This is a genomic window from Microbacterium paulum (assembly GCF_015707995.1).
In the GTDB taxonomy this organism is placed as follows: Bacteria; Actinomycetota; Actinomycetes; order Actinomycetales; family Microbacteriaceae; genus Microbacterium; species Microbacterium paulum.
In genome coordinates, this window is the sequence record NZ_JAAGRY010000010.1 from 1 (window position 1) to 56,340 (window position 56,340).

57 protein-coding genes and 2 tRNA genes (1 of these 59 only partly in view) are annotated in these 56,340 nt (G+C 69.8%); 30 read left to right on the plus strand and 29 right to left on the minus strand.

Annotated elements, in window-relative coordinates:
* The first annotated feature begins 467 nt into the window (after window positions 1–467).
* Window positions 468–1,454, plus strand: coding sequence for a zeta toxin family protein (locus tag G3N18_RS03935; RefSeq protein WP_196383002.1), 987 nt, complete (start codon window positions 468–470; stop codon window positions 1,452–1,454).
* Window positions 1,455–1,633: 179 nt separating this feature from the next.
* On the opposite strand, the gene G3N18_RS03940 is transcribed toward G3N18_RS03935, so the two are convergent.
* Both G3N18_RS03940 and G3N18_RS03945 read right to left on the minus strand, forming a co-directional pair.
* Entirely contained in the window at window positions 1,634–1,876 is a 243-nt protein-coding gene (locus G3N18_RS03940) for a hypothetical protein (protein WP_196383003.1), read from the minus strand.
* Window positions 1,877–1,902: 26 nt separating this feature from the next.
* Window positions 1,903–2,940: a hypothetical protein gene (locus G3N18_RS03945; protein ID WP_196383004.1), complete on the minus strand. Its 1,038-nt coding sequence runs from the start codon at window positions 2,938–2,940 to the stop codon at window positions 1,903–1,905.
* A 42-nt stretch (window positions 2,941–2,982) separates the two neighbouring features.
* On the opposite strand from G3N18_RS03945, the gene G3N18_RS03950 reads away from it, so the two are divergent.
* Complete coding sequence (locus tag G3N18_RS03950; protein ID WP_206692945.1) at window positions 2,983–3,405, plus strand: hypothetical protein; 423 nt, start codon at window positions 2,983–2,985, stop codon at window positions 3,403–3,405.
* On the opposite strand, the gene G3N18_RS03955 is transcribed toward G3N18_RS03950, so the two are convergent.
* Window positions 3,386–3,679, minus strand: a complete 294-nt coding sequence (locus G3N18_RS03955) for a glutaredoxin family protein (RefSeq protein ID WP_338038239.1) — start codon at window positions 3,677–3,679, stop codon at window positions 3,386–3,388. The genes G3N18_RS03950 and G3N18_RS03955 overlap by 20 nt on opposite strands.
* A complete protein-coding gene (locus tag G3N18_RS03960) occupies window positions 3,652–3,900 on the minus strand; it encodes a helix-turn-helix domain-containing protein (RefSeq protein ID WP_196383006.1) in 249 nt (82 codons plus the stop codon). The genes G3N18_RS03955 and G3N18_RS03960 overlap by 28 nt, the downstream gene beginning before the upstream one ends.
* 113 nt (window positions 3,901–4,013) lie before the next feature.
* On the opposite strand from G3N18_RS03960, the gene G3N18_RS03965 reads away from it, so the two are divergent.
* A complete protein-coding gene (locus G3N18_RS03965; RefSeq protein WP_196383007.1) occupies window positions 4,014–4,598 on the plus strand; it encodes a hypothetical protein in 585 nt (194 codons plus the stop codon).
* Window positions 4,591–5,691 (plus strand): site-specific integrase, encoded by a 1,101-nt coding sequence (locus G3N18_RS03970; protein WP_196383008.1) that lies wholly within the window; start codon window positions 4,591–4,593, stop codon window positions 5,689–5,691. The genes G3N18_RS03965 and G3N18_RS03970 overlap by 8 nt, the downstream gene beginning before the upstream one ends.
* A 177-nt stretch (window positions 5,692–5,868) precedes the next feature.
* Here G3N18_RS03970 and G3N18_RS03975 read toward each other — a convergent pair.
* From G3N18_RS03975 to serS, 5 genes are all read right to left on the minus strand, one after another.
* Window positions 5,869–5,960, minus strand: a tRNA-Ser gene (locus G3N18_RS03975).
* Window positions 5,961–6,055: 95 nt separating this feature from the next.
* Window positions 6,056–7,351, minus strand: coding sequence for an LCP family glycopolymer transferase (locus G3N18_RS03980; protein WP_196383009.1), 1,296 nt, complete (start codon window positions 7,349–7,351; stop codon window positions 6,056–6,058).
* Between the two features lie 47 nt (window positions 7,352–7,398).
* A tRNA-Ser gene (locus tag G3N18_RS03985) sits at window positions 7,399–7,483 on the minus strand.
* A 75-nt stretch (window positions 7,484–7,558) separates the two neighbouring features.
* Window positions 7,559–8,503, minus strand: coding sequence for an HAD family hydrolase (locus G3N18_RS03990; RefSeq protein WP_196383010.1), 945 nt, complete (start codon window positions 8,501–8,503; stop codon window positions 7,559–7,561).
* The gene (gene serS / locus G3N18_RS03995) at window positions 8,500–9,780 is read right to left on the minus strand and encodes a serine--tRNA ligase (protein WP_196383011.1); all 1,281 of its coding nucleotides are present in this window, start codon (window positions 9,778–9,780) and stop codon (window positions 8,500–8,502) included. Before serS ends, G3N18_RS03990 begins: the two co-directional genes overlap by 4 nt.
* Before the next feature lie 23 nt (window positions 9,781–9,803).
* On the opposite strand from serS, the gene G3N18_RS04000 reads away from it, so the two are divergent.
* The 3 genes from G3N18_RS04000 (at window position 9,804) to G3N18_RS04010 (ending at window position 13,433) form a co-directional block, all read left to right on the plus strand.
* Window positions 9,804–10,802 carry a diacylglycerol/lipid kinase family protein gene (locus G3N18_RS04000; RefSeq protein WP_196383012.1) on the plus strand — a complete coding sequence of 333 codons (999 nt, stop codon included), beginning with the start codon at window positions 9,804–9,806 and terminating at the stop codon, window positions 10,800–10,802.
* A 63-nt stretch (window positions 10,803–10,865) separates the two neighbouring features.
* On the plus strand, window positions 10,866–12,206 hold the full coding sequence (locus tag G3N18_RS04005; protein WP_196383013.1) for a cryptochrome/photolyase family protein: 1,341 nt from the start codon (window positions 10,866–10,868) through the stop codon (window positions 12,204–12,206).
* Between the two features lie 180 nt (window positions 12,207–12,386).
* A complete protein-coding gene (locus G3N18_RS04010) occupies window positions 12,387–13,433 on the plus strand; it encodes an MsnO8 family LLM class oxidoreductase (protein ID WP_196383014.1) in 1,047 nt (348 codons plus the stop codon).
* Between the two features lie 115 nt (window positions 13,434–13,548).
* On the opposite strand, the gene pheA is transcribed toward G3N18_RS04010, so the two are convergent.
* Entirely contained in the window at window positions 13,549–14,463 is a 915-nt protein-coding gene (gene pheA / locus G3N18_RS04015; RefSeq protein ID WP_206692950.1) for a prephenate dehydratase, read from the minus strand.
* 167 nt (window positions 14,464–14,630) lie between these two features.
* Here pheA and G3N18_RS04020 point away from each other — a divergent pair, with 167 nt between their 5' ends.
* From G3N18_RS04020 to G3N18_RS04060, 9 genes are all read left to right on the plus strand, one after another.
* Window positions 14,631–15,278 carry a hypothetical protein gene (locus G3N18_RS04020; protein ID WP_196383016.1) on the plus strand — a complete coding sequence of 216 codons (648 nt, stop codon included), beginning with the start codon at window positions 14,631–14,633 and terminating at the stop codon, window positions 15,276–15,278.
* A 63-nt stretch (window positions 15,279–15,341) separates the two neighbouring features.
* Window positions 15,342–16,985: a phosphoglucomutase (alpha-D-glucose-1,6-bisphosphate-dependent) gene (pgm, locus tag G3N18_RS04025; RefSeq protein WP_196383017.1), complete on the plus strand. Its 1,644-nt coding sequence runs from the start codon at window positions 15,342–15,344 to the stop codon at window positions 16,983–16,985.
* Between the two features lie 161 nt (window positions 16,986–17,146).
* Window positions 17,147–18,157: a UDP-glucose 4-epimerase GalE gene (gene galE / locus G3N18_RS04030; protein WP_420827079.1), complete on the plus strand. Its 1,011-nt coding sequence runs from the start codon at window positions 17,147–17,149 to the stop codon at window positions 18,155–18,157.
* 26 nt (window positions 18,158–18,183) lie between these two features.
* Complete coding sequence (locus G3N18_RS04035; protein WP_196383019.1) at window positions 18,184–18,399, plus strand: hypothetical protein; 216 nt, start codon at window positions 18,184–18,186, stop codon at window positions 18,397–18,399.
* On the plus strand, window positions 18,396–18,707 hold the full coding sequence (locus tag G3N18_RS04040; RefSeq protein ID WP_196383020.1) for a hypothetical protein: 312 nt from the start codon (window positions 18,396–18,398) through the stop codon (window positions 18,705–18,707). Before G3N18_RS04035 ends, G3N18_RS04040 begins: the two co-directional genes overlap by 4 nt.
* A complete protein-coding gene (locus tag G3N18_RS04045) occupies window positions 18,694–19,608 on the plus strand; it encodes a hypothetical protein (protein ID WP_196383021.1) in 915 nt (304 codons plus the stop codon). Before G3N18_RS04040 ends, G3N18_RS04045 begins: the two co-directional genes overlap by 14 nt.
* 37 nt (window positions 19,609–19,645) lie before the next feature.
* Window positions 19,646–20,026 (plus strand): alpha/beta hydrolase, encoded by a 381-nt coding sequence (locus tag G3N18_RS04050; protein WP_196383022.1) that lies wholly within the window; start codon window positions 19,646–19,648, stop codon window positions 20,024–20,026.
* 110 nt (window positions 20,027–20,136) lie between these two features.
* Window positions 20,137–20,478, plus strand: coding sequence for a hypothetical protein (locus G3N18_RS04055; RefSeq protein WP_196383023.1), 342 nt, complete (start codon window positions 20,137–20,139; stop codon window positions 20,476–20,478).
* 153 nt (window positions 20,479–20,631) lie between these two features.
* Window positions 20,632–20,961, plus strand: coding sequence for a hypothetical protein (locus tag G3N18_RS04060; RefSeq protein ID WP_196383024.1), 330 nt, complete (start codon window positions 20,632–20,634; stop codon window positions 20,959–20,961).
* Between the two features lie 63 nt (window positions 20,962–21,024).
* Here the strand turns inward: G3N18_RS04060 and G3N18_RS04065 are convergent, their stop codons facing one another.
* Window positions 21,025–22,035 (minus strand): LacI family DNA-binding transcriptional regulator, encoded by a 1,011-nt coding sequence (locus G3N18_RS04065; protein ID WP_230403843.1) that lies wholly within the window; start codon window positions 22,033–22,035, stop codon window positions 21,025–21,027.
* 132 nt (window positions 22,036–22,167) lie between these two features.
* Between G3N18_RS04065 and galT the strand changes: the two genes are divergently transcribed.
* Entirely contained in the window at window positions 22,168–23,331 is a 1,164-nt protein-coding gene (gene galT, locus G3N18_RS04070; protein ID WP_196383061.1) for a galactose-1-phosphate uridylyltransferase, read from the plus strand.
* The gene (gene galK, locus G3N18_RS04075) at window positions 23,328–24,527 is read left to right on the plus strand and encodes a galactokinase (protein ID WP_196383025.1); all 1,200 of its coding nucleotides are present in this window, start codon (window positions 23,328–23,330) and stop codon (window positions 24,525–24,527) included. The genes galT and galK overlap by 4 nt, the downstream gene beginning before the upstream one ends.
* Window positions 24,528–25,028: 501 nt before the next feature.
* Here the strand turns inward: galK and G3N18_RS04080 are convergent.
* On the minus strand, window positions 25,029–25,433 hold the full coding sequence (locus G3N18_RS04080) for an arsenate reductase ArsC (protein ID WP_196383026.1): 405 nt from the start codon (window positions 25,431–25,433) through the stop codon (window positions 25,029–25,031).
* A 143-nt stretch (window positions 25,434–25,576) separates the two neighbouring features.
* Between G3N18_RS04080 and G3N18_RS04085 the strand changes: the two genes are divergently transcribed.
* Window positions 25,577–26,446: an alpha/beta fold hydrolase gene (locus G3N18_RS04085; protein ID WP_196383027.1), complete on the plus strand. Its 870-nt coding sequence runs from the start codon at window positions 25,577–25,579 to the stop codon at window positions 26,444–26,446.
* Between the two features lie 59 nt (window positions 26,447–26,505).
* On the opposite strand, the gene G3N18_RS04090 is transcribed toward G3N18_RS04085, so the two are convergent.
* From G3N18_RS04090 to G3N18_RS04100, 3 genes are all read right to left on the minus strand, one after another.
* On the minus strand, window positions 26,506–27,396 hold the full coding sequence (locus G3N18_RS04090; RefSeq protein ID WP_338038253.1) for a DNA-methyltransferase: 891 nt from the start codon (window positions 27,394–27,396) through the stop codon (window positions 26,506–26,508).
* A gap of 74 nt (window positions 27,397–27,470) precedes the next feature.
* Window positions 27,471–28,520: a lipoate-protein ligase LplAB gene (locus G3N18_RS04095; RefSeq protein ID WP_196383029.1), complete on the minus strand. Its 1,050-nt coding sequence runs from the start codon at window positions 28,518–28,520 to the stop codon at window positions 27,471–27,473.
* A gap of 29 nt (window positions 28,521–28,549) precedes the next feature.
* Window positions 28,550–29,416, minus strand: a complete 867-nt coding sequence (locus G3N18_RS04100) for an alpha/beta hydrolase (RefSeq protein ID WP_196383030.1) — start codon at window positions 29,414–29,416, stop codon at window positions 28,550–28,552.
* A gap of 118 nt (window positions 29,417–29,534) precedes the next feature.
* On the opposite strand from G3N18_RS04100, the gene G3N18_RS04105 reads away from it, so the two are divergent.
* From G3N18_RS04105 to G3N18_RS04115, 3 genes are all read left to right on the plus strand, one after another.
* Window positions 29,535–31,199, plus strand: a complete 1,665-nt coding sequence (locus G3N18_RS04105; RefSeq protein WP_196383031.1) for a DHA2 family efflux MFS transporter permease subunit — start codon at window positions 29,535–29,537, stop codon at window positions 31,197–31,199.
* A gap of 74 nt (window positions 31,200–31,273) precedes the next feature.
* On the plus strand, window positions 31,274–31,735 hold the full coding sequence (locus G3N18_RS04110; RefSeq protein ID WP_230403844.1) for a MarR family winged helix-turn-helix transcriptional regulator: 462 nt from the start codon (window positions 31,274–31,276) through the stop codon (window positions 31,733–31,735).
* Window positions 31,732–33,207, plus strand: a complete 1,476-nt coding sequence (locus G3N18_RS04115; protein WP_230403845.1) for an MFS transporter — start codon at window positions 31,732–31,734, stop codon at window positions 33,205–33,207. Before G3N18_RS04110 ends, G3N18_RS04115 begins: the two co-directional genes overlap by 4 nt.
* Before the next feature lie 105 nt (window positions 33,208–33,312).
* On the opposite strand, the gene rhaS is transcribed toward G3N18_RS04115, so the two are convergent.
* The 4 genes from rhaS to G3N18_RS04135 are packed head-to-tail and all read right to left on the minus strand — an operon-like array spanning window position 33,313 to window position 38,081.
* On the minus strand, window positions 33,313–34,359 hold the full coding sequence (gene rhaS / locus G3N18_RS04120; RefSeq protein ID WP_196383034.1) for a rhamnose ABC transporter substrate-binding protein: 1,047 nt from the start codon (window positions 34,357–34,359) through the stop codon (window positions 33,313–33,315).
* Between the two features lie 58 nt (window positions 34,360–34,417).
* Window positions 34,418–35,479 (minus strand): ABC transporter permease, encoded by a 1,062-nt coding sequence (locus G3N18_RS04125; protein ID WP_196383035.1) that lies wholly within the window; start codon window positions 35,477–35,479, stop codon window positions 34,418–34,420.
* Entirely contained in the window at window positions 35,476–36,507 is a 1,032-nt protein-coding gene (locus tag G3N18_RS04130) for an ABC transporter permease (RefSeq protein WP_196383036.1), read from the minus strand. Before G3N18_RS04130 ends, G3N18_RS04125 begins: the two co-directional genes overlap by 4 nt.
* Window positions 36,504–38,081 carry an ATP-binding cassette domain-containing protein gene (locus G3N18_RS04135; protein ID WP_196383037.1) on the minus strand — a complete coding sequence of 526 codons (1,578 nt, stop codon included), beginning with the start codon at window positions 38,079–38,081 and terminating at the stop codon, window positions 36,504–36,506. Before G3N18_RS04135 ends, G3N18_RS04130 begins: the two co-directional genes overlap by 4 nt.
* A 185-nt stretch (window positions 38,082–38,266) precedes the next feature.
* Between G3N18_RS04135 and G3N18_RS04140 the strand changes: the two genes are divergently transcribed.
* Window positions 38,267–39,277 carry a LacI family DNA-binding transcriptional regulator gene (locus tag G3N18_RS04140; protein ID WP_196383038.1) on the plus strand — a complete coding sequence of 337 codons (1,011 nt, stop codon included), beginning with the start codon at window positions 38,267–38,269 and terminating at the stop codon, window positions 39,275–39,277.
* A gap of 9 nt (window positions 39,278–39,286) precedes the next feature.
* Here the strand turns inward: G3N18_RS04140 and G3N18_RS04145 are convergent, their stop codons facing one another.
* Window positions 39,287–40,282 carry a substrate-binding domain-containing protein gene (locus G3N18_RS04145; protein WP_196383039.1) on the minus strand — a complete coding sequence of 332 codons (996 nt, stop codon included), beginning with the start codon at window positions 40,280–40,282 and terminating at the stop codon, window positions 39,287–39,289.
* Between the two features lie 137 nt (window positions 40,283–40,419).
* Between G3N18_RS04145 and G3N18_RS04150 the strand changes: the two genes are divergently transcribed.
* The 5 genes from G3N18_RS04150 (at window position 40,420) to G3N18_RS04170 (ending at window position 46,167) form a co-directional block, all read left to right on the plus strand.
* Complete coding sequence (locus G3N18_RS04150; RefSeq protein WP_196383040.1) at window positions 40,420–40,767, plus strand: L-rhamnose mutarotase; 348 nt, start codon at window positions 40,420–40,422, stop codon at window positions 40,765–40,767.
* Entirely contained in the window at window positions 40,764–41,936 is a 1,173-nt protein-coding gene (rhaI, locus tag G3N18_RS04155; RefSeq protein ID WP_196383041.1) for an L-rhamnose isomerase, read from the plus strand. The genes G3N18_RS04150 and rhaI overlap by 4 nt, the downstream gene beginning before the upstream one ends.
* A 1-nt stretch (window position 41,937) precedes the next feature.
* Window positions 41,938–43,983, plus strand: coding sequence for a bifunctional aldolase/short-chain dehydrogenase (locus G3N18_RS04160; RefSeq protein WP_196383042.1), 2,046 nt, complete (start codon window positions 41,938–41,940; stop codon window positions 43,981–43,983).
* Window positions 43,984–44,245: 262 nt separating this feature from the next.
* Complete coding sequence (locus G3N18_RS04165) at window positions 44,246–45,715, plus strand: FGGY-family carbohydrate kinase (RefSeq protein ID WP_196383043.1); 1,470 nt, start codon at window positions 44,246–44,248, stop codon at window positions 45,713–45,715.
* A 41-nt stretch (window positions 45,716–45,756) separates the two neighbouring features.
* Window positions 45,757–46,167, plus strand: coding sequence for a protein-L-isoaspartate carboxylmethyltransferase (locus G3N18_RS04170; RefSeq protein ID WP_338038248.1), 411 nt, complete (start codon window positions 45,757–45,759; stop codon window positions 46,165–46,167).
* Window positions 46,168–46,201: 34 nt separating this feature from the next.
* On the opposite strand, the gene G3N18_RS04175 is transcribed toward G3N18_RS04170, so the two are convergent.
* Together G3N18_RS04175 and G3N18_RS04180 are read right to left on the minus strand one after the other, a co-directional pair.
* The gene (locus tag G3N18_RS04175; RefSeq protein WP_196383044.1) at window positions 46,202–46,540 is read right to left on the minus strand and encodes a peptide ABC transporter permease; all 339 of its coding nucleotides are present in this window, start codon (window positions 46,538–46,540) and stop codon (window positions 46,202–46,204) included.
* Complete coding sequence (locus tag G3N18_RS04180; RefSeq protein WP_196383045.1) at window positions 46,537–46,866, minus strand: DUF7882 family protein; 330 nt, start codon at window positions 46,864–46,866, stop codon at window positions 46,537–46,539. Before G3N18_RS04180 ends, G3N18_RS04175 begins: the two co-directional genes overlap by 4 nt.
* A gap of 126 nt (window positions 46,867–46,992) precedes the next feature.
* On the opposite strand from G3N18_RS04180, the gene G3N18_RS04185 reads away from it, so the two are divergent.
* Window positions 46,993–47,454 carry a MarR family winged helix-turn-helix transcriptional regulator gene (locus tag G3N18_RS04185; RefSeq protein ID WP_196383046.1) on the plus strand — a complete coding sequence of 154 codons (462 nt, stop codon included), beginning with the start codon at window positions 46,993–46,995 and terminating at the stop codon, window positions 47,452–47,454.
* Window positions 47,455–47,484: 30 nt separating this feature from the next.
* Here the strand turns inward: G3N18_RS04185 and G3N18_RS04190 are convergent, their stop codons facing one another.
* The 6 genes from G3N18_RS04190 to ddaH all read right to left on the minus strand — a co-directional run bounded on the left by G3N18_RS04190 (window position 47,485) and on the right by ddaH (window position 53,658).
* On the minus strand, window positions 47,485–47,976 hold the full coding sequence (locus G3N18_RS04190) for a MarR family winged helix-turn-helix transcriptional regulator (RefSeq protein WP_196383047.1): 492 nt from the start codon (window positions 47,974–47,976) through the stop codon (window positions 47,485–47,487).
* Window positions 47,977–48,007: 31 nt separating this feature from the next.
* Entirely contained in the window at window positions 48,008–48,853 is an 846-nt protein-coding gene (locus G3N18_RS04195; protein ID WP_196383048.1) for a transglutaminase family protein, read from the minus strand.
* Window positions 48,850–49,782: an alpha-E domain-containing protein gene (locus G3N18_RS04200; RefSeq protein ID WP_196383049.1), complete on the minus strand. Its 933-nt coding sequence runs from the start codon at window positions 49,780–49,782 to the stop codon at window positions 48,850–48,852. Before G3N18_RS04200 ends, G3N18_RS04195 begins: the two co-directional genes overlap by 4 nt.
* Window positions 49,776–51,449 carry a circularly permuted type 2 ATP-grasp protein gene (locus tag G3N18_RS04205; RefSeq protein ID WP_196383050.1) on the minus strand — a complete coding sequence of 558 codons (1,674 nt, stop codon included), beginning with the start codon at window positions 51,447–51,449 and terminating at the stop codon, window positions 49,776–49,778. The genes G3N18_RS04200 and G3N18_RS04205 overlap by 7 nt, the downstream gene beginning before the upstream one ends.
* A 71-nt stretch (window positions 51,450–51,520) precedes the next feature.
* Window positions 51,521–52,777, minus strand: coding sequence for an ornithine--oxo-acid transaminase (gene rocD / locus G3N18_RS04210; RefSeq protein WP_196383051.1), 1,257 nt, complete (start codon window positions 52,775–52,777; stop codon window positions 51,521–51,523).
* Entirely contained in the window at window positions 52,774–53,658 is an 885-nt protein-coding gene (gene ddaH, locus G3N18_RS04215) for a dimethylargininase (RefSeq protein WP_196383052.1), read from the minus strand. The genes rocD and ddaH overlap by 4 nt, the downstream gene beginning before the upstream one ends.
* 173 nt (window positions 53,659–53,831) lie before the next feature.
* Between ddaH and G3N18_RS04220 the strand changes: the two genes are divergently transcribed.
* On the plus strand, window positions 53,832–54,572 hold the full coding sequence (locus tag G3N18_RS04220; RefSeq protein WP_196383053.1) for a hypothetical protein: 741 nt from the start codon (window positions 53,832–53,834) through the stop codon (window positions 54,570–54,572).
* A 238-nt stretch (window positions 54,573–54,810) separates the two neighbouring features.
* Here G3N18_RS04220 and G3N18_RS04225 read toward each other — a convergent pair whose 3' ends face one another.
* Window positions 54,811–56,340: the final stretch of a proline dehydrogenase family protein gene (locus tag G3N18_RS04225; RefSeq protein WP_196383054.1), read on the minus strand. It continues 2,274 nt past the right edge of the window; only the last 1,530 of its 3,804 coding nucleotides appear in the window; its start codon lies off the right edge, out of view; the stop codon is at window positions 54,811–54,813.

Genomic DNA, 56,340 nt, shown 5'->3' on the forward strand with positions numbered 1-56,340 from the left:
TCACTCTTCTTGCTTCTTGGCGGAAACAACTGGTCATCCCACGATGGCCCTTCACCGTCTACGACGACGAGAACCCCGCGGGAATTGACACCACGCTATTGGACTCACCCGGCGTGCTAAATCGCGCCGCGCGAACCGCGAGATCACTCGAACGCCAACTCGCGTGAGACACCGACTCACCATGCGCCGGCGCGCGTTGACGCCCGTTCCTCGGGCGCTGCCCGATAGGGGATCCTTGCCGAACTCGAACGGAGAGCGCGCATTAGGATCGATTGCAGGAGGGCGACCGTTATGGATCCGGTCAGGGCTGGGTGGAGAATCAGCGACCTCGTTGCGTATGACACCGACGTCGCGCATTCGATCGCGAGGATCGCGGGTCTTGCAGCGCATACCGAGCCGGCCCCGACTGGCGATACCGTCGACGCCGTCCGCACAGAGCTAGCTGCCCTTGCCGACGGAGTGACGCCATGACCTTCGACGCGGACCGCACGTTCGAGTCGCTCATCCGACCCGCGCTCTTCGCCGATCACGGCCCAACCGCAGATCCGAGCCTCACGTTGCTGGTCGGCGAACCCGGCTCCGGCCGCACCCGCGCCGCCTACCGCGAAAGCCCAACAGAGAACGGACGAGCCGTCGTCAGCGCCGGCGTGCTCCGCGCCTTCCACCCCGATTACCTCGAGCTTGCGAGCCACCGGCCGTTCGAGCTCGAGGATGCACTGCGGCCCACCGTCGAACGGTGGATCGCGCAGTCCGTCGGCACCGCACTCAACGAACACCGCTCGGTCGTGCTGGAGAGCGAAGCACTCACGGCGGAAGCGGCCCGCGCCGCCTCCGTGGCCTTCGCCGAAGTCGGGTTCACGACTGAAGTCGTGGTGATGGCGTCCCGCGCTCCCGACAGCTTGCTGACCGCGGCATCCGCCTATCTCAATCAGCGGCGTGAGCGAATCCCGACGCAGCCGACGTCGGTCGATGCCCATCAAGCAGCGGCGGCCGCGGCGCGCGACCTGACGACCGCGCTGGAGGTTGACGCCCCCTTCGATCGCGTCCGGGTACTCAGCCCCGGCGGGGTGGCACTGCACAAGGCCGAGCCCCACCTGCAGCCAGACTCGCTCCAGGGGCTGACCGACGCGCTGAACGCCGAGCGCAACCGCCCCTACTCGTCGATAGAAGGCGTGCAGTGGCTGAGCGAGCTGCGCCGCATCTCCGAGTACGCCCACCAATCTCGCGAGGACGTGGAGCCAGTCGTCGAGACGCTCGCTGAGTTACATCGGCTCGCGTTGACCACCGTGCTACCGAGCATGCCACTGCGGCCGGAATCGGATGCCGCGGTCCGCCAGCGCGCTCAGCTCGAGCAGGAGCTGCGCCGCCTTGAAGAGCAACTGGCAGCGACGCGGAGTATCCAGCTGCCCCTCGACTTCCCCATGCCGGCGCCGTCGCGTGGGCTCGATCGCTGACCAGTCCGCCGGCATCCTTCGGACACTCAGCGATCTCAGCGGCGGGCTCGGCGTGCAGTGCCGGGTCGTGGAATAGCGGAGGACCGGAGCGCAGCGGAGGGCCGAGCATATGCCGCGAAAGCCCGGAACGGAGCGCCGCGCCCACCGCTACAATCTCGCGTCCGGAGGAAGCCACGGAGCTATTCGTCGACCAACTCCATGAGCATCCCGACGAACGTCTCGCGGCTGCTCGTCGGATCGGTGGCGAGATCGAGCACAAGCGCGCCGAGTTCCGCGCGTTGCGTTCGGCCCAGCGTCGTGAGCGGCTCAAGACACCAGGCGATGTCCTGTTGTGACTGTTCGTCGGATGCCGGGGCCCCGAAGCGCACGGCGACGAACGCTGCGCGGTAGATGACCGCTTCGACGTCTGCACGATCGACCATGTTCCGATCCTCACTCTTCTGGACGCTCACCGCGACAGCCCGTGTCGTATCGGCGGCATCAGCGGAGTCTGGTCGGCCACCGGCATTCTGTGCTCCGCCGCTTTGGGTTGAGTCCGCAACCGATCGTTGATCGCAGCAGCCACGGCATCCATCCGCGCTTCTTCGGCCGCAGTCGACGCAGTGCGCTCCGCGTGAGTCGGCCGCAGGTCTTGCTCAAGGCGTCCCTCACCCCGGGCCAGCGATTCCGCGTAGTGTGCGGCGGCGCGATCTCGCGCACTCGACCGCACGAACTCGTCGATCAGGTACTGAGGTGTTCCGCGTTCACTCTGGAGACGCCCGATCTCCTCCGCGGTGCGAACGCGGGTGAAGAAAGAGTCGGCCGCGGCGAGGTTCTCTCTGCGCTCTGTACCCGTGGCGCGATGCAGGCGTTGCGGCGGCAGCCCGTTCGCACGCCGCCAGCGCTCTCTCGCGCGGTACTGGCGCTGATCTGCCAGCGACTTCTCGTGATCCGCCCAGTATTTCTCGCGCTTGCGCTGCTTGACCTCGTCCGCGTGGGCCGCGTAGTAGCGAGCCGCGCTCTCGCTCTTCGCTGTGCGAGCGTCGCGGTCCTTATCGCGCCGGTGCTGGCGGACCTGCTCCCTATGCGAGTCGCGCCAGCGCTGGTTGGCGGCGCGGAGTCGGGCTCGAAAATCATCGGGGTTCTCTGCGCGCTGACGCTCGCGATAGCGCCGCTGGATCTCTTGATGCAGCGGCTTGTTGGCCGCGTACCACGCCCGCGCATACTGGCGCTTGGCCTCTCTGCGTTGCTCCGCGTTGCGCTCACGCGTGGCGCCGTCTCGTTTGCCCAGCTCTCGCTCGCGCCGTGCGTTGCTGGACTCTGGGTGTTGCGTCGGCGCCGACCGTTGACGGCCCTCACTCGCCTTCTCGGTATCCCCATCGCTTCGTCTCAGCCGAGTGGATCTAACCTTCCCGGGGCTCGCGCTGCGCCATCGCTCTCGCGCAGGCTGCTCGTGATCTCGGCGCGCATCGTCGCCACCTTCAGGTGCACTCTGTGCCTCGTCCACGGTGTCCTACCTTCCGAGCCCGAAGTTCGGGGCGTGCGGCGCGTGAGGCGTTACAGGCACCGGAGCGGTGAACTCGCCCCGCGGACGGCGAGGTGGCTCCAGGGCGAACACTCGGTTCATATCCTCCGTGTCCCGGTGCCCCTCCGGGAAGTACTCGAAGAAGACCGCGTGGTCCGGGTCGCGGACGACCCATCGGCATCCCACATTGTGGAGAACGGAGAGCTTGAGCTCGGCTTCCTCCGTGGAGGCGCCGAGCTCCAAGATGACGCGACCGTCATCAAGTTGCGCGGTATGCCAGGTGTACTCACGTCGCCAGACCCGACGCTCGTCGAGAGCCTCATCGATAAGAACACGACGCGCGCGACGGCCCTCGAACGTCGGAGTAGGCACGACGGTTCGAATCCATCGAGCCACGTCGAGAAGAGGAGCCTCAGGACCGGGCCGCTCATCCATCGGAGGCCTTGATTCGCGTTGATAGCTGTTGGATCAGATCCGGGCGAAATCCCGACCAATGCTGGTGCCGCTCTTGATCGACCACGACAACCGGCGCGGCGCTGTAGCCGAGGTGACCGACCACGAACTCACGGGCTGGCGCATTGATCGCGTCGTTCAGATCGATGAGCGTGAACGGGATGCCGGCCAGGCGGAGGCACTCGCAGGTGCGCACGCACCGCGGGCATCCGCCTCCGGTCGAGTACACGGTCACCGAGATCATCGTGATCGCCTCGCGCGCGACCACGCTTCGGATGTCGATCGGCAGGCGGTCTGTCGGATGTAGTCAATGACCTCACTACGGAGGTACGCGACCGTCTTGCCGAACTTGTGGAAGATCGGGCCGCCGCCGAGCCGGCGCCAGCGTTCGAGTTTTCCAACGGTCACGCCGCCAGGCAGCATGTCCGCTACTTGCTGGGGGGAGAGCCATTCGATCTCATCCCGGGTTTCGACTTCTGTGGCCATCATCAACCCCCGTTCGCGTATGCACGACCACGTTTGACATGAGTAGATCAGTTAGCTATACACTTGTCAAGAGGTCGAATGTGCGAATCCGCAGCACGGTAAGACACACTGAGGAGGTGAAGGTCGACGTGTACACACTGAACGGCGAGAAGATGACGTGGCGAGCAGCCACTCAGCCGGTCGGTACAGCGCTGCGGATCGCTCCCGGCTTCACCGCGCGAGCATTCGAGGTCGCTCCGGGGCTCGACGCTCAGCTCGAAGCGCACTACAGCGCAGACGAGGGTCGGTACCTGATCACGAAGTTCGAGCTGACTGCGAGCGACGGCGAGATCACACACCGCGCACTCCGACTCATCTCGATCGAATCGATCATGCGCGCGGCAGCTCCACACTGCATCGCGCTCAGCCTCGACGACGGCGCGCCGAACATGAGCGCGCACGAGCTGACGACGACGGAGGGGCGCATCCTGCCGGCATGGCTTGCGGAGCAGGTCGTCGCGCGCGGCAACCGCACCGAGCGCATGGAAGCGATCGAGCTGCTGTACGGCATCGCGGCACTGAGCGGGAACCCGCCCGTCCAAGCGATTCAGCAGGAGCTCGGCATCCCCCACCGCACCGCATCGGACTGGACCAAGAAGGCACGCGCAGAAGGACGCCTGGCAGGCATGAGCTACATCGTCGGCCGCCAGGCGGATGGGTAGCGTTCACCCCTACTCCACGAAGAGCGGCAAGCGATACGTCGCTCGCTACATCAAGCCTGACGGCACACAGGGTGGCAAGCGAGGATTCGAGCGCAAACGGGACGCTGAAACGTGGCTCGCGGAGATTGAAACAGCGCGCGCCCACGGAACGTTCATCGATCCGCAAGCTGCGCGAATTACTGTCGACACGCTCGGACCGGAGTGGCTGGAAGCCAAGCGTCGATCCATGAAGCCTTCAGCCTTCGCCCCCGTCGAAACCGCGTGGCGCCTCCGCGTGCAACCCACGTGGGGCGGATGGTCGGTCGCGGACATACGGCACACTGACGTCCGGCGCTGGATCTCTGAGGTCGCCGAATCGGTGGGGGCAAGCGTGACCATTCGCACCTATGGCGTACTCGCCAGCATCCTCGACGACGCCGTGTACGACGGGCGGATCAGCACCAACCCGGCACGAAAGGGCAAGATCACCTTGCCCAGGAAAACCAAACGGCGTCATGGCTACCTGACGCACGATGAAGTGCATCGACTGGCGGATGCCTCCGGGCAGTACCGACTATTGGTGCTCGTGCTGGCCTACACCGGGATCCGATGGGGCGAGGCAACCGCGCTGCGGGTGGAGGATGTCGACTTCACGCGTCGGCGCTTACACATCTCACGGAACGCCGTCGAAGTGCACGGTGAGATTCACGTCGGAACGCCGAAGTCTCACAGTTCCCGGGCGGTTCCGGTGCCTGAGTTCGTTCTGAACGAGCTCAGGCCGACGATCGCAGGTCGACGGCGCGACGCGCTGGTCTTCTCCGGCCCCACTGGCACGTTCATGCGGCGAACCCGTTCAAGTGAAGGGTCCAAGTCCTGGTTCAAGACGGCGCTGCGCGTCGCGGAACTCCCACTCATGACAGTCCACGATCTACGCCACACTGCGGCGTCACTTGCTGTGCAGTCCGGAGCGAACGTGAAGACGATTCAGCGCATGCTGGGCCACACCTCCGCAGCCATGACGCTCGACGTCTACTCGGATCTCTTCGATGACGATCTCGACGATGTCGCCACCGCACTCGACAGCGCCGCCAACCGGGCGCGCGAACGTTCCTGACGGTCCACTCCCCTCACGCTCGATCTGACCGTGGGGGCCTGCACCTGCGTCGCCACCCGTATGCGAACGCCCGTGCCGGCTTCACGAATCTTCACGATTCCTTCACGCTTGGCGGTCCAGTGATACGCGAATGGCCCTCGATCCCTTGAAAACACTGGGATCGTGGGCCATTTCGAATGGCGGAGACGGAGGGATTTGAACCCTCGGTCCCCGTAAGGGGACTCCACCTTAGCAGGGTGGTGCACTAGGCCTGACTATGCGACGTCTCCAGGCATCCGGCCGCGAAGCGGCGCGAATGCACCCCGCAATCATAACTGGTCTCGCCCCTCCCACCGAACCGGGCCGGCGGTCCCCCGGGCGGGGCTCACTGCTGCGCGACGGTGCAGGTGACCTGTGCGGCGGTCTGCCCGGTGATCGACGCGGGCAGCTGGACGGGCGTCTCGGTCGCGGCCGGGGCCGGGGCCTCGGTGGCCGCGGCATCGGGCGTGGCGCTGTCAGTCGGCGCGGGAGTCGCGGTCGTGGGCGCGGTGGCCTCACCGACGACCTCGGTGCCGTAGCCGTCGCTCGTCGATCCGTTCAGCTGCAGCGGCTGGTTCGCCGCGAGCGCCTCGAACAAGACGTCGGCCGCCGAGGTGACGGGGAGCACCCGGCCGCCGCCCTCGGCGTACACGGTCGGGTACTGCACGAAGACGATGTCGGAGTAGGGAACGCTCCGCACGGCCATGGCGATCTGCACCATGCGTTGCGGGTTGGCCAGCCCCTTGCTGAGGACGATCTCCTTGTCGTTGACCTGCTTGACGGCGGTCGTGGCGAGGCTGAACAGCGTCGCGGGGTTGCTGAGCACGCCGTCCGACTGCAGCTTTCGCACCATCGAGCTCATGAACTGCTGCTGGTTCGAGATGCGACCGAGGTCGGACCCGTCGCCGATGCCGTGACGGATGCGCAAGAACTGCAGCGCCTCGACACCCTGCAACGTGTGCGTTCCCGCGGTGAGATTCAGCCCCGTGTGCGAGTCGCTGATGTCGTCGGCGACACAGACATCGACACCACCGATGGCATCCGACATAGCGATGACGCCGCTCCACCGCGTCGCGGCCGCATACTGGATGTCGATTCCGGTCAGGCTCTTGATCGTCGCGACCGAGCAGGCCAGCCCGCCGTACATGTACGACACGTTCAGCATCTGCCCGCTCATCGCCGAGTACTCCGTGCCGTCTTCGCCCGTGCAGGCGGGGATCGGCACGATCATGTCGCGCGGGAACGAAACGACCGTCACGCGCCGCGGCGAATCGCTGATGTGCACCAGCAGGGTGACGTCGTTGCGTTCACCCTCGGTGTCTTCGGCCATGCACGCCGTCGAGAGCGCCGCGTTCGCGCCTTCGCACGAGTCGGTGCCGACGATCAGCATGTTCACGCCGCCCTCGATCTCGCCGATCGTCGGAGGCAGTGCCTCTTCGTCGCTGCCGATCGACACGCCCGCATCGCTCACGGCGCGCGCGGCATCCCACACCGCGTAGGCCCCGACGGCGCTCACGCTCAGCACGGCGATGACGACGACCGCGCCCAGTACGGTGAGAATCTGCACGAACGGGTTCGGAGACCGAAGGATGCCGTGCCGCGCGACGGGCTGACGCCCTGAACGGTCGGTGCGTGCGCTCACAGGCGTCCTTTCGATGCGGCTCCTGGGGCCGCGGCCCCGGGTTCAAGCGGAGGGTGTGGGATTCGAACCCACGGGACATTGCTGCCCACTGGTTTTCAAGACCAGGTCCATCGGCCGCTCGGACAACCCTCCCGTACAGCAGGAAAAGTCTAGTAGAGCCGACTCTTCATCTTCCCGTGCGCGCCTGAGCGGCCCCTGAACGGGCGATCAGAGCGCGCGGAGCACATCGGCGACGCCGCCGGAGTGCACGGATGCCGTGGTCTCGCCCGCCTCGCGGCGCACCTCGTCGGGGCCCTGACCCATCGCCACGGCTCGCCCGCCGTGCGCCTGCGCCCACCGGAACATCTCGACGTCGTTACGCCCGTCGCCCATCACGAGCACCCGATCGGGCTCGATGCCGAGCCACGTGCGCACCCGCTCGAGCGCGGTCGACTTGTCGACGCCCTGCGGCGCGATGTCGAGCCACGCCGACCAGCCGACGGCGTACGACACCTTGGTGAGCCCGATCCGCTCGACGAGCGAGAGGAAGTCGCCGTCGGTCTCGTCGGGCGAGACCACCACGACGCGGCACACCGGTTGGGCCGAGAGCTCGTCGAACGAGACGCGCCGCGCGCGCACCAGGTTCCAGTCGTCCATCGGCTCGGTGTAGAGCCGCGCGCCGTCGGCGAGTTCGACCATGTACTTCGCGTCGGGAAGGTGCTCGCGCAGAAGTTGCAGCACCTCAGCCGGGTCGAAGGTCTCGATGTGGAAGCGCTCGTAAACGCTCTCTTCGCCGAGATCGCCCGACACCCGCTTCATGATGACGGCACCGTTCGAGCACACCGCATATTCGGGTGCGAGTTCGAGGACGTGCTGGATACCTCGGGTTCCCTCCCACGACCTGCCGGTCGCCAGCATCACCTCATGGCCGGCGCGGTGCGCGTGCGCGATCGCCTCGACGACGCCCGGGCTCAGGGTCTCGTCTTCGAGCAGCACGGTGCCGTCGACGTCGAGCGCGATGAGCAGGGGTTCGGTCGCGACAGCGGGGTTCTCGGCGTCTTCGGCGATCTCTTCGACGAGCCGCGCCGCCTGACGGGGCGCCACGACGTCGACCGATCCGGTCGCGGGGAGCCGCTCCGAAGCCTCGGCGTCGCCCACCCCGGGCGCCGTCATGCGATGGGCTCCGCGACCTCGAGCCCGCCGAGGTAGGGCCGCAGCACCTCGGGGATCACGACCGAGCCGTCGGCCTGCTGGTGCGTCTCGAGCAGCGCGACGATCCACCGCGTCGTCGCGAGCGTGCCGTTGAGGGTCGCGACGGGCGCCGGCTTGCCGGGACCCGCCCCCTCGGTCACCGGGCGGTAGCGCACGTCGAGGCGGCGGGCCTGATACGTGGTGCAGTTCGAGGTCGAGGTCAGCTCGCGATAGGCACCCTGCGTCGGCACCCACGCCTCGACGTCGTATTTGCGCGCCGCCGACGAGCCGAGATCTCCCGCCGCGACGTCGATCACGCGGTAGCTCAGGCCGAGGTCCTGCAGCATCTGCTCCTGCAGCGCGACGAGGCGCAGGTGCTCGGCCTCGGCATCCTCAGGGGTCGTGTAGACGAACATCTCGAGCTTGTTGAACTGGTGCACGCGGATGATGCCGCGGGTGTCTTTTCCGTACGACCCCGCTTCGCGGCGGTAGCAGGTCGACCAGCCCGCGTAGCGCTTGGCTCCGGATGCCAGGTCGATGATCTCGCCCATGTGATAGCCGGCCAGGGGCACTTCGCTCGTGCCGACGAGGTAGAGGTCGTCGGCCTCGAGCTTGTAGACCTCGTCGGCGTGCTGCCCGAGGAACCCGGTGCCGCGCATGACCTCGGGCCGCACGAGCGTGGGCGGGATCATCGGGATGAACCCGGCGTCGACCGCCCGCTGCAGCGCGAGCGACATGAGCGCGTACTCGAGGCGCGCACCGATGCCGGTGAGGAAGTAGAAGCGCGAGCCCGACACCTTGGTGCCGCGCTCCATGTCGATCGCGCCGAGCTTCTCGCCGAGGGCGAGATGGTCGAGCGGTTCGAAGTCGAACGCCCGCGGTTCGCCGTGGGTGCGAAGCGTGACGAAGTCTTCTTCGCCGCCGGCGGGAACGCCGTCGATCACGATGTTCTCGATGCGCGAGAGCGCCTCGTCGGCCGCCGCCTCGGCGTCGGTGACGGCAGCCTGGGCGGCCTTCACGCGGTCGCTCAGGTCTTTCGCCTGCGCGACGAGAGCGGGCTTGTCTTCTTTGGATGCCTGGGCCACGGTCTTGCCGTGTGCGTTCTGCTCGGCGCGCAGCTGCTCGAAGGCGGTGATCGCGGCGCGGCGCGCACGATCGGCCTCGAGGGCGGCATCGACCGTGTCGGGCGATTCCCCGCGCGCCACCTGCGAGCGCGTGACGAGGTCAGGGTTGTCGCGGAGCAGAGCCAGATCGATCACCCGATCAGTCTAGGCTTTGGCTCATGACAGACGCCCCCGCACCCGAGCGTCGTGCGGCACTCGTCTACAACCCGACGAAGGTCGACGCCGACCAGTTGCGGGCCCTCGTCGCCGATCACGCGAGCGCCGCAGGGTGGGGCGAGCCCCTCTTCTACGAGACGAGCGTCGACGACCTCGGCGACGGCGTGACGCGCGAAGCGCTGGATGCCGGCGCCTCGGTCGTGCTCGTCGCGGGCGGCGACGGCACCGTGCGGGCCGTGAGCCAGGCGATGGCCGACTCGCACGTGCCGCTCGCGATCGTGCCGAGCGGCACGGGCAATCTCCTCGCACGGAACCTCGACCTGCCCCTCGCCGAACCGGCCGTGATGGTCGCGGCCGCCTTCGACGGCGACGTGCACGCGATCGACGTCGGGTACGCGAGGCTCACCCGCCCGGACGGCGACCATGAGGAGCATGCCTTCGTCGTCATGGGCGGCATGGGCCTCGACGCGGCGATGATCGCCAACACCTCGGGCGATCTCAAGAAGCGCGTCGGCTGGGTGGCCTACGTCGACGGCGCGGCCAAGTCGCTCGTGCGGGCCAAGCCCTTCCCCGTGATGTACCAGGTGCTCGGCCACCGCATGCACCGCGCCGACGTGCAGAGCGTGCTGTTCGCCAACTGCGGGTCGCTCCCGGCGGGGCTCGAGCTGATCCCCGAGGCATCCATCACCGACGGAGACCTCGACATCGTCATCTTCCAGCCGAAGACGGCACTCGGATGGCTCGCCGTGTGGCGGCGCGTGGCGTGGGACAACAGCGTGCTGCGACGCTTCCGCGCGGGGCGCCGCATCCTGCGCCTGCGCACGAAGGACAACTCGGTCCGCTACGCGAAGGGCCCCGGCATCGAGCTGGCGGCGTCGGAAGCGCACCCCGTGCAGCTCGACGGCGACGAATTCGGCGAGGCGACCGCCGTCAGCGTGCGGATCGAAGAGGGCGCACTGCGACTCACCGTGCCGAAGGGGCACGTCTCGCCGAACCTCTGAGGCCCCGGCAGGGCGCCGTCAAGGGGGTTCGCCGGGTCGCGGGCGCCCGGCACGATGGATGCCATGACCTCGCCCTCGCTCGTCTGGTTCCGCGACGACCTGCGCCTGGCCGACAACCCCGCGCTGCGCGCCGCCGCCGACCGCGACGAGCCGGTGATCGGCGTGTATGTGCTCGACGAGGCATCCCCCGGCGTGCGGCCACTCGGGGGCGCGGCGCGGTGGTGGCTGCACCACTCGCTCAGCGAGCTCGACGAGCGCCTGCGCGAGAAGGGCTCGGTGCTCGTGCTGCGCCGCGGCGCGGCATCCGATGTGCTGCCCGCGCTCGTGGGCGAGACCGGCGCGGGGGCGGTGTTCTGGAACCGGCGCTACGGCGGACCCGAACGCGAGATCGACGCCGGCATCAAAGACGGGCTGCGCGGTGACGGCGTCGAGGTGGCGTCGTTCGCCGGGTCGCTGCTCTACGAACCGTGGACCGTGCGCACGGGCGCCGGCACCCCGTACGGCGTCTTCACCCCATTCTGGAACGCTTGCCGGCAGCTGCCCGCCCCGCGCGCACCGCTCCCCGAGCCGCGCGAGCTGCGCGGGCCGGGCCGCCACCCGGCATCCGACGACCTCGCCGAGTGGGAGCTGCTGCCGACCTCTCCCGATTGGGCGGGAGGCTTGCGCGAGCGGTGGGAACCCGGCGAGCGCGCGGCGAAGGCACGGCTGCGGGAGTTCCTCGCGGACGATGCCGCCGGCTACGACCGCGCCCGAGACGAGCCCGCCGCGGGTGCGACCTCGCTGCTGTCCCCCCGGCTTCGCTGGGGAGAGATCAGCCCCTATGAGGTGTGGCACGCCGCGGTGTCGTCGGATGCCCCGGTCGGGGGCTTTCTCTCGGAGCTCGGCTGGCGCGAGTTCGCCTGGCACACGCTCTTCCACTTTCCCGACCTCGCGACGAAGAACCTGCGGTCGGCGTTCGACGCGTTCCCCTGGCCGCGGCTGCGGCCGACGATGCTGCGCGCGTGGCAGCACGGCGAGACCGGCATCCCCCTCGTCGACGCCGGCATGCGGGAGCTCTGGACCACGGGGTTCATGCACAACCGGGTGCGGATGGTCGTGGCATCCTTTCTGGTCAAAAACCTGCTGATCGACTGGCGGCACGGCGAGGAGTGGTTCTGGGACACGCTCGTCGACGCCGACGCCGCGAACAACCCGTTCAACTGGCAGTGGGTCGCGGGCTCGGGCGCCGACGCCGCGCCGTACTTCCGCATCTTCAACCCCGAACTGCAGGCGAAGAAGTTCGACCCCGACGGCCGCTACGTGCGCGAATGGGCCCCGGATGCCACGGCGCGCCCCCCGATCGTCGACCTCGCCGCTTCGCGCAAGGCCGCCCTCGCCGCCTACGACGCCGTCAAGCGCGCCTGACCCGCCTCCCCTCCCCCCTCCCCCTGGTGCGCGAGCCGCTACGTTTCGGCCGAGCCGCTACGTTTTGGCGCGCCGAAATATAGCGGCTCGCACAGAACGTGGCGGCTCGGCATCAGGTGGGGCGGGATGGGGCGAGGAGGGCGGGGAATGCGGGGAGCGAGGGTGGGGTTGTGGTGAGGGATGACTCCCGCGCTTTCTGTCCTCGATCTCGTTCCCGTCCGCACCGGCCAGACCAGTGCGCAGGCCGTCGCCGCCTCGCTCGGGCTCGCCGCGCGCGCCGACGAGCTGGGATACGCGCGCTACTGGTTCGCCGAGCATCACAACATGCCCGCCGTCGCCTCGACGACGCCGCCCGTGCTCGCGGCGGCCGCGGCGGCGCGCACGTCACGCATCCGCGTCGGATCGGGCGGCGTCATGCTGCCGAACCACGCGCCGCTCGTGGTCGCCGAGCAGTTCGCGGCGCTCGAGGCGATCGCGCCGGGACGGATCGACCTCGGCATCGGACGCGCCCCCGGCAGCGACCCGGTCATCACGCAGCTGCTGCGCATGTCGGGCACGACGAGCGACGTCGACCGGTTCCCCGACCACATCCGCGACATCCTCGCCCTCACCTCCCCCGAGGGTGCGGGCTACCGCCTCGCCGGGCGCCCGGACGGCGAGGACCACTACGGCGTGCACGCGACCCCCGCCGCGACCGGCTCCCCCGAACTGTGGCTGCTCGGCTCGTCGGACTACTCGGCGCAGCTCGCCGCGGCCTTCGGCCTGCCCTACGTCTTCGCGAACCACTTCTCGGGCGATGGCCTCGACCGCGCGCTCGACCTGTACCGGCAGAACTTCCAGGCATCCGCTCACCTCGACGCGCCGCGCACCTTCCTCACCGCGAACGCCGTCGCCGCCGACACCGCGGCCGAAGCCGACGAGCGCATGCTGCCGCAGGCGCGCATGATGGCGCGACTGCGCGGCGGGCGCCCGCTCGTCGCGCTCGAGACCGTCGAGCAGGCGGCGCGTGCCGAGGCATCCGACCACCTCGCCGCGCCGCTGATCGACGCCCTGCGCCGTCGCTGGTTCGTCGGCACGGGCGACGAGACCCGCGCGGCTGTCACCGCCTTCGCCGCCGCGCACGGCGTCGACGAGGTCATGATCTCGCCCGTCGCCGCCGCCTACGACGCAGAGCCGATGGATGCCGCGACCGGCCGGGCCCGCACGCTCGAACTGCTGGCGGCCTGAGCCCGCCCTCCGCGAATCACCACCCCGTCGCCGAATCACCACGAGATCTGCGCGAATCGGGTGGTGATTCGCGAAAGCGGTGGTGACTCGCGGGCAGGACGCGAGCGGGCGGGCGTCAGGCGTCGGGTTCGCCCGAGATGAGGCCGCGCAACCAATCGCGCGCCTCGATGAAGACGTCGTCGGAGTAACGATCGGGGTAGTGCACGATCGCGCGGTCGGCGCGCGGATACGAGCCCAGATAGACGACCTTCGGGCTGAAACGGCGAAGGCCCAGCAACGCATCGGCCATGCGCTCGTCGTGCACGTGGCCGTCGGCGTCGATCACGAATCGATACCGGCCGAGAGCATCGCCGATCGGGCGCGACGCGAGCAGCGACAGGTTGATGCCCCGCGTCGCGAACTGCTCGAGCAGCTCGAGCAGGGCGCCCGGGTACTCCACGGGCAGCTCGACGATCAGCGACGTCTTGTCGGCGCCGGTGGGTGCCGGCGCCGCGACCGTGCGGCTCACCAGCACGAACCGCGTGACGGCGTTCGGGTTGTCGCCGATCGACTCGGCGAGAAGCTCGAGGTCGTAGTGCTCGAGGATGCCAGGGGGCGCGATCGCGGCATCCGCATCGCTCACCCCGTCGACGATCCCGACCGCCGACGCGACGTTCGACGCGGCAGGGAGGTGCGCGTGCTCGGGCAGGTTCTTGGTCAGCCACTGCAGGCACTGGGCGTAGGCGACCGGATGCGCGGCGACGAGCCTGACGTCTTCGAGGCACACGCCCGGGCGGGCGACGAGCACGAAGTTCACCGGAACCAGGTACTCCCCCACGATCCGAAGGCCCGGCACGGTCGCCAGTGCGTCTTGCGCGGTCGACACCCCGCCGTCGACCGAGTTCTCGATCGCGATCATCGCAGCGTCGGACCGGCCCGAGGTGACATCGGCGAGCGCCTCGCCGACATTGCGCACCGGCCGCCAGATCTGGTCGCGCGCCTCGGGAACCTGTCTGAGCGCGGCCTCGGTGAAGGTTCCCGCGGGGCCCAGGTAGCTGTAGGTGCGTCGGGTCGGCGCCGAGGCCGGGGCATCGGTCGCAGCGGGGCTCGCAGAGGCGGAGCGGTCGGGCGCGGGGGTCACGCCGACAGCCTAGTGCGATGGGCACCGCGCGGGCCGGGCTGCCGGCCACGGCGCCCGCGGCCCGTACCCTGGACGACATGAGCCGCCGCACGATCGCCCCCGCCGTGACCGCCGTCTTCGCCGCCGCACTAGCCGTGACCCTCGTCGCGTGCGCACCCGAGGGCGCGCAGCCGAGCCCGAGCGGCAGCACCTCGACGGGAACGGCGGCGCCGACGGCGACGGCGAGCGCCTCGGCATCCACCGCCCCGTCGTCGAGCCCGAGCGCCGACGCGAGCGCGTGCCTCGCCGGTGACTGGACGATGGATCAGGGCGCGCTCGAGTCGTACTACTCCGACGTCAACGGTCTGCTGCAGGGCGCCGGTATCGCGTTCACGCCGCAGGGTTCGGCGTCGCTGACGCTGACCCCGGAGGGCGCGTTCTCGTGGGCCCCCGACGCGCAGGTCAACGCCGAGGTCGCGGGCACGACGATCGTGGTCTCAGTCGGAGGCCGGGTCGACGGCACCTACACGGCGACCGGCGACCGCATCTCCGCGACGTCGTCGGTCACCGACGGACTCGTCGTGAGCGCCACGATCGACGGCGCCGACACCGACCCGGGAGAGGTCGCGCAAGAGATCGCGGGCGCGCCGCTGACCGACGCGTCGTACACCTGCGCGGGCGATACCCTGACGATCGGGTCGTCGGTGGCCGGCGGCACGGCCACCGCGGTGCTGCACCGCCGCTGAGCGGTCACGGATCACACCGCGCATTCTCACGCGAGATGCGCGTGGCAGTGCCAGACTGAACCCATGAGCCGCGCAGGACAGCCAGCCGAAGCATCCGACCTCATCGACATCGACGAGCTGATCGCCGCGTATTACGATCGCAAGCCCGATGCCTCGGTGCCCGAGCAGCGCGTCGCGTTCGGCACGAGCGGCCACCGCGGCTCGTCGCTGTCGACGAGCTTCAACGAAGACCACATCCTCGCCACCACCCAGGCGATCGTGGACTACCGCGCGGCGCAGGGCATCACCGGTCCGCTGTTCCTCGGGCGCGACACCCACGGGCTCTCGCGCCCCGCCGAGCGCAGCGCGATCGAGGTGCTCGTCGCGAACGGCGTCGACGTGCGCGTCGATTCGCGGGATGCCTGGGTGCCGACCCCCGCGCTCAGCCACGCGATCTTGACCTACAACAAGGGGCGCGCCGCCGACGACGCCGGCCGCGCCGACGGCATCGTCGTGACCCCGTCGCACAACCCGCCCCGCGACGGCGGCTTCAAGTACAACCCGCCGCACGGCGGCCCCGCCGACACCGACGCGACGGGATGGATCGCCGACCGCGCGAACGCACTCATCGCGGCGGGGCTCGAGGGCGTCACGCGCACGCGCTACGCCGACATCGACACCGATGCGCTCGGGACGTACGACTTCCGCGAGGGGTACGTCGCCGACCTCGAGAACATCATCGACGTCGCCGCGATCAAGAAGGCCGGCATCCGGATCGGCGCCGACCCGCTCGGCGGAGCGTCGGTGGAGTACTGGGCCCTCATCGGCGAGCGCTACGGACTCGACCTCACGGTGGTGAACCCCGAGGTCGACCCGACCTGGCGGTTCATGACGCTCGACTGGGACGAGAAGATCCGGATGGATCCCTCGTCGCCCTACGCGATGGCGGCTCTCGTGGCGCGTCGCCACGACTACGACATCCTCACCGGCAACGACGCCGACGCCGACCGGCACGGCATCGTCACGCCGGATGCCGGTCTGATGAACCCGAACCACTATCTCGCCGTCGCGATCGACTACCTGTTCCGGAACCGCCAGGGGTGGCCGGCGGATGCCGCCGTGGGCAAGACCCTCGTGTCGTCGATGATCATCGACCGGGTGGTCGCCTCGATCGGCCGGACCCTGTACGAGGTCCCCGTCGGTTTCAAGTGGTTCGTGCCCGGCCTGCTCGACGGCTCGGTCGCCTTCGGCGGCGAGGAGTCCGCCGGAGCGTCGTTCCTGCGTTTCGACGGCGACGTCTGGACGACCGACAAGGACGGCATCCTGCTCTGCCTGCTCGCCTCGGAAATCCTCGCCGTCACGGGCAAGACCCCGTCGCAGCGCTACGCGGAGCTCGAGGCGGAGTTCGGGGCATCCGCGTATCAGCGCGTGGACGCGCCGGCCACGCCCGCGCAGAAGGCGGCGCTCGCGAAGCTGTCGCCGGATGCCGTGACGGCGACGGAGCTGGCCGGCGAGCCGATCACGGCGAAGCTGTCGCACGCGCCCGGCAACGGCGCGCCGATCGGCGGACTGAAGGTCCAGACCGAGCACGCCTGGTTCGCCGCGCGCCCCTCGGGCACCGAGGACGTGTACAAGCTGTACGCCGAATCGCTGCGGGGCGAGGAGCACCTGCGCGAGGTGCAGGCCGAGGCCCGCGCCGTCGTGGCGGAGGCGCTGGGCGGGGCGTAGGGCGCGCCGCGCGCCGCGCCGCGCCTCATCGTCGAGAAACCATCCATAGCCCGAGAAACCACGCGCGACGTGGTTTCTCGACGCGGGGATGGTTTCTCGTGCGGCGTAGGCGTCGCGCGCTTGGCGAGGAGTGACCGTGCACATCGGGCAGGATGGATGGCATGACGACGTGGTTGGTCACCGGAGGAGCCGGATACATCGGAGCGCACGTGGTGCGCGCACTGCAGGCGGCGGGCATCGCGCCCGTCGTGGTCGACGATCTGTCGAGCGGGCATGCCGCGTTCGTCCCGGACGGGGTTCCGTTCGTGCAGGGCACGATCCTCGACCGCGACCTGCTGGTCGCCACGATGCGCGAGCACGCGGTGACGGGCGTCATCCACGTCGCCGGCTTCAAGTACGCGGGCGTGTCGGTGCAGCGCCCGCTGCACACGTACGAGCAGAACGTCGAGGGCACGCGCGTCGTGCTCGCCGCGATGGCGGATGCCGGGGTGCACAACGTCGTGTTCTCCTCGAGCGCCGCCGTGTTCGGCACCCCCGAGGTTCCCCTCGTGACGGAAGACCTTCCCAAGCGGCCCACCTCGCCGTACGGCGAATCGAAGCTCATCGGCGAGTGGCTGCTGCGCGACCAGGGCGTCGCCACGGCATCCGATGAGCACCCGCTGCGCCACACGTCGCTGCGCTACTTCAACGTCGTCGGCTCCGCCGACCCGGCCGTGTACGACACGAGCCCGCACAACCTCTTCCCGATCGTGTTCGAGAAGCTGCTCGCCGGCGAGACCCCGCAGATCAACGGCGACGACTACGACACCCCCGACGGCACGAACGTGCGCGACTACGTGCACGTCGGCGACATCGCCGCGGCGCACGTCGTCGCCGCGCAGCGGCTCGAGTCGGGTGCGCCGATCGAGCCGGCCTACAACCTCGGCTCGCAGAACGGTCTCAGTGTGAGGGAGATCATGGATGCCATGGCGCGGGTCACCGGCATCCCGTTCGCCCCCGTCATCGGGCCGCGCCGACCCGGCGACCCCGACCGCATCGTCGCGACCGGCGAGCTCGCCGCGCGCGATCTCGACTGGCGAAACCGGTACACGGTCGACGAGATGGTCCGCACCGGATGGGAGGCGCGAAGGGCCGCGCCCACGAGCGAGCCCGGACCGATCTCCAGGGGCTGACCCTCACGCACCGCCCCGATCCCCGTATGGGTAGTTCTCCCCATGAGAGCCGCCTCGCGAGCAAGGTGCGCGACTTCGCCGACAACTGGGACATCCACCGCGAGACGCTGGAAGAGCAACTGGCCTTCGTGCGCGACTCGATCAGCACCGTCATGGATGTCATGACCCACCTCGACGTCGAGCTCGCCGATTCGCTCTCGCAGGCGGCCGTCGAGGCAGCGATCGACGAGGCTCCGAAGTGAGTCTTCTCGAAGCCGACTACGCCGACCTGTTCGACGGGCGACCCGACCAGCTGGGCGCGCGCGCGACCGACCTCGACAAAGCCGCCGATGCGATCGCGCGCGCGACACAGGCGATGGTCTCGCTTATCGACGGGCAGAAGAGCGACGCGATCGATGCCATCACGACGACGGCCGACACGACGCGTTCATCGCTCAGCGCGGCCGAGAAGCGATACCGCGGCACAGCGGCCGCCCTGCAGACCTTCGCCGTCGAACTCGCCCCCATCCAGGCGACCGCACGCGAGGCGATCTCGCGTGCGGACTTCTAGCCGCACCTACAGCATCCAATCGGATCTCTGGGACAACCAGAACAAGACCACCCAGGCGGAAGCGATGGGGGATTCCACCGACGCGCTCCGCGACGAGTACTGGACGCTGAACCGGCGCCTCGGCCAAGCGAATCAAGAGATCGTCGACGCCCGCAGAACCCTCTCCCGCGCCCGCGACGACATCCGCGCAGCTGCAGACCGCGCGATCGCGGCGATCGAAACGGTCATCGACGAGGGGTCCGACTCGTTCGGGGACAGGTGGAACGCTTTCTGGGAGGGTGTCGGCGACGTCTTCAGCGCGATCGGCACGTGGGTCAGCGAGTTCTTCGCCGACCTCGTCTCGATCCTCGTCGACGTCATCGCCACGGTCTTGACGGTGCTGCTGGTGGTGCTCCTGGTCGTGGTGGCCCTCGTGGCCGCGGTGGCCCTGATCGCGGCACTGGTCCTGGCCCCGGAGCTGATCATCCCCCTCTTGCTGCTCGCGGGCGCGGCGTTCGTGCTCATCGTGGGCTCCCTGGTGCTGGTGCGCGTGTGGAGTGATGTCGGCAAGCAGACGCCGACCGTGAAGCCGTACGAACCGAAGCGCGACGGCGGCACCACGGACGGACTGGAGGACGTCTTCGGCGAAGCCGGGTTCGTCGACAAGGAGGGCGGCGCCGACCAGAGCGTCGTCAAGATCGAGAAGATCATCGGGGCCGACGGAACCGTGTCTTGGCGCATCGTGCTGCCGAGCACGCAGGACTGGCAGGCGCTGGCCCCGTTCATGTCCGACGAGGACCTCTCTCTGTTCTCTGCGATGCAGGACTCCGGCGCCGTCAACGATGTGGACAGCAACATGGCGCTCGTTCTCTTCCCGAGCCTGCGAACGCAGTACGCGCGCCGTCCTCGAAGCGATGGATAAGGCGGGGGTGCGTGGCGGCCCCAACGGTGACCCGGTCATGCTGGTCGGATTCAGTCAGGGAGGGATTCTCGCGGGGCACCTCGCAGCGAATCGCTCGGATCGGTACAACTTCGACGCGATCGTCGTCTGCGGCGCACCGATCGACAACATGCCGATCCCCGACTCGACCCGCGTCATCTCCGTGCAGCACGAGGGCGATCCCGTGCCGACGCTCGATTTCTTCACCGCCCCGCCGCAGCGAGACAATTGGCAGACGATCACGGACACGGCTCCGGGCGACCCGACCGACGTGTCGCAGATCCACAACGCGGCCCAGTACAGCATCACTCTCGAAGAGCATCTGCAGGACCTCGGCGACGTCCATGACCTCGACCGGTTCTTCGACACCGAAGACAGCTACACCCAGACGGAGTACTAAGCATGGCACGAGTGAACCCGCGCAGAAGATTCGCCCTCGCGGGCATCGTCGTCGCCGTCGCCATACTGTGCGCGGCGTGCGCACCGTCACAGGGGACCGAGGAGGAACACGTGTCACAGGTCGGCGAAGCGGTCATCTCCGCGGACCAGCGGGTGGTCAGCGTCTCCGCAGAGAAGAGCGTCGACGGACTGTCGTGGGGCTGGACGCTCGACATCGTTCTGTCGGGATCCGAGCCCGTCACCTCCGACGAGCTCGGCAACGTGTTGAAAGCCGCGCGCCACGCGGGCGACCTCGATCCCGGGCACGTCGACGTGTTCGCGACGGACGAGGGCGGATCGTCCTTCGACCTGACCACCGCGGCGGACGGGCTCGGCCTGCGCTACAGCAAGGTCGGGGCGGGCATCAGCGTTCCTCGCGAGATGCTCGACGACACCCTCGGCACCGGCGAGTGACCGTTCGCGCCGAGACCCCGCCCCTGCGCTTCCGGCTGATGGGGTCGTGGCACCCCGTGCTTTTGAATCAGCTCGACAGCACCGCCCTGGTGTCGGAGTTCGTGGCATCCGTCATCGGCAGGCGCGACATCGACGCGACGATACGGCATGCACATGAGCCCCGCCGTGGGCACCGAGGCCGAGACCGTCATGGGCGCGCTGCAGAAGTCCTTCGCGCAGATCGGCATGGGGCACCTCGACACGGCCCGCACGTCGTCGACAGCGGGATCCGAGATCCTGCGACTGCACCACCTCGACGGGCAGGAACTGCCGGAGCAGCCCGCCGCGCACGTACGCACGCTCACGGCGGACTACTGGTACACGGTCCCCGATTCGAAGCAACTCGTCGTCGCCACGTTCTCGACGCCGATGGGCGACATCCCGAACCTCATGCTCGACTTCTTCGACTCGCTCGTGGCCGCGTCGTATTGGGAGAAGTCCTGAGGCAACGCATCGAGGCATCCCTCTCTCGACCGACCCGAGCTCTGTCCCACGCTCTGTCCCGCCTCACCCCGCGGAGCTCTGGCGGACGACGAGCTGCGGTTCGAGAACGACGCCGGCCGCTTCGTCACCGGCGATGAGGGCTGCCAGAGTGGTGAGCGCCCGCTCGCCGAGCTGATCGAAATCCTGCCGGATGGTCGACAGCGGCGGGCGATAGTCGGCGGCATCGGCGATGTCGTCGAACCCCACCACGGCGACGTCGTCGGGAACACGGCGCCCGCGATCTGCGAGAGCGCGCAGGGCGCCGAGCGCCATCTGGTCGTTGGCGGCGAACAGCGCCGTCACCGCGTCGCCGCCCCACGCGCCGTCGAGAATGCGCTCGAGAGCGGAGTGACCCGACGCCGCCGTCCAGTCCCCGCGAGCCGGCTCGGGCACGGCGCGTCCCGCGGCGACGAGCGCCTCACGCCAGCCGCGCTCGCGCTCTGCCGCGGCGAAGGAGTCCGTGGGCCCCGCGAGGTGATGGACGGTACCGCCGCCGGGGCCGACCCGCGCGAGCAGATGCTCCGTCGCGGCGCGCGCGCCGACGGCGTGATCGGTGCGCACCGAGGCGATGCCCGATCCGGCGAGCGGGTGCGCCGCGTCGACCACGACGAGAGCGAGACCCTCGGGGCGGGCGAGGCCCTCAGCGACGGCGGTGGCCTCGTTGAGGATGATGGCCCCGTCGATTCCCTGGTCGTGCAGCCGAGCGAACCCGTCGGCGACCGCGTCGGCGCTAGAGGCCGTCACGACCGTCAGCGCGTAGCCGCGCGCGGCGGCCGCGTCGGCGATCGCCTGCAGCATGCGCGAGTTGCCGACGGTCGCGAGCGACGACACCATGAGCCCGATCGTCTCGGTGCGGCCGGTGCGCAGCGCCCGCGCCGCGCGGTGCATCCGATAGCCGAGCCGTTCCATCGCCGCCTCGACCCGGGCGCGCGTGGCGGGGTCGACCCGGGGACTGCCGTTGACCACGCGCGACACGGTCTGCCCCGATACCCCGGCCGCGGCCGCCACATCGACCATCGACACCCTGCGCTGCATTCGTCCACCCTCCCGCACCGTTCGGCCCCCGCGAGCCGCCCACGCGGCGGGCGCGTTCACAACATCGGACAATCCGTCGATGTTGACGATAACACGCCTCGCCGGTAGCGTGTCATCGTGGAAACTCCGAGGTTGCGAACAGAGACGCCCGCGCAGACCCTCGGCGCCGGCGTCGTCAAGCGGCCGACCCACCTCGCCGACGGGCGCGAGCTCATCTACTTCGACGACCCGGACACGACTCTCGGGCCCGAGCGTAGCGTCGACGCGCGCATCCTCGACCCCCGGCCCGACACCGCCACCATGCGGCAGGACGTGCTCACCGGAGACTGGGTCTCGGTCGCCGCCGCCCGGCAGAACCGCGCGTTCCTGCCGCCCGCCGAACTCGACCCGCTCGCCCCGCAGACCCCGACGAACCCGTCGGAGATCCCCTCGGCGTACGACGTCGCCGTATTCGAGAACCGCTCGCCCTCGTTCGGGCCCGGCCTCGCCGAGGCGACCGGCGACGCCCCCGCCGCCGCCGACCCTCCGCGCGGGCTCGACGATCTGGCGCACCTCGGGCTCGGGCGCACCCGCACGAGCGTCGGCCGCTGCGAGGTCGTGTGCTTCTCCCCCGAGCGCACCGGCTCGTTCGGCACGCAGACGGTCACCCGCGCCCGCACCGTGATCGAGGCGTGGGCCGACCGCACCGCCGCGCTGTCGGAGCTCCCCGGCATCCAGCAGGTCTTCCCGTTCGAGAACCGGGGTGAGGCGATCGGGGTGACCCTGCACCACCCGCACGGCCAGATCTACGCCTACCCGTACATCACACCGCGCACCCAGCGCCTGCTCGATTCGATCGACCGCACCGCTCCGGACCTCTTCGCGCGCATCCTCGAGTTCGAGCAGAACGGTCCCCGGGTCGTCGCGCGCGGCGAGCACTTCACGGCGTTCGTGCCGTTCGCCGCCCGTTGGCCGATCGAGCTGCACGTGCTGCCCCACCGTCACGTCGCCGACTTCGCCGGGCTGACGGATGCCGAACGCGATGAGCTCGCACCGTTCTACCTGCGCCTACTGCGCGGCGTCGACGCCCTGTACGACACGCCCACGCCGTACATCGCCGCCTGGCACCAGGCGCCCGTGCACGTCGGGCGGCATGCCGTCCGCCTCAATCTGCAGATCACGAGCCCGCGACGCGCCGCCGACAGACTGAAATACCTCGCCGGGTCGGAGGCCGCCATGGGCGCCTGGATCGGCGACGTGCCCCCCGAACCCGCCGCAGACCGGCTCCGCGAAGCCGTCGAAGGAGTGCAGCTGTGACGACCGATGCGAACGCCCGCCGCCTCTTCGCCGACCTGACCGGTCACGATCCCGTGGGCCTCTGGTCGGCACCGGGGCGCGTGAATCTCATCGGCGAGCACACCGACTACAACGACGGGTTCGTGTTCCCGTTCGCGATCGACTTCCGCACGGTCGTCGCGGTCGGCACGCGCGACGACGGGCGCATCCGGGTCGTCTCGACCTTCGACGAGGTACCGGTCGAGGTCGCCCTCGCCGATCTCGACACGCTCTTCCCCGACCGCCGCGACGAGGTCGTCGAGTGGGCGCGCTATCCGCTGGGGGTCGCGTGGGCGCTGCAGCACGCGCGGGGTGCCCGCGACGGCGGCGGGGCGGATGCCTCGGCATCCCTCCCCGGAATCGACATCGCGGTCGCCTCCGACGTGCCGGTCGGTGCAGGTCTCTCGTCGTCGGCAGCGATCGAGGGCGCGAGTGCCGCGGCGCTGAACGACATCTGGAACCTCGACGAGAGCCGTGTCGCGCTCGCGCGGGCGGGCCGGCGGGCCGAGAACGAGGCCGTCGGAGCCCCCACCGGGATCATGGACCAGATGGCCGCGATGCTCGGCGAGCGCGACGCAGGGATCTTCCTCGACTGCCGGTCGCTCGAGGCCGAGGTGGTCGAGCTCGGTTTCGCGCCGGCGGGCCTCGAGGTCCTCGTCATCGACACGCGCGTGACGCACGCGCACTCCACGGGCGGGTACGGCGAGCGCCGCGCCGCCTGTGAGCGGGGTGCGGCGATCATGGGGGTCGAGGCGCTGCGCGACCTCACGACCGACGACCTGCCGCGCGCGCAGGAGCTCATGGACGACGTCACCTTCCGACGCGTCCGCCACGTCGTCACGGAGGACGAACGGGTACAGGACGCGGTGCGGACGCTCCGCGCCGAGGGGCCTCGCGCGATCGGCGGACTGCTGGATGCCTCGCACGCCTCGATGCGCGACGATTTCGAGATCTCGGTCCCCGAGCTCGACCTCGCCGTCGACACGGCGCGCGCGGCGGGAGCCGTCGGCGCCCGCATGACCGGCGGCGGATTCGGCGGCTCCGCGATCGCGCTCGTCGACCGCGATCTCGTGCCGGACGTGACCGCCGCGGTCGAGGCGGCGTTCGCGGAGGCAGGGTTCGCCAAGCCGCATGTCTTCACCGTGCACCCGTCCGCCGGCGCCCGCCGCGACGCCTGAGCTCAAGAGGACGCCTGAACGCGGGGCGGCGCGCGGACTCGCCCAACTCGGGCGCTCGGGACACCTGTCCCCGCGCGGGGTCACCTCTGCCCCTGTCAACTCAGGCGCAGTGCCGGATGCCTCGTCCCATAAGCGGTCGATTCGGAACCCCGAACGCAACCCCTTCTGGGACAAAACCACACCCCGAGTGGGACGACGACTGTCCGAATGGGGACGACGCCCCGGGGTGGGCGGAGGCGTGAGGCAGGCGCAAGCCCCTGGCATCCACCCCGCCGGCCCCGTAGCGTCGACGGCGGGGGCGGCACCCGGCGCGGCAGGCATCCAGCGCTCGACGCTCGGCGGCAGGCATCCGGAGCCCGGACGAACGGACGGGCGAACGAACTCCGCAGGATGCCACGTACTCCGCACCGATCACGGGGTTTCGGTGCGGAGTTGGTGCGATTCTGCGGGCTTCGTGCACGGCGGGCCGCGCGCGGGTCCGGGCCGTGACGGCGAGCCGGCTCAGACGAGCTCGGCGATGAGCGTCTCGACGCGCGCCTTGATCTCGTCACGGATCGCCCGCACCGCCTCGTCCGACTGACCGGCCGGGTCGTCGAGCGGCCAATCCTCGTAGCGCCGGCCCGGAAAGATCGGGCACGCATCGCCGCAGCCCATCGTGATCACGACGTCGGCACGGCGCACGGCGTCGACCGTGAGCACGAGCGGGGTCGCCGCGCTGAGGTCGATGCCCTCTTCGGCCATCACCGCGACCGCGGCCGGGTTCACCCGGTCGCCGGGTTCGCTCCCGGCCGAGAACACGTCGATGCGATCACCCGCGAGCGCCTGCAGGTACCCGGCGGCCATCTGCGACCGGCCGGCGTTGTGCACGCACACGAACAGCACCGCGGGCCTCGTCGTCTCGGTCATCTTGCCTCTTTCACTCACGTGAGATGTTAGCGGCGCGCGGCGGCGACGTGAGCGCCGCGCCGCAAGCCCCTGGCATCCAACCCGCCCGCCACGTAGCGTCGAAGCGAGCGGCGGCACCGGGCTGCCCCGCCGAAAGGAACCCCGTGGCCTACCTCACCGTGGCGACCGAGAACTCGGCCGACGTCGACATCTTCTACACCGACCAGGGCCCGTCAGACGGCCAGCCCGTCGTGCTGATCCACGGGTTCCCGCTGAACGGCGAGTCGTGGGACCTGCAGAGCCGCGCCCTACGCGACGCCGGCTTTCGGGTGATCGCGTACGACCGGCGCGGGTTCGGCGCCTCTTCGAAGACGGCGACCGGCTCGGACTACGACACGTTCGCCGCCGACCTGCACGCCTTGATCGACGACCTCGATCTGCACGATGCGGTGCTCGTCGGCTTCTCGATGGGCACCGGCGAGATCGCGCGCTACCTCTCCCGCTACGGCTCGGACCGCGTCGCGAAGGCGGCCTTCTTCGGATCGCTCGAGCCGTACCTGCTGATCACCGACGACAACCCCGACGGCGCCGGCGACCAGTCCTTCTTCGACGGAACAGCCGATGCCGTGGCGAAAGACCGGTACGCGTTCCTCACCGGGTTCTTCCGCGGCTTCTACAACCTCGACGACCTGCTCGGCGACCGCATCTCGCAAGAGGCCGTCGACGCGAGCGTGCAGGTCGCGAACCAGGCCGGGAACGCGGCCATCGCCGCCGCTCCCCTCACCTGGCCGACCGACTTCCGCGGAGACATCCCCGCGATCACGGTGCCGACCCTCATCGTGCACGGCACCGCCGACAACATCCTGCCGATCGACGCGACCGCGCGCCGGTTCAAGAACCTCGTCCCCGCCTCGACGCCGCTCACCTACGTCGAGATCGCGGGCGCCCCGCACGGGCTGCTGCGCACGCACGCCGCGGAGGTCAACGAGGCGCTGCTCGCGTTCTTGAGCCGAAAACCGAACGTTCTTCGGTAAAGATTAGCGACACGGATGCCACGACAGCCCGCGCGACCGCGGGCCCAACACGCCCGCGCTCAGTGCACGGTCGCAGCGGGCATCCGTCGCCGCATCACCGCGATCGCCTCGGGATTCTCGTCGACGAGCACGGCATCGCGGCCGAGCGCCGCGGCGACGGCGCCGGTCGTGCCGCTGCCGGCGAACAGGTCGAGCACGCGATCGCCGGGGCGGCTGGATGCCTGCACGATGCGCCGCAGAACACCCTCGGGCTTCTGGGTGGGGTAGCCCGTCTTCTCGCGCCCGCTCGTGGGGACGATCGTGTGCCACCACACGTCGGTCGGCAGCTTTCCCCGCGCCGCCTTCTCGGGGGTGACGAGCCCCGGCGCCATGTAGGGCTCGCGGTCGACGCCTTCGGAGTCGAAGTAGTACCCCTTCGGGTCTTTCACGTAGACGAGGATCGTGTCGTGCTTGGTCGGCCAGCGTCGCCGCGACTTGGCGCCGTAGTCGTAGGCCCAGATGAGCTCGTTGAGAAAGCACTCGCGGCCGAACAGGGCGTCGAGCATCACTTTGGCGTAGTGCGCCTCTCGGTAGTCGAGATGCAGGTAGAGCGTGCCGTCGTCGGCCAGCAGTCGCCACGCCTCGCGCAGCCGCGGCTCGAGGAAGTCCCAGTAGTCGCCCCACCGGTCGTCGTAGCGGCGCAGGTCACCGCTCAGGCGCGCGTAGCTCGTGCCGCGGAACCCGGCCTTGACCGGCGCGCGTTCATGACCTCGGAGTTCCGGTTCGGTTTCGGCCGATCCTCCGCCGTCGGCGGCCTGTTCGGGGCGATTCTCCGAGGTCGTGACCGCCTGCTCGATCGACCGGTGCTGGCGGCGGCCCGTGTTGAACGGCGGATCGAGGTAGATCAGGGTGAACCCGCCGCTCGGCAGCGTGCGGGCGACCGCGAGATTGTCACCCTCGATGATGTCGATCTGGCCGGGAACGAGGTCGGCGGGGGCGGCGGGATCGGGGACGGCGGGGGCCGGCGCGTGGTCGGGGGCGCCGGTCACGGAACGCGGTGCAGCCACGCGTCGGTGGCGAACTTCGAGGCGACGAGCGCCTCCGCCTCGGCGTACTCGTCGGGCGAGATCTGCCCGGGGGCGGCGCCGTAGAGCGTCGTGAACGTGTCTTTCAGGCGCTCGATGATGGCCTCGCGGGGCAGGCCCGTCTGGCTGCGCAGCGGGTCGACGCGCTTGGCGGCAGACGTGGTGCCCTTGTCGCTGAGCTTCTCGCGGCCGATGCGCAGTACCTCGGTCATCACCTGTCCGTCCATGTCGTACGACATCGTCGCGTGGTGCAGCACACCGCCCGCCGCGAGACGCTTCTGCGCGGCGCCGCCGATCTTGCCCTTCGGCGAGGTGATGTCGTTGAGCGGCTGGTAGGTCGCCTCGATGCCGAGCGAGCGCAGCGCCTGCAGCACCCAGTCGTCGAGGAAGGCGTACGAGTCGGCGAAGGTCATGCCGGCCACGAGGGATGCCGGTACGTACAGCGAATACGTGACGATCGAGCCCGCACCCATCATCATCGCGCCGCCGCCCGAGATGCGACGGACGACGTCGTAGCCGTGCCGGGCCGCGCCCTCGGGGTCGACCTCGTTGCGGTAGGACTGGAACGAGCCGATCACGACGGCCGACTCGTCCCACTCCCAGATGCGCAGCGTCGGGTTCCGAAGCCCCGCGCCGACGCGCGCCGTGAGCACCTCGTCGAGCGCGAGGTTCATCCGCGGCGAGACGGCCTTCTCGTGCACGACCTCCCACGTGAAGTCCTTCCACCCCGGTGCCGTGACGAGGGCGCGGCGCACGGCCGTGCCCACCGACTCGGGGGTGAAGCCGAGCAGCTGAGCGCCCTCGGGAAGAGCGGCGCGCACGGCGGCGGCGATGGCCGCGGCATCCGTCTCCACCGGCAGCCCGGTGACGGCGGCATCGATGTGCTGCAGGGCGTCGTCGGGCTCGAGAAAGAAGTCACCGGCGAGGTGGAAGTCGGCGATGCGGCCGTCATGGACCTCGAGATCGACGACGACGAGCTTGCCGCCCGGAACCTTGTACTCTCCGTGCATGACCCCAGCCTAGGTCTGCGGCCGCGCCCTCAGTCGCGCACGGCGATGCGGGCGTCGAGCCACGCGAGCAGGTCGTCGCGCACCTCTCCCTGCAGCGGCTCGTTGAAGATCTCGTGCCGCGCGCCCTCGTAGACGATCGCGGTCACGTCGCTCAGACCCGACCGATGGCGGTACGAGTCGGCGAGCTTCTCGATGCTGCGCGGGCCGCCGAGCGGGTCGTCGGAGCCGACGAGGATCAGCACGGGCCGCGGTGCACGGATGTCACGCGCCGGCCGCCCGAGCACCCGCAGCTGATCGCCGGGGCTGAACAGGCGCTGCATGGGCACGGTCGTCGTGTACGGATCGGCGAGGAACGCCTCGCCGACCGCGGGGTCGCTCGCCATCCATTCGGTGCCGTTGGAGGTCTTCGAATCCCACCTCTTGTTGAGGTTGCCGACGTTCATGTAGCCGAGCATGCGATAGGCCGAGCCGCTGAGGACGACCGCGTCGTAGCTGTCGGGATGCTCGTTGTAGAGGCCCTGGGTCATGAACGACCCCCACGAGTGCCCGAGGATCACGAGCGGCAGGCCGGGGTTCTCGGCGCGGATGAGCTCGGTGAACTGCGAGAGCGCCGCGACCGTCGCTCGGAGTCCCCCGACTCCGAGGTGCCCGATCTTGCTCGGGTCGCCGCCGTGCTGGCGCTCGCCGGTGCGCCCGTGCCCGCGATGGTCGTCGGCGTAGACGATGTACCCGTCGGCGGTGAGCGCGTCGATGAGGTTGCCGTACCGCCGGGCATGCTCGCCGATGCCGTGCAGCAGCTGCACCACGGCGCGCGGGTCGCCCGCTGCGGGGTAGTGATCGAAGACGATCTCGACGCCGTGCGCGTCAGTATAGGTGCGTTCGGTGGGCTCGGTCACGCCGCGAGCCTAGAGGAAGCGGATGCCTGCGCACGAGGCATCCTTCTCGGCGCGCGTCTCTCCGCCCGATGTGGAGGCCTCTATGCAGAACAGATTTCGCTAGATAAGCGAGCGATTCGTGAAGGACAAGACATCACTGCGCTGGTTCGGACTGGTCTTCATCAGCCTCGCGGTCGCGCTCATCATCGTCGACTCGACCATCGTCAACGTCGCCGTGCCCGCGATCGTCGACGAGCTCGACCTCTCGTCGACCCAGGTGCAGTGGGTGCAAGAGGCGTACACCCTCGTCTTCGCCTCCCTTCTGCTGCTGTTCGGCAGCCTCGCCGACCGGTTCGGCCGGCGGCGACTGCTGCTGATCGGTGTGGTGCTCTTCGCCGCGGCGTCGGTGGGCGCCGCCTTCGCGCCGACCGCCGACCTGTTGATCGGGGCACGCCTCGTGCAGGGCGTCGGCGGCGCGATGATGCTGCCGAGCACGCTGTCGCTGCTGAACGCGACCTTCCGCGGGCGCGAGCGCGGCACCGCCTTCGCCGTCTGGGGCTCGACGATCGGCGGCATGGCCGCGGTCGGGCCGCTCCTGGGCGGATGGCTCACGACCGCGTTCTCGTGGCGGTGGGCCTTCGGCATCAACGTGCCCCTCGGCATCCTCATCATCATCGGCGTGCTGTGGGCGGTCAGCGAATCGCGCGAAGGCTCGCGTGGGCGCATCGACCTCGTCGGCGCGGTGCTGTCGGTCGTGCTCTTCGGGTCGCTCGTGTTCGGCCTCATCGAGGGGCGCACCCTGGGCTGGTGGGCGGTGAACGACCCGTTCACGATCGGCGGGTGGACGTGGCCCTTCGTCGTGTCGCCGGTGCCGTTCGCGTTGGCCCTCGCGGCGCTCGCCCTCGTCGCGTTCATCGCGTGGTCGCGTGGCCGCGCGAAAGCGGGCAAGTCGACGCTGCTCGACCCGCGCCTGTTCACGATCGCGACGTTCCGCAGCGGCAACGTCGCCGCGCTCGTCGTCGCGCTCGGCGAGTTCGGCATCATCTTGTCGCTGCCGCTGTGGCTGCAGTTCGTGCTGGGGTTCAGCGCCTTGCAGACCGGCCTCGTGCTGCTCGCCCTCGCCGTCGGGTCGTTCGTCGCGAGCGGGTTCGCGGGGGCGATGAGCGGTCGCATCAGCCCCGTGCTCGTCGTGCGCGTGGGCCTCGTCGCCGAGATCATCGGCGTCGCCGCGGCGGGTGTCGTCGTCGGGTGGGATGCCGGGAGCGGGGATGCCTGGGGCTGGCTGCTCCCCGCGCTGTTCGTCTACGGGTTCGGGGTGGGGCTCGCGACAGCCCAGCTGACCGGGGTCATCTTGCAGGACGTCCCGGTGCAGTTGTCGGGGCAGGGCTCGGGCACCCAATCCACGGCGCGGCAGGTCGGCTCGGCACTCGGCATCGCGATCCTCGGCACTGTCTTGTTCACCTCGACCGCCGGCATCCTGTCGTCGTCGCTCGATGACCGTGGACTGCCGGCGGAGCAGCGCGACCGGGTGGTGTCGGCCGTCGTCGACAGCGCCGGCGCGGCGATCGCGGGGCTTGCGGGCAACCCGCAGACGGCCGAAGTGGGCGACGCCGCGAAGCAGGCGTTCTCTGACGGCACCCGGCTCGCCGCGTTCACGGCGGCAGGGTTCCTGGTCGTCGGCCTGGTCGCGACGATCCCGCTGGGGCGGTCTCGGCGCGAGGATGACGAGGGTGCGGCGGATGGCGAGGATGCCGGTGGCGCGGGAGACGGCGACTCGGCGGCGCGCGCGGGCACGACACCCTGAGGCGCCCTGGGCGCCCGGGCGAACGCGCCGCACCATTTCGTTAGCAAGGCTAATGAGCTATGCTAACGATAAGCATGAGTACCCCTGACACATCCGCCACCCCGCCCGATCCCACGCTCGACCTCGCTTCCGAGGCATCCGACTTTCGCATGTCGACCTTCCGTCTCGCCCGGCGGCTGCGGTCGCAGCGCGCGGTCGACTCGATGAGCGACGGGCAGTTCGCGGTGCTGGCGGGGCTGTCGAGCCACGGCCCGCACACCCTCGGCGAACTGGCCGAGCGCGAGCGCGTGTCGGCGCCGTCGATGAACCGCACGGTCAACTGCCTCGAAGAGTCGGGGTACCTCACCCGCACGCCCGACGACGTCGACCGCCGCAAGGTCAACATCGCCCTGACCGACGCCGGTCGGGACGTCGTGGCCGAGACCATGCGCCGCCGGGACTCGTGGCTCGAGGCATCCCTCGCCGCCCTCACCCCCGCGCAGCGCGCGATCTTGCACGAGGCCGCCGCGATCATGCGAGAGGTGGCCGCCCGATGAGCTCAGGCAACGGAAGCGCCATGTTCCGCTCGTTCTCGATCTTCAACTACCGCGTCTGGTTCATCGGCGCGCTCGTGTCGAACGTCGGCGCGTGGATGCAGTCGACCGCCCTCAGCTGGGTGGTGCTGACTCAGCTCACGCACAACGACGCCGGCGCGATGGGCATCACGATGGCCCTGCAGTTCGCGCCGCCGCTGCTGCTCGTCGGGGTCACCGGGTGGGTCGCCGACCGGTTCGACCGGCGAAAGCTGCTCATGCTGACGCAGAGCCTGCTGCTCGTGCTGGGGCTGACGATCGGCGTGCTGCTGCTGCGCGGAGTCATGACGCTGCCGCTCATGCTCGTGTTCGCGGTGGCGCTCGGTGTGGTGGCCGCCTTCGACAACCCGAGCCGGCAGGCGTTCGTCTCCGACCTCGTGTCGCAAGAGAACGCGTCGAACGCCGTCGCGCTGAACGCGGCCTCGTTCAACACCGCGCGCATGATCGGGCCCGCCGTCGCCGGCATCGTGATCGTCGCGGTCGGCACGGGCTGGGTGTTCCTGGTCAACGCCGTCGCGTTCCTCGCGATGATCGTGGCGCTGCGGGTGATCCGCACCGACGAGCTCGTGCCGCGCGTGAAGGCGACCGGCGCCAACCGGCTCGCCGACGGGTTCCGCTACGTGCGCCGGCGCCCCGACCTCATGGTCACGTTCGCGATGGTCTTCTTGCTGGGCGCGTTCGGCATGAACTTCCCGATCTTCGCGTCGACCATGGCGCTCGAATTCGGGCGGGATGCCGACGGCTACGGCCTGCTCTCGTCGATCCTCGCGATCGGGTCGCTGGCCGGTGCGCTGCTGGCCGCACGCCGCGACCGCGCCCGCATCCGCCTCGTGATCGTCGGCACGGGGATGTTCGCCGTCGCCGCGTCGCTCTCGGCGCTCGCCCCCAGTTATTGGCTGTATGCCGCAACGCTCATGCTCACCGGGTTCGCCGTCGTCACGACGCTGACGACCGCGAACGGCTACGTGCAGACGACGACCGACCCGGCGCTGCGCGGGCGGGTGCTCGCGCTGTACATGGCGATCCTCATGGGCGGCACTCCCGTCGGCGCCCCGATCGTGGGCTACGTCGCCGCGCACGCCGGCCCCCGGGCCGCGATCTGGCTCGGCGCCGGCGCCGCGCTCCTCGCGTTCGCGATCGGGTTCTCGTGGCTCGTGCTCTCGGGGCGCCTGCACCGGCACGAGTCGCGCCGCTTCGCGTTCTCGCTCGACGAGACCCGCCCGATCTCGGTCGTGAACCGGGTCGCCCCCGAAGAGTTCAGCGACGAGGTCGCCGCGACCACGCCCATCCGGCTGCCGAGCGTCACCGTGCCCGACCTGGCGAGCGACCCGCGCCGCCCGGCGGCAGAGCGCCTCGATGACGGCGAGTGCCTCGACGACGAGTGCGAGGCCTCTCGCGACCGGTTGATCAACGGCCGGCGGGACAACCGCGGCTGAGCGGCCGTTCCGCCTCCCGCGACGACGAGGCGTCGGGCGACTACCCCACGCATGACGGAGGCGCCCCGGTCGGAGAATCCGACCGGGGCGCCTCTGCGTGACGACTCAGAAGTCGAAGTCGTCGATGTTGTCGGCCTTGAACACGTACGGGTCGCCGAGGAGCACGGTGGCGTCCTCACCGACGGTGAACGAGCCGAGCTTGCCGGCTTCGAACGTGTCACCTTCCTTGCCGGTGATCTCACCCTTGATCAGCGCCGCGGTGGCGTACGCGGCGAGGTAGCCCAGGTCTTCCGGGTTCCACAGTGCGAACGCGGTGACGGTGCCGTCCTTGACGTACTCGCGCATCTGGTTCGGCGTACCGAGACCGGTGAGCGCCACCTTGCCCTTGTAGTCGGAGGTGGACAGGTAACGCGCCGCAGCGGCGATGCCGACCGTGGTGGGCGAGATGATGCCCTTGAGGTTCGGGTGCGACTGCAGCAGCGCCGCCGTCTTGTCGAACGACGTCTGGTCGTCGTCGTCGCCGTAGACGACCTCGACGAGCTGCACGTTCGGGTGATCCGCCGCCAGCAGCTCCTTCATCTTCTCGATCCAGGTGTTCTGGTTCGTCGCGTTCGCCGAGGCGGAGAGCACCGCAACCTCACCGGAGTCACCGATCTGCTCGGTGATGAGGTCGACCTGGGCCTTGGCGATGCCGTCGGAGGTGGCCTGGTTGATGAACAGGTCACGGCAGTCGGCGTTGGTGTCTGAGTCGAAGGTGACGACCTTCACACCCGCGTCACGGGCCTCGTTGAGCGCGTCGCAGATCGCCTTCGGGTCGTTCGCCGAGACGACGAGGCCCCCGACGCCCTGCTGCGTGGCGGTGTTGATGTAGCTCACCTGCGCGTCGGGCGTGGCCTCGGCCGGTCCAACCTCGGCGAAGGTGCCGCCGAGCTCGTCGACGGCGGCCTTGCCGCCCTTGCTCGACGTGTCGAAGTAGGGGTTGCCGAGATTCTTGGGCAGGAACGTGATCGCGAGGTTCTCGCTCGATCCGCTGCCCGCGTCACCGGTCGAGCCTCCGCCGGAGGTTCCGGTGTCGGCGCATCCGGCAAGGGCGAGCGCGGCGGCGACCGCCATGGCGGCGACGGCCGCCACACGCTTGCGTGCAAACGTCATTGTTTTCTTCCTTTCGTGCGGACGGCCGCGACGGATGCCGGACCGGGAGAGCGCAGCGTCATGATGCTGTGGATGCTGCGACGTTGGGGAGGCGGCGCGGGCGCCGCCGGGTTCGCTGGAGCCAGGTGAGCACGCTCGCCCCGACGACCGACAGCACCAGCAGCACGCCGGTGACGACGCTGATGACGTCGGAGGTGACGTTCGCCAGGCGCAGCGCGCTCGAGAGCACGCCGATGAGGAGCACGGCGGCGACGACGCCGTAGAGCTGACCGCGCCCACCGAAGACCGAGACACCGCCGAGCACGACCGCCGCGATCACCTGCAGTTCGAGGCCCGTCGCGTTGTCGCCGCGGGCGCTGCCGAACCGGAGCGTGAAGTAGATGCCGGCGAAGGCCGAGACGACACCGGCGAGCACGAAAAGGATGAACTTCGTGCGCTCGACGTGGATGCCGCTGAACCGCGCGGCATCCTTCGACAGACCGATCGCGTAGACGCCGCGACCGAACGGGGTGAAGTGCAGCACGATCACGAAGATGACGAGCAGGATCACGAAGGGCACCATGATGTAGGGGATCGTCGTGCCGGCGATCTTCGCTTTGGCGAGGGCCGTCCAGGCCTCGGGGAAGTCGGTGACGGCCGTCGTGCCCAGGGTGCCGATCGCGATGCCGCGGAAGAGTGCCAGGGTGCCGATCGTCACCGCGAGCGAAGGCAGGCCCACGACGGTCACGAGGAAGCCGTTGAACGCGCCTCCGACGACTCCCACGACCAGCGCCAGCAGCGCGGCCACCTCGAACGGCATGCCGGCTTGCACTCCGGCGCCGGTGATCACGCTCGCGAGGCCCACCATGCTGCCGACCGACAGATCGATCTCGCCCGTGATCATGATGAGCGTCATCGGCAACGCGATGAGGAGGATCGGCGCGACGTCCATGAGCAGGTAGGTCAGCGTGATGGGCTGGCCGAACCCGCGCACATTGGCGACCGCATAGGCCGTCACGATGATGAGCAGCGCGACGATCGCGCTCTCGCGGCTGATCAGGATGCGGCGCCACAGCGGCTTCTCGAAGTCGCGCGTCACCCGGTTGGTGGAGGTCGTCGTGGTGGTGGTCGCGGTCGTCATGACTGGTCCCTCGCTTCGATGAGACGCTGTCGCTGCCGCACCGCGAGCCAGCGGTCGAGCACGATGGCGCCGATGATGAGCACGCCGACGACGGCGCGCTGCCAGAAGTCGGGGATGCCGAGGATCGGCAGCGCCCGGTTGATGGTCATGAGCAGCATCGCGCCGATCGCGGCGCCCCAGACCGTTCCGACGCCGCCGGTGATGGCGACGCCGCCGATGACGGCCGCGCCCACGGCATCCAGTTCCCATCCGGCACCGGCCTGCGAGCTCACGGTGCCGTAGCGGGCGACGTAGAAGACACCGGCCAGGCCCGCGAGCGCGCCCGAGAGGACGAACGCGCTGAGGACGCGCCGGGTGACGCGCAGGCCGTAGAGCTCGGCGGCCGCGGGGTCGGACCCGATCGCGTAGTACTCGCGGCCCCCACGGGTGTTGCGCATGTACCAGGCGATGACGACGAGGATCACCGCGGCCACGATCGCGAGGATCGGGATGGTGAGCACTTGACCCGTGCCCACTGCCAGGAACTCGCGCGGGATGTCGGAGGCGTTCACGCGTGTCGAACCGGCCCACATCACGTTGATGCCGCGATACGCGTAGAGCGTGCCGAGGGTGATCACCATGGCCGGCACCCGGGCGAACGCGACGAGCGCGCCGTTGACGAGCCCGAGGAACGCCCCGAACAGCACGGCGAGCAGCACGACCACGGGGATCGGCAGGCTCGGCACGTCGATGAAGAGCCGCCCGGTGAGGTAGGCCGACAGACCCATGACCGACCCGACCGAGAGGTCGACGTTGCGGGTGATGATGACGATGGCCTGACCGATGGCGACGAGCACCAGGATCGAGGGCGTCAGCAGCAGGTCGCGCCAGCCGTCGGGCGAGAACAGGAACGAGGGGTTCTTCGCGGTCGCGGCGACGATGACGACGGCGAGTGCGATGAGGATGCCGAACTCGCGCGCCTTGCCCAGAGCGCCGATGCGCCGGGTGACGCCCGAGACGGGGATGCGGGTGGTGGACGTGAAGGTCATGCGTGCTGCTCCGATGCGTGGCGTTCGCCGACGGATTGCGGTGAGGCGTGCGTCGCGGCGAACATGACGTTCTCGCTCGTGGCATCCGCTCGGTCGATCTCGGCGGTGATCCGGCCCTCGCGCATGACGAGCACCCGATCGGCCATGCCGAGCACCTCGGGAAGCTCGGACGAGATCATGAGGATGCCCATGCCTCGGCCTGCGAGCTCGGAGAGGAGCCGATGGACCTCGGCCTTCGTGCCGACATCGATGCCGCGCGTCGGCTCGTCGATGATGAGGACGTCGGGCTCGGTGGCGAGCCACTTCGCGAGCACGACCTTCTGCTGGTTCCCGCCCGACAGGGTCGCCGCGACCGTGTCGAGCGCGTATGTCTTCACCTCGAGGCGGCTCGCCCACACCCGCGCCGAGCGGTTCTCCGCGCGGGTCGTGATGAGTCCGAAGCGGGCGAGCTGGTGGCGGATCGCCATCGTGATGTTGCGGCTCACGCCCGTCTCGATCACGAGGCCCTGCTTGCGGCGGTCTTCGGGCACGAGCGCGAGACCCGCGCGCATCGCCTCGGTCGGGCGGCCCCGGCGCACGCGGCGGCCCTTCATGGTGACAGTGCCCCCACGGTAATCATCGACCCCGAAGACGGCGCGCGCGACTTCACTGCGGCCCGCCCCGACGAGTCCGGCGAGGCCGACGATCTCTCCGGTGCGCACCGTGAACGAGATGTCGTGGAACACGCCGGGCGAGGTGAGGCCGTCGACCTCGAGCAGGGGCGCGCCGATTTCGGTGTCCTGCTTGGGGAAGAGCTCGGTCACGTCGCGACCGACCATCTGCCGGACGAGCTCGGTGGGTGTCGTCTCCGCGATGGGCGTCGTGGAGATGTACGACCCGTCGCGCATCACGGTGACCGTGTCGCACAGGGCGAACACCTCGTCGAAGCGGTGCGAGATGAAGATGAGCCCGCGGCCTTCGTCGCGCAGGCTGCGTGCGATCGTGAACAGTCGCTCGACCTCGACGCCCGAGAGCGCCGCCGTCGGCTCGTCCATGATCAGCACCTTGGCGTCGAGCGAGACAGCCTTGGCGATCTCGATGACCTGCTGATCGGCGATCGACAGACCCTCGGCGGGGCGGTCGGGATCGATCGTGACACCGAGCCGTGTGAACAGGCGCTCGACCTCGTGTCGCATGGCCTTGCGGTCGATGCGACCGAATCGGCCGGTGATCTGGCGCCCCATGAAGATGTTCTCGGTCACCGACAAGTCGGGGAAGAGCGTGGGTTCCTGGTAGATCACGGCGACGCCCGCGGCCTTCGACTGCGCGGTCGAACTGAAGTCGACCTCTTCGCCATCGAGGCGGAACTCGCCGCCGTCGCGTCGGTAGAGACCCGCGACGATCTTGACGAGGGTCGACTTTCCCGCACCGTTCTCGCCGATGAGGGCGTGGATCGATCCCGACTGCAGCCGGATGCTGCCGGAGCGCAGGGCGATCACCGCACCGAACGACTTGACGACCTTCTCGAGTTCGAGGACGACGGGACCGTCAGCGGGCGGCGGCGACGGCGGCTCGGGCGTGGCGCTGGTCGGCACGGGTTCCTCCTCGTTGAGGCGAGAGCATGAGCTGAAGGGGCGATGAATCGATTCAGGGTCGATTCATGGATACTGTAGGCATCGCACCGACGCGAGGTCAAGTCACGGAACGGACACGACCCGCGGTGGTGGCATCCGCCCACTCGGGCCGCGGACGAACATGCCAGAGCAGCAAAGGAGCACACATGGCGGTGAGCATCAAAGACGTCGCCGACGCCGCGGGCGTTTCCGTGGGGACCGTCTCCAACGTGCTCAACCGGCCGGAATCGGTGTCGGCGGAGTCGGCGACGCGGGTGCACCGCGCCATCGGCGAGCTCGGCTACGTGCGCAACGACGCGGCACGTAAGCTCCGCGCCGGCGTGTCCACGACGGTGGGGTTCGTCGTCCTCAACGGCCAGAACCCCTTTGCGGGCGACGTCGTGCGCGGCGCCGAGGACGAGGCATCCCGTCACGGCATCGCCATTCTCTACGGCAACACCGACGAGGACTCGACTCGCGAGCGGATGTACCTGGACCTGTTCGAGGAGCAGCAGGTGCGCGGCGTACTCATCTCGCCCTACGGCGACATCCTGCCCCGCCTCGAGCGCCTGCGATCGCGCGGCATCCGCTCGGTGCTCGTCGACCGTTTCGGGGGCACCAGCCGGTTCAGTTCGGTGTCGGTGGACTCCGTGGCGGGAGGACGGATGGCCGTCGAACACCTCATCGCGACGGGACGCCGGCGCATCGCCTTCGTCGGCGGGCCTATGGACATGCGACAGGTCACCGATCGCCTGGCCGGTGCGCGCGTCGCCGCCGACAACGCGCTGGGCGACGTGCAGATCGAGGTTCTGGCCACCTCGGCGATGACGGTCGCAGAGGGCGTCGAGGTCGGCAGACGGGTGCTCGCCCGTCCGCGTCGGGAATGGCCCGACGCGATGTTCGCGGCGAACGACCTCACCGCACTGGGGCTCCTGCAGTCGCTCGTCGTAGGAGAGCGGATGCTCGTGCCGAACGAGATCGCACTCGTCGGCTTCGACGACATCTCGTTCGCCGCGGCGGCGGCCGTGCCGTTGTCGACCATCCGGCAGCCGAGCCGGATGATCGGGCGGACGGCGCTGCGGATACTGCTGGAAGAGTGCGACGACGCCGAACTCATCCCCCGCCAGACCGTGTTCCAGCCCGAGCTCGTCGTTCGACGCTCGACGGCGGCAAGCTGAGCCCGGCGCTCAGCCGGCGGTCGACGCCCGGATGACGAGTTCGGGGCGGAAGCGCACGCGTCGAGGCGCGGCGTCTGGGTCGGCGAGACGCTCGAGCAGGAGTTCGACGGCCGTCGCCCCGATGTCACGTGCGGGTTGACGGATCGAGGAGAGGGGCACCACGGTCGCCTCCGCGAAATCGATGTCGTCGTAGCCGATGATCGCGAGGTCGCCCGGCACGCGCACCTCGCCGAGGATCGCGGTGCCCTGCAGCACCCCGACGGCGAGCAGATCGTTGGCGCAGAACACCGCGTCGGGCCGCTCATCGGCGGGGCGGTGGGCGATCCGCTCCCCTGCATCTCGGCCGGCGAGGACGGTCAGCGCACCCTGCTCGATCACTTCGAGCGTGGCGTCGGGTACCGCCGCCAGCGCTCGCCGCGCCCCCTCGAGACGGTCGGCGACCTGACGGATCGCAAGCGGGCCGCCGACGAACGCGATGCGGCGGCGCCCGATGGCGAGCAGGTGCGAGACGGCGAGGTGCCCACCTTCTATGTCATCGACGGCCACCGAAGACAGCTCCCCGCCGACGAGCTCGCCGTCGACGAGCACGAGGGGGATGCCCGCGTGCAGGAGCACCGGATCGGCGAGGTCGGTCGGGGTCAGCAGCACCCCGTTCACGCGCTGCTCTCGGAACAGGTCGAGGTAACCGCTCTCGCGCGTCGGGTTCTGATCGCTGTTGCCGAGCAGAACCGAGAGGCCTTCCCCGGCCGCACGCTCCTCCGCCCCCCGGGCGACCTCGGCGAAGAACGGGTTGGCGGAATCGAGCACGATCAGTCCGATCGAGCGGCTGCGCCCGGCGCGCAGCTGACGGGCGGCGTCGTTGCGCACGAAGCCGAGACGCTTGATTACCTCGTGAACGCGCGCGACGGTGTCGGGCGCCACCTTCTCGGGGCGGTTGAGCACATTCGAGACGGTGCCGACCGAGACCGCAGCGGCCTGCGCCACGTCTTTGACACTCACTGCCACGGAAGCACCCCTGACCGGCCGGAGGGCCGCTTGACGGATCGTGGCATCCACATTACAGTTTGAAACGATTCACGAATGGATCGATTCAGCGAGAGCGACCACCGCCCCCGCTCCTGCGACACTCACGAAGGAGTGACATGCCCCGCGTCGCTTTCCGCCTGACGGTGCGCCCCGACATGATCGACGCGTACGTCGCGCGGCACAGCCCGGTCTGGCCCGAGATGCTCGCCGAGATCGCGGCGTCCGGACGACGCGACTACTCGATCTTCCTCGACCGCTCGACGGGCACGCTTTTCGGCTCGTACGAGACCGACGACGACGAGGCGTCGCGCGCCTACCTCGCCTCCTCCGAGGTCGCCACCCGCTGGGAGGCATCCATGGCCGAGTTCTTCACCGACCTGGCAGGGCGCGCGGACCAGGCCGCCACTCCCCTCGTCGAAGTCTTCAACCTGCACGATCAGCTCACAGAAAGCATCCCCTCATGAGCACTCGCACCCTCACCGCCGACGATCTCGCCGCCCTCGAGGCCCAGGCGATCGAGCTTCCGAGTTGGGCGTTCGGCAACTCGGGCACGCGCTTCCGCGTGTTCCCGACGCCCGGCACCCCCCGCGACCCGTTCGAGAAGATCGCCGACGCCGCACAGGTCAACGCCTACACCCGCCTCGCGCCGTCGGTCGCGCTGCACATCCCGTGGGACAAGACCTCCGACTACGCGGCCCTGCGCCGCCACGCCGAAGACCTCGGCCTCAGCCTCGGCACGATCAACTCGAACACGTTCCAAGACGAGGACTACAAGTTCGGCGCGCTGACCCACCACGACCGCGGCATCCGCCAGAAGGCGATCGACCACCACCTCGAGTGCATCGACATCATGGATGCCACGGGCTCGCGCGACCTCAAGATCTGGCTCGCCGAGGGGTCGAACTACCCCGGCCAGAACGACATGCGCGCCCGGCAGGACCGCCTGCACGACTCGCTGCAGCAGATCTACGCGCGCCTCGGCGAGAACCAGCGCCTCGTGCTCGAGTACAAGTTCTTCGAGCCGGCGTTCTACCACACCGACGTTCCCGACTGGGGCACGAGCTACGTGCAGGTCGCCGCCCTCGGCGACAAGGCGATGGTGTGCCTCGACACGGGACACCACGCGCCGGGCACCAACATCGAGTTCATCGTCATGCAGCTGCTGCGCCTCGGCAAGCTCGGCTCGTTCGATTTCAACAGCCGCTTCTACGCCGATGACGACCTCATCGTCGGCGCCGCCGACCCGTTCCAGCTGTTCCGCATCGTCGCCGAGGTGATCCGCGGCGGCGGCCTGAACAACCCCGACGTGGCTTTCATGCTCGACCAGTGCCACAACATCGAAGACAAGATCTCCGGGCAGATCCGCTCGGTGCTGAACGTGCAGGAGATGACGGCGCGCGCCCTGCTCATCGACCGCGAGGCGCTCACCGCGGCGCAAAACGCGAACGACGTGCTCGCCGCGAACGCGATCCTGATGGATGCCTTCTACACCGACGTGCGTCCGCAGCTCGCGCAGTGGCGCGAGGAGCGGGGGCTCGCCGCCGACCCGATGGCCGCCTATCTGGCATCCGGTTATCAGCAGCAGATCGCCGAAGAACGCGTCGGCGGCGTGCAGGCGGGATGGGGTGCCTGAGATGACGAACGCGACCAACCCCACCGCCGCCGCGCTGATCGCGCGGAGCAACCGCCTGGGCGCCGACCCGAAGAACACGAACTACGCCGGCGGCAACACGTCGGCCAAGGGCACCGAGATCGACCCCGTGACGGGCGAGCCCGTCGAGCTGCTGTGGGTCAAGGGCTCGGGCGGCGACCTCGGCACGCTGAAGCCCGAGGGCCTCGCCTTGCTGCGCCTCGATCGCATGCGAGCGCTCGTGAACGTCTACCCCGGCGTCGACCGCGAAGACGAGATGGTCGCCGCGTTCGACTACTGCCTGCACGGCAAGGGCGGCGCGGCTCCCTCGATCGACACCGCGATGCACGGGCTCGTCGACGCCGCACACGTCGATCACCTGCACCCCGACGCCGGCATCGCGATCGCGACCGCCGCCGACGGCGAGGCGCTCACACAGCAGATCTTCGGCGACAAGGTCGTGTGGGTGCCGTGGCGCCGCCCCGGGTTCCAGCTCGGTCTCGACATCGCCGAGATCAAGGCCGCGAACCCGCAGGCGATCGGCACGATCCTCGGCGGACACGGCATCACGGCGTGGGGCGAGACGAGCGAGGATGCCGAGGCGCACAGCCTCTGGATCATCGACACCGCCGCCGCCTACATCGCCGAGCACGGCGCCGCCGACCCGTTCGGCGGCGTGCGGCCCGGGTTCGAGGCGCTGACCGAGGCCGACCGGCACGCGCGCGCCGCAGCGCTCGCCCCCACGATCCGCGGGCTCGCATCGACCGACAAGCCGATGGTGGGCCACTACACCGACACCGACGTGGTGCTCGACTTCCTGGCATCCGAGCGGGCGCCCGAGCTCGCCGCCCTCGGCACGAGCTGCCCCGACCACTTCTTGCGCACCAAGGTCAAGCCGCTCATCCTCGATCTGCCCGCCACGGCATCGATCGACGACCAGCTCGCCCGCCTGCACGAACTGCACGCCGAGTACCGCGCCGACTACCAGGCCTACTACGACGCGCATGCCGATGCCTCGAGCCCCGCGATCCGCGGCGCCGATCCGCTCATCGTGCTCGTGCCGGGTGTCGGCATGTTCAGCTACGGCGCCAACAAGCAGACGGCGCGCGTCGCGGGCGAGTTCTACGTGAACGCCATCAACGTCATGCGCGGCGCCGAGGCGCTCTCGACGTACACGCCCATCTCCGATGCTGAGAAGTTCCGCATCGAGTACTGGGCGCTCGAAGAGGCGAAACTGCAGCGGATGCCGAAGCCCAAGACCCACCAGGGGCGCATCGCGTTCGTGACGGGCGCCGCGTCGGGCATCGGCAAGGCGATCGCCACCCGCCTCGCCGCCGAGGGGGCGTGCGTCGTCGTCGCCGACCTCGATCTCGAGAAGGCCCAGGCCGCAGCCGCCGAGCTCGGCAGCACCGACGTCGCGATCGGTGTCGCGGCGAACGTCGCCGACGCCGATGCCGTGCAGGCGGCGATCGACGCCGCCGTGCTCGCCTTCGGCGGCATCGACCTCGTCGTGAACAACGCCGGCCTCTCGCTGTCGAAGCCCCTCCTCGAGACCACCGAGAAGGACTGGGACCTGCAGCACGACGTCATGGCGAAGGGCTCGTTCCTGGTGTCGAAGGCCGCCGCATCCGTGCTCATCGCGCAGCGCCTGGGCGGCGACATCATCTACATCTCGTCGAAGAACTCGGTGTTCGCCGGCCCGAACAACATCGCCTACTCGGCGACCAAGGCCGACCAGGCGCACCAGGTGCGGCTGCTCGCCGTCGAACTCGGCGAGCACGGCGTGCGCGTGAACGGGATCAACCCCGACGGCGTCGTGCGCGGCTCGGGCATCTTCGCCTCGGGCTGGGGCGCGAACCGCGCCGCGACCTACGGCGTCGAAGAGAAAGACCTCGGGGCGTTCTACGCCCAGCGCACGATCCTCAAGCGCGAGGTCGTGCCCGAGAACGTCGCCGACGCCGTCTACGTGCTCACCGGCCCCGAGCTCACCCGCACCACGGGCCTGCACATTCCCGTCGACTCGGGCGTCGCCGCCGCGTTCCTGCGATGACGTCCGCGCTCCCGCCCTCGCTCGCCCCGGCCGCGTCGGCCGCCCCGACCGCCCAGGCCGCCTCGCCCGTCCCGGCCACGCCAGCCATCTCGGCCTCCTCCGCCACCCCGCCCACCCCGCGAGGGGTCGCGACACGCGGTACCGCCGTGACCGCCGACGGCGTGTCGCGACCCCTCGCGAAAGAAAATGGGGCGAGAGGGGCGAGAGGGAGACGAGCGACAGCGGGACGAGCGGCACGGGGACGAGCGTCGGGGGTGCGAGCGTGAGCGAGACGGGCGCGGTCGCGGCGGTCGACCTCGGGGCCACGAGCGGGCGCGTGATCGTCGGACGCGTCGGGCCCGACCTGCTCGAGACCACGACCGTGGCGCGCTTCGCGAACGACCCGATCGTCCTCGGCGACGGGCTGCACTGGAACATCGTCGGCCTGTACGGCGCGGCACTCGAAGGGCTGCGTACCGCGTTCGCGAGCGAACCCGAGCTCGCGAGCATCGGCATCGACTCGTGGGCGGTCGACTACGGCCTGCTGCGCAGCAGCGACGGCGAACCCGCCGGCGCGCACGGCAACAACACCACGGACCGCGCCCTGCTCGGCACCCCGTTCCACTACCGCGACGAGCGCTCCGCGCGGGGTGTCGCTGCGGTGCACGAACGGATGCCACACGCCGAGCTGTTCGAACGCAACGGCCTGCAGTTCCTGCCCTTCAACACGCTGTACCAGTTCGCCGCCGAGTCGCCGGCGCTGCTCGAGATCGCCGACACGGCCCTGCTCATCCCCGACCTGCTCGCGTTCTGGCTGACCGGCCAGGCGCGCGCCGAGGTGACCAACGCCTCGACGACGGGCCTGCTGCGCTGGAGCGACCACGCGTGGGACGAACCACTCCTCGACGCCCTCGGCCTCGGCGGGCTGCGCACCGTTCTGCCTCCGCTGATCACTCCCGGCACGCGGATCGGCCCGCTGCGCCCCGCGGTCGCGGCGTCGCTCGGCGGGCAAGCCGACGTCGTCGCGGTCGGATCCCACGACACCGCGTCGGCCGTCGTCGCGGTGCCGATGCAGCCCGAGGCAGCCGTCTACATCTCGTGCGGCACGTGGGGTCTGGTCGGCGTCGAGGTCGAGCATCCGGTGCTCACGCCCGCCGCGCTCGCCGCGAACTTCACCAACGAGGGCGGCGTCGACGGGTGCGTCCGTCTGCTGCACAACGTGATGGGCCTCTGGATCCTGAGCGAGACGGTGCGCGGCTGGGAGCGCACCGGCGCACCGGTCGAACTGACGGCGCTGTTGGATGCCGCGGCGACGGTGCCCCCGGCATCCGTCCCCCTCTTCGACGTGAACGACCCGCGCTTCCTCTCCCCCGGCGACATGCCGGCCCGGATCGACGAGTGGTGCGCTGAGCACGACCAGGTCGCCCCGCGCACGCGTGCGGGGTACGCGCGCTCGATCGTCGAATCGCTCGCGCAGGCGTTCGCCGAGGCTGCCGCGACGGCCGCGCGCCTCGGTGGCGTCGACGCCCGCACGATCCACATCGTGGGCGGCGGCGCTCTGAACGCCCTGCTGTGCCAACGCGTCGCCGACCGGTCGGGGCTGCCGGTGCTCGCCGGGCCCGTCGAGGCGACCGCGCTCGGCAACGTGCTCGTGCAGGCCCGGGCCGCCGGCTTCGTGTCGGGCTCGCTCGAAGAGCTCCGCGCGCTCGTGGCGCGCACGCACGGACTGCGCAGGTACACACCGCAGGCATGACCGGCGAAGCCCGTGTCGGCTCTGCGAGGCATAATGGCCGAGTGCCATCTTCGGCACGACGAGTGATTCGAGGGTCGATGCCGTACCGCAATCAGGCGACTGTGCAGAGCTGGGTGGACGATTACCTCGCCGCGCGGCCCGAGCAGACCGCCGCGGTATCGGTGCTCGAGAAAGACTTCGTGCCCGGCCCCGAATCGGGCATGGTCGTCGTGTCGCTGAGCAACGCGTCGACGGTCACCTACATCCAGGCGGCCGTCACCGATGGGCTCCCGCACTGGGTCGTGACGTTCGAGCCGCGATCAGAGGGGTTCGACCTCGACGCGGCGGGCGTGGCGCAGCTGTCGTCCGACCTCGCGACGATCGCGGACCTGTGCGATTACCTGCAGCAGCGCACCGATGCCGCGATGCACGCGTCCTCGGGCGGTGGCGCCGAAACCACGACCCTGGCCTGACTCCGGAGAGTCTCGGGGGTTCGTCGCGCGTGGTTCAGGCGACGGCGGGCACCGTCATGGCGACGGCGAGAACGCCCAGCGCGAGCATCCCGGCCACCGTCGCGGCCGCCTGTAAGACACCTTCGGTGCGACGGGTGAGGGGCGCCTGGACGACAGTCGTGGGCGAGGCTTCGACGGCGCGCTGCGCCTCGGCCAGAGACTCGTACCGCCCGATGGGGGTCGAACGGCTGTCGAAGCCGACGAGGTGACCGTCGGGCGTGCGCTCGGCGAACCCGACGAACTCCCCCGCACGCGACGCGACGTGAAAGCCGTCTTCGACCCGTACCCAGGTGACCCGTCCGCGTTCGACACGGGCAGGCAGCACGCTCGTCATGCGGCCACCGCCCGAGCGGGAGTGCCGGCCGCTGCGGCCGCCTCATCGAGGTCGATCACGATGCCCATCGCGGATGCCGCGGCCTGCGCCAACTCGTTGACGTAGGCCGGGTCGAGGCGGATCGGCTCGGCGCTGTCGAACTCGAAGCGGAGCGGAATCGCGCAGTGCACCCACACCGACGAGCGGCCCTGGTCGGCCGCCGAGAACGAGACGCTGAACCCCTCGGAGCGACGGAGCTTGGTCATCGTCACCATCTTCAGGTGTGCGAGCTCGCGGTCATCGACGACGATCGCGTCGGTGCTGTTTCCGTAGTACAGACGTCCCATGATGCCTCCCCTTCGGTTATGAGAAAGGTTATTGGGTACATAAGTAGTTAGTCAAGCGAGACATCTCCCGAGCTACCGGCCAAGTGAGTTATATTGTTCAGGACGTAACCCGGGGGTGAAGACGAGATGGAAACATCGGTGAGTTCGGGCGAGGTTCTCGACAGCCTCGCCCGTTTCCGCACGTCAGATGCGCAGATGCATCAGCGGGTGCGGGCGACGACCACCCTCGGCGAGAACGAGATGCGCATCCTCAGCTACCTGCTGCGTCAGCATCGCGACGGGAACGTCGTGAAGCCGAGCGAGATCTCGCGCCACCTGGCCATCAGCTCGGCCTCGACCACGGCGTTGCTCGACCGCCTCGAGCGCCAGGGAAGTGTCGAGCGGATCAGCCACCCCACCGACCGGCGCAGCATTCTCATCGCACCCACCGCGCGCGCGGCGGGCGATGTCGCCGACATCGTCGACGCGTTCGAGACTCGCGTCACCGAGGCGATCGAGGCGCTCGGCGACGAGGGCCGCGCGTCGGTGCTCCGCTTTCTCGACGCGGTCGCCGACGCCGCCGACGACATCGCCACGTCGGAGCGTTGAGCGAGATCTTCTGACGAAGACCGCCGACGCTCAGGCGTCGATCTGGTCGACCGCGTCGCGCATGGCGTCGAGAAAGCCGATCACGGTCGCCCGGTCATCCTCCGACATCCCGCGCACGATGCCCATCATGCGATCGTGCATCGCCGAGAGGGTGTGACGGATCTCGGCATCCGACTTCTCGCTCGAGGTCACGAGCACGCTGCGGCGGTCGTCGGGGTTCGGAGAACGGGTGAGGTGACCCGACTTCTCGAGCCGGTCGAGCAGCGCCGTCGTCGAGGCCGACGTGATGCCGAGGTAGCGACTCAAGGTGACGGGCGTCACCACGCTGCCGCGCAGTCGTGCGCGGGCGAGGAACCGCAGCACGAGCAGTTCGTTCTCGCCCATCTCCATCGCCTGCTGGGTGCGGCGGCGCATGGCGACTTCTGCGGCGCGGTAAGAGCGCATCGCCTCCATCACCGACGTCGAGCGCGCGTCGTCATCGGCGTACCAATACGAGCCGGGCTGCTCGGGCGTGGTGGTCATCCGTATATTCTGACCCGTCGAGCCGGGCGGCTCACGCCTCGCGCGTGATCGTCACCTGCACGTGCAGGTCGCTCTTGTACGGCCCGGCGTACACACCGCGCAGCGGGGGCACGTCGTTGTAGTCGCGGCCGCGGCCGACGAGAACGTGCCGGTCGCCGATCTCGATGCGGTTGGTCGGGTCGAACCCCTCCCAATCGCCCGTGAACCACTCGACCCAGGCGTGCGATTCGCCGGTGACGGCGACGCCGACCTCGGCGTGCGGGTTGGGGTGCAGGTAGCCCGACACGTACCGCGCCGGAATGCCGACCTCGCGCAATGCCCCGAGGGTGATGTGGGTGATGTCCTGACAGACGCCCTTGCGCTCCACCCACGCCTCGGCGCCGGTCGAGTGCACCCCGGTGATGCCGGGCATGTACTCCATGGCCTCCCCGATCGCCGTCGCGATCGCGAGCGCCGCCCGGCCGGGGTTGTCGTGCTGCGCGGCGATCGAGCGGGCGATCTCGGCGACCTCGGGGTGCGGCTCGGTGCGGCCGGACTGCCCGAGCATCTCGACCGTCTCGATCGCGCGCGGGCTCTCGCGGGCGAGGCGATCCCAGCTGATCTCGGGGAACTCGATCGGCCGCGGTCGCACCTCGACGAGCGAGCGCGCCGTGATGTCGAGCGCACTGTGCCCCGCGAGCACGTCGAACGCCGCGACCCGCGTGCCGAAGTAATCGGCGTAGTAGTTCACGCTCGTCGAGGGGTCGATGTCGAGCTGCGAGCTCAGCACGAACTGCGCGTCGGTCGAACTCGGCAGCATGCGCGCCTCGTTGTACGACGCACCGACGTCACCCGGGTAACGAAAGCCCGTCGCGTGTTCGATCCGCAGGCGCATCATGAGGTCTCTCCGATCCAGCTGGGCTCGGCGTGGGTGGGGAAGAACCGGTCGCGAATCGCCTCCGACGCCTCGCGGGTGACCTTCTGCACCTGCTCCATGTGCTCGGGCAGGTCGCGCAGGATCTCTTCGATCGGCCGGTACTCGAGGTCGTTGCGAATGCGGCCGAGCGCGCGCAGCACGGTGTTCGAGTGCCCGACGCGGTCGGCGACCGGGTCGATGGCGCTCATGCACTGCTCGGCGACGGTGATCGAGTGGATGACCGAGCGCGGGAAGAGCCGGTCGAGCAGCAGGAACTCGGCCGCGTTGGCCGCACTCGGCATGCCGCGGTAGGTGCGCAGGTACGCCTCGTAGGCGCCGCACGAGCGCAGAATGGTCGTCCACGACGGGCCGGATGCCTCGGTCAGCGCCCGCGTCGCGAGCAGCCGCGCGGTCATGTCGGTGCGCTCGATCGCGCGCCCGAGCGTGAGGAACTGCCAGGCCTCGTCGCGGCTCGTCGACGAGTCGGTGACGCCGACGGCGAGCGCCGACCGCTCGCGCACCCACTGGAAGAACTCGTGCGCCTTCTCGTTGTTGATACGCCGAGGCATCCGCGAATACGTCGTGTTGAGGGTCTCCCACAGCTCGGTGGAGACGATCTCGCGGGCGCGGCGGGCGTTCTCTCGGGCCGACTGCACGGCGTAGGCGATGCTCGACGGGTTGGCGCGGTCGACGGCGAGGCTCGTGAGCACGTCGCCGCGCGTCACGCGCACCTCGTCGCCGGGGGTCACCGCCCCCATGACGCCCATGAGCGACCGGCAGGCGGTGTCTTCGTCGATCCACGGGTCTTCGAGCAGCAGCTGCAGGTGCACGTCGAGGATGCGCGCCGTGCCGTCGCTGCGCTCGATGTACCGCCCGATCCAGAACAGGCTCTCGGCGATGCGGCTCAGCATGACGCCACCCCCGTCTGCTGCTGCTGTTCCTGCTGCTCGGCGAGCGGGCGCGGGTCGCTCGGCGCGTGGTCGGGCGTGCCCTGCGCGTCGTAGATGATCGGAATGGCCTGTGTGACGGATGCCTGGTCGGCGACCAGTCCCGCCAGGCCCCCCGGCTCTTGCAGGCCGCGCGGCCCGCGCGCGGGCGCGTCGCCGCCGACGATCCAGGTGTCTTTCGATCCGCCGCCCTGCGACGAGTTCACGACGAGCTGCCCTTCGGGGAGGGCCACACGGGTGAGCCCGCCTGGCAGCACCCACACCTCGTCGCCGTTGTTCACCGCGAACGGGCGCAGGTCGGCGTGCCGCGGGCGCATGCCGTCTTCGACGAGTGTGGGGATGGTCGAGAGCATGACGACCGGCTGTGCGATCCAGCCGCGCGGGTCGGCGATGAGCTTGGCGCGAAGCGTGTCGAGTTCGGCGGGCGAGGCATCCGGCCCCACCACGAGCCCCTTGCCGCCCGAGCCGTCGACCGGCTTGATCACGAGTTCGTCGAGGCGATCGAGCACCTCTTCGAGCGCGTCGGGCTCTTCGAGCCGCCACGTGTCGACGTTCTTCAGGATCGGCTCTTCGGCGAGGTAATAGCGGATCAGGTCGGGCACGTACGTGTAGAGCAGCTTGTCGTCGGCGACGCCGTTGCCGACGGCGTTGGCGATCGTGACGTTGCCCAGGCGCGCCGCGAGCATGAGGCCCGGCGCGCCGAGCATCGAGTCGGCGCGGAACTGCAGCGGGTCGAGGAAGTCGTCGTCGACCCGGCGGTAGATCACGTCGACGCGCTTGGGCCCGCGGGTCGTGCGCATGAACACCTTGCCGCCCATGCACTGCAGGTCGCGGCCCTCGACGAGCTCGACGCCCATGAGCCGGGCGAGCAGCGTGTGCTCGAAGTAGGCGGAGTTGTAGACGCCGGGTGTGAGCACGACCACGTTCGGGTCGTCGACTCCGGGCGGGGCGGCATTGCGCAGGGCCTGCAGCAGCTTGTTCGGATATTCGCCGACCGGCTGCACGCGCATCGAGTGGAAGAGCTCGGGCAGGGTCTGCGCCATGACGCGCCGGTTCGAGATGACGTAGCTGACACCCGAGGGCACCCGCACGTTGTCTTCGAGCACGCGCATCTCGCCGTGCTCGTCGCGGATGAGGTCGATGCCGGCGACCTGGATGCGCACACCGTTGGCCGAATGGATGCCCGCGGCCTGGCGGTAGAAGTACTGCGAGCTCGCGATGAGGGCGGCGGGCAGCACCCCGTCGCGCACACAGTACTGGCGACCGTAGGCGTCGTCGAGGAAGGCCTCGAGCGCCTTGACGCGCTGCTGCACGCCCTTCTCGACCCGCGACCACTCGTCGTAGGCGATGACGCGCGGCACCGCGTCGAGCGGGAACGGCCGCTCTTCGCCGGCGAAGTCGAAGGTCACGCCCTGCGCGAGATACGAGCTGGCGAGCGACTCGGTGCGCCCGCGCAACTCTTCTTGCGTCAGTCGCGCGAGCGCCTGATGCAGCTCTTTGTACGCCGCACGCGACGCTCCGCCGTCGCCGGCGTGCTCGGGCGCCTCGAACATCTCGTCGAACGGCGGCACCCCCGACGCGGTCTTGCGCGGCGCGAGTGTCGAGCCGTAGCCGTCGAACAGATCACCCATGCCGCGAGCCTAGTCGGGGCCGTGTTTCGTGAGTGTGACGGATGCCCGGGGCATCCAGGTCTCAGGCGGCGTCAGCCCGCGAGGACGAGCCGCAGCTGCTCGACGGCCCAGTCGAGCTCGGTGGCGCGCACGACGAGCGGCGGCGCGATCCGGATCGTCTGTCCGTGGGTGTCTTTCACGAGCACGCCGCGGTGCAGCAGCCGCTCGGCGATCTCGCGGCCGGTGCCGTAGGCGGGATCGATGTCGACGCCGGCCCACAGGCCCGCGACACGGATGCCGGTGACCCCGGCGCCCACGAGGGCCTGTAGCGCCTGCTCGAGGTGCTCGCCGAGTGCCTGGGCACGCGTCTGGAACTCTCCCGAGGCGAGCATCTCGACCACCTGCTGCCCCACGGCGCAGGCGAGCGGGTTGCCCCCGAAGGTCGACCCGTGCTCGCCGGGGCGAATCACGCCCAGCACCGCGGCGTCGGCCACGACCGCCGACAGCGGCACGATGCCGCCGCCGAGCGCCTTGCCGAGCAGGTACACATCCGGCACGACCTCTTCACGGTCGCACGCGAACGTCGTTCCGACGCGGGCGAGACCCGACTGGATCTCGTCGGCGATGAAGAGCACATTCTTCTCGTCGCAGATCTCGCGGATGCGCCGCAGGTACCCTTCGGGCGGGATCACGACGCCCGCCTCGCCCTGGATGGGCTCGACCAGCACCGCGGCGGTGTTCTCGTCGATCGCGCGGGCGATGGCCTCGGCATCCCCGTACGGCACCGACACGAAGCCGGGCGTGAACGGCCCGAAGCCCGCGCGCGCCTGCGGGTCGTCGCTGAAGCTCACGATCGTGGTCGTGCGCCCGTGGAAGTTGCCGTCGGCCACGACGATCGTCGCGGCCCCCTCGGGCACGCCTTTCACCCGGTACGCCCAGGCGCGTGCGAGCTTTATGCCCGTCTCGACCGCTTCGGCGCCGGTGTTCATCGGCAGCACCATGTCTTTGCCGCAGAGGGCCGCCAGGGCCTCCGCGAACGGGCCCAGCCGGTCGTTGTGGAACGCGCGGCTCGTGAGCGTGACCCGCCCGAGCTGGTCGACCGCCGCCGCCACCAGGGCGGGGTGTCGGTGCCCGAAGTTCAGGGCCGAGTACGCCGACAGCAGGTCGAGGTAGCGTTTGCCCTCGACGTCGGTCACCCACGCGCCCTCGGCGCGCGCGACGACGACGGGCAGCGGGTGGTAGTTGTGCGCGACGTGCGCGTTCTCGGCGGCGATCAGCTCGCCGGTGAGGGCATCGGCCGGGGCGTCGGCGCGGGCACCGGAGAGCCCGTCGACAGGGGTGGTGGTCATCGCTTTCCTCGCAGTTCGAGCGTGCAGCACTTGATGCCGCCGCCGCCGAGCAGCAGCTCGGACAGGTCGACGAGCACGGGGTTGTAGCCGCGTTCGCGCAGCTGGGCTTCGAAGCCTGTCGCACGCGGCGAGATGAAGACGTTGTAGCCGTCGGATGCCGAGTTGAGGCCGAACACGGCGCCGTCGGCATCGTCGACGAGGATCGCGTCGGGGTAGCGCTCTTCGAGGATGCGGCGGGAGTGGTCGTCGAACGCGGAGGGCAGGTAGGCGATGTTCGCCTTCTCGACGCCGCCGGGGCCTTCGACGGGGTCGAGCACCGAGATCGCCGTGTCGAGGTGGTAGAACCGGGGGTCGACGAGACGCAGCGAGACGACCTCGCGGTCGAACACCCGGGCGATCTCGGCGTGGCTGTCGCCCGTCGAGCGGAAGCCCATGCCGGCGAGGATCGTGTCGCCGACGAGCAGGAAGTCTCCCTCGCCCTCCTGCACCGAGACGGGCTCGACCACGTCGAAGCCGTGCGCGGCGAACCAGTCCATGAACGGACGCTCCTCGCCGCGGCGCTCGTCGACACGGAACCGCACGCCGAGCGCGCGGCCGTCGATGATGAAACCGCCGTTGGCGGTGTAGACCATGTCGGGCAGGCCCGGGACCGGGTCGATCAACTCGACCTCGTGGCCGAGGGCGAGGTACGTGTCGTAGAGCGCCTGCCACTGCGCGAGCGCCTTGGCCGTGTCGGTCGGCTTCGCCGGCTCCATCCACGGGTTGATGCGGTAGCTCACGGTGAAGTGCTCGGGCCGGCACATCAGGTAGCGGCGGTGCTGGGCGGTGCGGGCCGGGGCCGCGGGTGCGGCCTGCGCGGCGGGTGCGGACGAAAGGGACATCTCGCTCCTCGATTCCTTGGTCTTCGAAGGGCGGCGGACGCTGTCCAGAGGCCCGTCGGCGCTTCGACTCGTTCTGACGGGGCGGAGAGGCAAGGTCGGGCGGGCACGCCGGGATCCATTGTGCCAGAGTCGGCCCTGCCGTCGACGAGCACCGGTGAGTAGATTTCTTTTCCATGGGGAGAAGAACAGGGGACGAGACCCGGGCACTGCTGCTGCGGGTCGGGATGCAGCTGCTGCTCGAGCGCGGGGTGTCGGCGGGGGTGCAGCACATCCGGCTGCAGGACGTGCTGCGGCACGCGGGGCTCACCACGGGCGCCGCCTACCGGCTGTGGGCCGATCAGAACGACTATCAGCGCGACCTCGCCGTCGCGATGGTGCGGCTGCGCCTGAGCAGCCCCGCCGACTATGCGCGCACAGCGGTCGACGACCTCATCGCCGCGGGCGCGAGCGGCGACGACGTGATCCGCGCCGCCGCCGAGGCGCACGTGCGAACGACGGGCATCGACATCGACGACCCCGCCGACGCGCTCGACGCCCAGCAGTTCCTCATCGCGCTCGCGCTGCGCACCACGGCGCAGACGTGGCCCGAGCTGAAGGATGCCAGCACCGATCGTCACCGCGAATCGATCGCCGTGTTCGCGGAGTTCTACGCCTACCTCATGCAAGCGTACGGACTGCGCATGAAGTCGCCGCTGACGGTGACCGATTTCACCGAGGCGATGGCCGCCCTGGGCGAGGGCTTCGCGGTGCGGGGCCTCGAGGGCATCGAGCATCCGCGGTACACGTTCGCCGAAGGCGACGAGGCGCCGACCGGGGAGTGGACGCTGTTCGCACTCGGCGTGCGTGCGCTCGTCAACGAGTTCATGACGCCGGTCCGAGAAGGCGACGGGGGCGGGAGCTCTGGGGTGGAGTGAAAACCCCCAGCCCCAGAGCGACACTCCCCCCGGCGTGTCAAATGACGGTCAGACCATCGGCCCTGCTGAACCACCAGTGGTGCATCACAGCGTCGTGCTGAAACCGGTCTCCGTCGGCGCTCCCCAGATGCGCCACTCACATCGTGTCGCTCCCGAGCCGCCGAGGCCAGAAAGATAACTTGTTTCTCTCCGGCCCCGGCGAGCTGCGGGTTGATGGACTCGGTCCACGCCGTGCCGCTCAGATGACCGCTTCGCTCCACGGGTCGGGGTTGCCGAACCGGTGCGCCGTGATCGTGATCGCCTGCTCGTGCAGGAACGGCAGCAGCTCGATGCGGCCCGCCGTCGTGACCTCGTTCGCGTAGACCGCGATGTCGGGGTCGCCGTCGGTCGCCTCGGCGAGCGCCGTGCGCGTGGCGGCGACGGATGCCTCGGCCCCCACGATCCGCACGCGCGAGACGCCCGTGGCGCGCACGCGGGCGATCCACTCGTCGTCGGTCTCGAGGTGCACGGGCACGTCGAGCTCGCCGAGCGCGCGGCGCACCGCAGCGGGCAAGCCCACCGGCGCACTGAGGGTGAACCCGCCGCCGGCGCGCACGCCCGCGACGACGACGCGCAGGAGCGCCTGCCACAAGGCATCCGCCGTCGCGCGCACCGCCACCTCGACCGGGCGGTAGCGGAAGAGGTTCCGCTCGACCTTCAGCTGCGACACGTCGCGCACGCGGCCGAACTCGCGGTCCCACGCGACGGCGTCGGAGAGCGCGCCTCGGCGCAGCCACTCGAATGCCTCGTAGTCGAGCGAGGGCTGCGCGGCCTCGATGAGCCCGGTGATGCGCGAGTCGAGCCCCCGCAGGTGCAGCGTCGACGAGGGGGCGCCGCCCGCGCCGGCGCGCCACGAGCCGAGCCCGACGAGGTAGTGCGGGCCACCGGCCTTGGTGCCGGCGCCCACCGACGAGCGCTTCCACCCGCCGAACGGCTGGCGCTGCACGATCGCGCCCGTGATGCCGCGGTTGACGTAGAGGTTTCCGGCCTCGACGCCGTCGAGCCACGTGGCCAGGTCGTCGGGGTCTTGCGTGTACAGCCCGGCCGTCAGGCCGTAGGCGACGGCGTTCTGCAGTTCGATCGCCTCGGCCAGAGACGAAGCGTGCAGGACGCCGAGCATGGGGCCGAAGAACTCCTCGAGGTGCGTGCGCGATCCGGGCCGCACCCCGACGCGGATGCCGGGGCGCCACAGCCGCCCGGCATACTCGGGCGCCACATCGCGTTCCTCGCGCGGCTCGACGAGCCACTGCTCGCCCTCCTCGAGCTCGGTGAGCGCCCAGTCGAGCTTGCCGCGCGGCGGCTCGACGACGGGACCGACCTCGGTGCGCGGGTCGGAGGGCACGCCGACGCGCAGCGATTCGGTGGCATCCACCAACTGCCGCGCGAAGCGCTCCGAGCGGGCGACGGGGCCGACGAGGATCGCGAGCGAGGCGGCCGAGCACTTCTGGCCGGCGTGGCCGAACGCGCTCTTGACGAGGTCGGATGCCGCGAGGTCGAGATCGGCCGACGGCATGACGATCATGGCGTTCTTGCCGCTCGTCTCGGCGAGGAGCGGCAGCTCGGGCCGCCACGAACGGAAGAGCGCCGCGGTGTCCCACGACCCGGTGAGGATCACCCGGTCGACGTCGTCGTGCGCGATCAGCTGCCTGCCGAGACCACCCTCGTCGATGTCGACCAGGGCCAGCACGTCGCGCGAGACACCCGCCTCGTCGAACGCCTGCCACAGCGC

Coding starts and splice junctions, on each gene's coding strand:
- G3N18_RS03935 (WP_196383002.1), top strand. CDS start 468: ATGACCTTCGACGCGGACCGCACGTTCGAGTCGCTCATCCGACCCGCG.
- G3N18_RS03940 (WP_196383003.1), bottom strand. CDS start 1,876: ATGGTCGATCGTGCAGACGTCGAAGCGGTCATCTACCGCGCAGCGTTC.
- G3N18_RS03960 (WP_196383006.1), bottom strand. CDS start 3,900: ATGATGGCCACAGAAGTCGAAACCCGGGATGAGATCGAATGGCTCTCC.
- G3N18_RS03970 (WP_196383008.1), top strand. CDS start 4,591: ATGGGTAGCGTTCACCCCTACTCCACGAAGAGCGGCAAGCGATACGTC.
- G3N18_RS03990 (WP_196383010.1), bottom strand. CDS start 8,503: ATGACGGCGCCCGGGGTGGGCGACGCCGAGGCTTCGGAGCGGCTCCCC.
- G3N18_RS04000 (WP_196383012.1), top strand. CDS start 9,804: ATGACAGACGCCCCCGCACCCGAGCGTCGTGCGGCACTCGTCTACAAC.
- G3N18_RS04005 (WP_196383013.1), top strand. CDS start 10,866: ATGACCTCGCCCTCGCTCGTCTGGTTCCGCGACGACCTGCGCCTGGCC.
- G3N18_RS04010 (WP_196383014.1), top strand. CDS start 12,387: ATGACTCCCGCGCTTTCTGTCCTCGATCTCGTTCCCGTCCGCACCGGC.
- G3N18_RS04020 (WP_196383016.1), top strand. CDS start 14,631: ATGAGCCGCCGCACGATCGCCCCCGCCGTGACCGCCGTCTTCGCCGCC.
- pgm (WP_196383017.1), top strand. CDS start 15,342: ATGAGCCGCGCAGGACAGCCAGCCGAAGCATCCGACCTCATCGACATC.
- galE (WP_420827079.1), top strand. CDS start 17,147: ATGACGACGTGGTTGGTCACCGGAGGAGCCGGATACATCGGAGCGCAC.
- G3N18_RS04035 (WP_196383019.1), top strand. CDS start 18,184: ATGGGTAGTTCTCCCCATGAGAGCCGCCTCGCGAGCAAGGTGCGCGAC.
- G3N18_RS04050 (WP_196383022.1), top strand. CDS start 19,646: ATGCTGGTCGGATTCAGTCAGGGAGGGATTCTCGCGGGGCACCTCGCA.
- G3N18_RS04060 (WP_196383024.1), top strand. CDS start 20,632: ATGAGCCCCGCCGTGGGCACCGAGGCCGAGACCGTCATGGGCGCGCTG.
- G3N18_RS04065 (WP_230403843.1), bottom strand. CDS start 22,035: ATGCAGCGCAGGGTGTCGATGGTCGATGTGGCGGCCGCGGCCGGGGTA.
- G3N18_RS04080 (WP_196383026.1), bottom strand. CDS start 25,433: ATGACCGAGACGACGAGGCCCGCGGTGCTGTTCGTGTGCGTGCACAAC.
- G3N18_RS04095 (WP_196383029.1), bottom strand. CDS start 28,520: ATGCACGGAGAGTACAAGGTTCCGGGCGGCAAGCTCGTCGTCGTCGAT.
- G3N18_RS04110 (WP_230403844.1), top strand. CDS start 31,274: ATGAGTACCCCTGACACATCCGCCACCCCGCCCGATCCCACGCTCGAC.
- G3N18_RS04115 (WP_230403845.1), top strand. CDS start 31,732: ATGAGCTCAGGCAACGGAAGCGCCATGTTCCGCTCGTTCTCGATCTTC.
- rhaS (WP_196383034.1), bottom strand. CDS start 34,359: ATGACGTTTGCACGCAAGCGTGTGGCGGCCGTCGCCGCCATGGCGGTC.
- G3N18_RS04125 (WP_196383035.1), bottom strand. CDS start 35,479: ATGACGACCGCGACCACCACCACGACGACCTCCACCAACCGGGTGACG.
- G3N18_RS04130 (WP_196383036.1), bottom strand. CDS start 36,507: ATGACCTTCACGTCCACCACCCGCATCCCCGTCTCGGGCGTCACCCGG.
- G3N18_RS04140 (WP_196383038.1), top strand. CDS start 38,267: ATGGCGGTGAGCATCAAAGACGTCGCCGACGCCGCGGGCGTTTCCGTG.
- G3N18_RS04150 (WP_196383040.1), top strand. CDS start 40,420: ATGCCCCGCGTCGCTTTCCGCCTGACGGTGCGCCCCGACATGATCGAC.
- rhaI (WP_196383041.1), top strand. CDS start 40,764: ATGAGCACTCGCACCCTCACCGCCGACGATCTCGCCGCCCTCGAGGCC.
- G3N18_RS04160 (WP_196383042.1), top strand. CDS start 41,938: ATGACGAACGCGACCAACCCCACCGCCGCCGCGCTGATCGCGCGGAGC.
- G3N18_RS04175 (WP_196383044.1), bottom strand. CDS start 46,540: ATGACGAGCGTGCTGCCTGCCCGTGTCGAACGCGGACGGGTCACCTGG.
- G3N18_RS04180 (WP_196383045.1), bottom strand. CDS start 46,866: ATGGGACGTCTGTACTACGGAAACAGCACCGACGCGATCGTCGTCGAT.
- G3N18_RS04185 (WP_196383046.1), top strand. CDS start 46,993: ATGGAAACATCGGTGAGTTCGGGCGAGGTTCTCGACAGCCTCGCCCGT.
- G3N18_RS04190 (WP_196383047.1), bottom strand. CDS start 47,976: ATGACCACCACGCCCGAGCAGCCCGGCTCGTATTGGTACGCCGATGAC.
- G3N18_RS04195 (WP_196383048.1), bottom strand. CDS start 48,853: ATGATGCGCCTGCGGATCGAACACGCGACGGGCTTTCGTTACCCGGGT.
- G3N18_RS04200 (WP_196383049.1), bottom strand. CDS start 49,782: ATGCTGAGCCGCATCGCCGAGAGCCTGTTCTGGATCGGGCGGTACATC.
- G3N18_RS04205 (WP_196383050.1), bottom strand. CDS start 51,449: ATGGGTGATCTGTTCGACGGCTACGGCTCGACACTCGCGCCGCGCAAG.
- rocD (WP_196383051.1), bottom strand. CDS start 52,777: ATGACCACCACCCCTGTCGACGGGCTCTCCGGTGCCCGCGCCGACGCC.
- ddaH (WP_196383052.1), bottom strand. CDS start 53,658: ATGTCCCTTTCGTCCGCACCCGCCGCGCAGGCCGCACCCGCGGCCCCG.
- G3N18_RS04220 (WP_196383053.1), top strand. CDS start 53,832: ATGGGGAGAAGAACAGGGGACGAGACCCGGGCACTGCTGCTGCGGGTC.